Origin of the sequence: Pseudaquabacterium terrae, assembly GCF_013266755.1 — a bacterium.
Classification (GTDB): Bacteria; Pseudomonadota; Gammaproteobacteria; order Burkholderiales; family Burkholderiaceae_C; genus Pseudaquabacterium; species Pseudaquabacterium terrae.
Genome location: NZ_JABRWJ010000002.1, coordinates 1 through 55,734 on the forward strand (window position 1 = coordinate 1; position 55,734 = coordinate 55,734).

The 55,734-nt window shown below is 67.7% G+C and carries 53 protein-coding genes and 4 tRNA genes (1 of these 57 only partly in view); 42 read left to right on the forward strand and 15 right to left on the reverse strand.

Features of this window, described 5'->3' with window-relative positions:
- Positions 1-200 precede the first annotated feature (200 nt).
- From HLB44_RS05115 to HLB44_RS05155, 9 genes are all read right to left on the reverse strand, one after another.
- Complete coding sequence (locus HLB44_RS05115; protein ID WP_173121354.1) at positions 201-3,569, reverse strand: ATP-binding protein; 3,369 nt, start codon at positions 3,567-3,569, stop codon at positions 201-203.
- Between the two features lie 84 nt (positions 3,570-3,653).
- Entirely contained in the window at positions 3,654-5,600 is a 1,947-nt protein-coding gene (locus HLB44_RS05120; RefSeq protein WP_173121356.1) for a TRAP transporter large permease, read from the reverse strand.
- A complete protein-coding gene (locus HLB44_RS05125) occupies positions 5,597-6,217 on the reverse strand; it encodes a TRAP transporter small permease subunit (RefSeq protein ID WP_173121358.1) in 621 nt (206 codons plus the stop codon). The genes HLB44_RS05120 and HLB44_RS05125 overlap by 4 nt, the downstream gene beginning before the upstream one ends.
- Before the next feature lie 90 nt (positions 6,218-6,307).
- A complete protein-coding gene (locus HLB44_RS05130) occupies positions 6,308-7,435 on the reverse strand; it encodes a TRAP transporter substrate-binding protein (RefSeq protein ID WP_173121360.1) in 1,128 nt (375 codons plus the stop codon).
- A gap of 142 nt (positions 7,436-7,577) precedes the next feature.
- Complete coding sequence (locus HLB44_RS05135; RefSeq protein ID WP_173121362.1) at positions 7,578-8,150, reverse strand: YceI family protein; 573 nt, start codon at positions 8,148-8,150, stop codon at positions 7,578-7,580.
- 10 nt (positions 8,151-8,160) lie between these two features.
- The gene (locus tag HLB44_RS05140; protein WP_173121364.1) at positions 8,161-8,736 is read right to left on the reverse strand and encodes a YceI family protein; all 576 of its coding nucleotides are present in this window, start codon (positions 8,734-8,736) and stop codon (positions 8,161-8,163) included.
- Between the two features lie 69 nt (positions 8,737-8,805).
- Entirely contained in the window at positions 8,806-9,363 is a 558-nt protein-coding gene (locus HLB44_RS05145) for a YceI family protein (RefSeq protein WP_246312097.1), read from the reverse strand.
- A gap of 74 nt (positions 9,364-9,437) precedes the next feature.
- Positions 9,438-9,986 (reverse strand): cytochrome b, encoded by a 549-nt coding sequence (locus HLB44_RS05150; RefSeq protein WP_173121368.1) that lies wholly within the window; start codon positions 9,984-9,986, stop codon positions 9,438-9,440.
- Positions 9,987-10,076: 90 nt separating this feature from the next.
- A complete protein-coding gene (locus tag HLB44_RS05155; protein WP_173121370.1) occupies positions 10,077-10,958 on the reverse strand; it encodes an NUDIX hydrolase in 882 nt (293 codons plus the stop codon).
- A gap of 57 nt (positions 10,959-11,015) precedes the next feature.
- Between HLB44_RS05155 and HLB44_RS05160 the strand changes: the two genes are divergently transcribed.
- Positions 11,016-11,759, forward strand: a complete 744-nt coding sequence (locus HLB44_RS05160) for a GNAT family N-acetyltransferase (protein ID WP_246312127.1) — start codon at positions 11,016-11,018, stop codon at positions 11,757-11,759.
- A 7-nt stretch (positions 11,760-11,766) separates the two neighbouring features.
- On the opposite strand, the gene HLB44_RS05165 is transcribed toward HLB44_RS05160, so the two are convergent.
- Positions 11,767-15,357 carry an indolepyruvate ferredoxin oxidoreductase family protein gene (locus HLB44_RS05165; RefSeq protein WP_173121374.1) on the reverse strand — a complete coding sequence of 1,197 codons (3,591 nt, stop codon included), beginning with the start codon at positions 15,355-15,357 and terminating at the stop codon, positions 11,767-11,769.
- A 111-nt stretch (positions 15,358-15,468) separates the two neighbouring features.
- Here HLB44_RS05165 and HLB44_RS05170 point away from each other — a divergent pair, with 111 nt between their 5' ends.
- The 3 genes from HLB44_RS05170 (at position 15,469) to HLB44_RS05180 (ending at position 17,749) form a co-directional block, all read left to right on the forward strand.
- Positions 15,469-16,044: an Lrp/AsnC family transcriptional regulator gene (locus HLB44_RS05170; protein WP_173121376.1), complete on the forward strand. Its 576-nt coding sequence runs from the start codon at positions 15,469-15,471 to the stop codon at positions 16,042-16,044.
- A 73-nt stretch (positions 16,045-16,117) separates the two neighbouring features.
- Positions 16,118-17,026: an EamA family transporter gene (locus HLB44_RS05175; RefSeq protein WP_173121378.1), complete on the forward strand. Its 909-nt coding sequence runs from the start codon at positions 16,118-16,120 to the stop codon at positions 17,024-17,026.
- Positions 17,027-17,059: 33 nt separating this feature from the next.
- Positions 17,060-17,749 carry a hypothetical protein gene (locus HLB44_RS05180; protein WP_173121380.1) on the forward strand — a complete coding sequence of 230 codons (690 nt, stop codon included), beginning with the start codon at positions 17,060-17,062 and terminating at the stop codon, positions 17,747-17,749.
- On the opposite strand, the gene mltA is transcribed toward HLB44_RS05180, so the two are convergent.
- From mltA to apaG, 3 genes are all read right to left on the reverse strand, one after another.
- On the reverse strand, positions 17,746-18,936 hold the full coding sequence (mltA, locus tag HLB44_RS05185) for a murein transglycosylase A (protein ID WP_173121382.1): 1,191 nt from the start codon (positions 18,934-18,936) through the stop codon (positions 17,746-17,748). The genes HLB44_RS05180 and mltA overlap by 4 nt on opposite strands.
- A 111-nt stretch (positions 18,937-19,047) precedes the next feature.
- Positions 19,048-21,051: a site-specific recombinase gene (locus tag HLB44_RS05190; protein ID WP_217283548.1), complete on the reverse strand. Its 2,004-nt coding sequence runs from the start codon at positions 21,049-21,051 to the stop codon at positions 19,048-19,050.
- A 14-nt stretch (positions 21,052-21,065) separates the two neighbouring features.
- Positions 21,066-21,440: a Co2+/Mg2+ efflux protein ApaG gene (gene apaG, locus HLB44_RS05195; RefSeq protein ID WP_173121384.1), complete on the reverse strand. Its 375-nt coding sequence runs from the start codon at positions 21,438-21,440 to the stop codon at positions 21,066-21,068.
- Positions 21,441-21,506: 66 nt separating this feature from the next.
- Here apaG and rpe point away from each other — a divergent pair, with 66 nt between their 5' ends.
- Both rpe and gph read left to right on the forward strand, forming a co-directional pair.
- Entirely contained in the window at positions 21,507-22,190 is a 684-nt protein-coding gene (rpe, locus tag HLB44_RS05200) for a ribulose-phosphate 3-epimerase (protein ID WP_173121386.1), read from the forward strand.
- A complete protein-coding gene (gph, locus tag HLB44_RS05205) occupies positions 22,187-22,864 on the forward strand; it encodes a phosphoglycolate phosphatase (RefSeq protein WP_173121388.1) in 678 nt (225 codons plus the stop codon). The genes rpe and gph overlap by 4 nt, the downstream gene beginning before the upstream one ends.
- Before the next feature lie 5 nt (positions 22,865-22,869).
- On the opposite strand, the gene HLB44_RS05210 is transcribed toward gph, so the two are convergent.
- A complete protein-coding gene (locus HLB44_RS05210) occupies positions 22,870-23,484 on the reverse strand; it encodes a chalcone isomerase family protein (protein WP_425500793.1) in 615 nt (204 codons plus the stop codon).
- 409 nt (positions 23,485-23,893) lie between these two features.
- Here HLB44_RS05210 and trpE point away from each other — a divergent pair, with 409 nt between their 5' ends.
- The 19 genes from trpE (at position 23,894) to rpoC (ending at position 43,809) form a co-directional block, all read left to right on the forward strand.
- A complete protein-coding gene (gene trpE / locus HLB44_RS05215; RefSeq protein WP_173121390.1) occupies positions 23,894-25,384 on the forward strand; it encodes an anthranilate synthase component I in 1,491 nt (496 codons plus the stop codon).
- Between the two features lies 1 nt (position 25,385).
- Positions 25,386-25,970, forward strand: coding sequence for an aminodeoxychorismate/anthranilate synthase component II (locus tag HLB44_RS05220; RefSeq protein ID WP_173121392.1), 585 nt, complete (start codon positions 25,386-25,388; stop codon positions 25,968-25,970).
- 142 nt (positions 25,971-26,112) lie between these two features.
- Entirely contained in the window at positions 26,113-27,132 is a 1,020-nt protein-coding gene (gene ltaE, locus HLB44_RS05225) for a low-specificity L-threonine aldolase (protein WP_173121406.1), read from the forward strand.
- A 23-nt stretch (positions 27,133-27,155) separates the two neighbouring features.
- Positions 27,156-28,190 (forward strand): anthranilate phosphoribosyltransferase, encoded by a 1,035-nt coding sequence (gene trpD, locus HLB44_RS05230; protein ID WP_173121408.1) that lies wholly within the window; start codon positions 27,156-27,158, stop codon positions 28,188-28,190.
- 12 nt (positions 28,191-28,202) lie between these two features.
- Positions 28,203-28,994, forward strand: coding sequence for an indole-3-glycerol phosphate synthase TrpC (gene trpC / locus HLB44_RS05235; protein WP_173121410.1), 792 nt, complete (start codon positions 28,203-28,205; stop codon positions 28,992-28,994).
- Positions 28,991-29,719 (forward strand): uracil-DNA glycosylase, encoded by a 729-nt coding sequence (locus tag HLB44_RS05240; protein ID WP_173121412.1) that lies wholly within the window; start codon positions 28,991-28,993, stop codon positions 29,717-29,719. The genes trpC and HLB44_RS05240 overlap by 4 nt, the downstream gene beginning before the upstream one ends.
- Positions 29,720-29,780: 61 nt before the next feature.
- Positions 29,781-29,866 (forward strand) — tRNA-Tyr (locus tag HLB44_RS05245).
- Positions 29,867-29,926: 60 nt separating this feature from the next.
- Positions 29,927-30,000: transfer RNA gene (locus HLB44_RS05250), tRNA-Gly, on the forward strand.
- A gap of 54 nt (positions 30,001-30,054) precedes the next feature.
- Positions 30,055-30,129: transfer RNA gene (locus HLB44_RS05255), tRNA-Thr, on the forward strand.
- 57 nt (positions 30,130-30,186) lie between these two features.
- A complete protein-coding gene (gene tuf, locus HLB44_RS05260) occupies positions 30,187-31,377 on the forward strand; it encodes an elongation factor Tu (protein ID WP_173121414.1) in 1,191 nt (396 codons plus the stop codon).
- Between the two features lie 20 nt (positions 31,378-31,397).
- Positions 31,398-31,473 (forward strand) — tRNA-Trp (locus HLB44_RS05265).
- Between the two features lie 110 nt (positions 31,474-31,583).
- Positions 31,584-31,970: a preprotein translocase subunit SecE gene (secE, locus tag HLB44_RS05270; RefSeq protein WP_173121416.1), complete on the forward strand. Its 387-nt coding sequence runs from the start codon at positions 31,584-31,586 to the stop codon at positions 31,968-31,970.
- Between the two features lie 13 nt (positions 31,971-31,983).
- Entirely contained in the window at positions 31,984-32,571 is a 588-nt protein-coding gene (nusG, locus tag HLB44_RS05275; protein WP_173121418.1) for a transcription termination/antitermination protein NusG, read from the forward strand.
- Between the two features lie 176 nt (positions 32,572-32,747).
- A complete protein-coding gene (rplK, locus tag HLB44_RS05280) occupies positions 32,748-33,179 on the forward strand; it encodes a 50S ribosomal protein L11 (protein WP_173121420.1) in 432 nt (143 codons plus the stop codon).
- A 1-nt stretch (position 33,180) separates the two neighbouring features.
- A complete protein-coding gene (gene rplA / locus HLB44_RS05285; protein WP_173121422.1) occupies positions 33,181-33,876 on the forward strand; it encodes a 50S ribosomal protein L1 in 696 nt (231 codons plus the stop codon).
- A 302-nt stretch (positions 33,877-34,178) separates the two neighbouring features.
- Positions 34,179-34,709 carry a 50S ribosomal protein L10 gene (gene rplJ / locus HLB44_RS05290; protein WP_173122220.1) on the forward strand — a complete coding sequence of 177 codons (531 nt, stop codon included), beginning with the start codon at positions 34,179-34,181 and terminating at the stop codon, positions 34,707-34,709.
- Positions 34,710-34,752: 43 nt separating this feature from the next.
- On the forward strand, positions 34,753-35,130 hold the full coding sequence (rplL, locus tag HLB44_RS05295; RefSeq protein ID WP_173121424.1) for a 50S ribosomal protein L7/L12: 378 nt from the start codon (positions 34,753-34,755) through the stop codon (positions 35,128-35,130).
- A 298-nt stretch (positions 35,131-35,428) separates the two neighbouring features.
- The gene (rpoB, locus tag HLB44_RS05300) at positions 35,429-39,550 is read left to right on the forward strand and encodes a DNA-directed RNA polymerase subunit beta (RefSeq protein WP_173121427.1); all 4,122 of its coding nucleotides are present in this window, start codon (positions 35,429-35,431) and stop codon (positions 39,548-39,550) included.
- 20 nt (positions 39,551-39,570) lie between these two features.
- The gene (rpoC, locus tag HLB44_RS05305) at positions 39,571-43,809 is read left to right on the forward strand and encodes a DNA-directed RNA polymerase subunit beta' (protein WP_173121429.1); all 4,239 of its coding nucleotides are present in this window, start codon (positions 39,571-39,573) and stop codon (positions 43,807-43,809) included.
- A 57-nt stretch (positions 43,810-43,866) separates the two neighbouring features.
- Here the strand turns inward: rpoC and HLB44_RS05310 are convergent, their stop codons facing one another.
- Positions 43,867-44,406, reverse strand: a complete 540-nt coding sequence (locus HLB44_RS05310) for a putative toxin-antitoxin system toxin component, PIN family (protein WP_173121431.1) — start codon at positions 44,404-44,406, stop codon at positions 43,867-43,869.
- Between the two features lie 131 nt (positions 44,407-44,537).
- Between HLB44_RS05310 and rpsL the strand changes: the two genes are divergently transcribed.
- From rpsL to rplN, 17 genes are all read left to right on the forward strand, one after another.
- On the forward strand, positions 44,538-44,915 hold the full coding sequence (rpsL, locus tag HLB44_RS05315; RefSeq protein WP_173121433.1) for a 30S ribosomal protein S12: 378 nt from the start codon (positions 44,538-44,540) through the stop codon (positions 44,913-44,915).
- A gap of 157 nt (positions 44,916-45,072) precedes the next feature.
- Positions 45,073-45,543, forward strand: a complete 471-nt coding sequence (rpsG, locus tag HLB44_RS05320; protein ID WP_173121435.1) for a 30S ribosomal protein S7 — start codon at positions 45,073-45,075, stop codon at positions 45,541-45,543.
- A gap of 96 nt (positions 45,544-45,639) precedes the next feature.
- Positions 45,640-47,742, forward strand: coding sequence for an elongation factor G (gene fusA, locus HLB44_RS05325; protein WP_173121437.1), 2,103 nt, complete (start codon positions 45,640-45,642; stop codon positions 47,740-47,742).
- 188 nt (positions 47,743-47,930) lie between these two features.
- On the forward strand, positions 47,931-49,121 hold the full coding sequence (gene tuf, locus HLB44_RS05330) for an elongation factor Tu (protein ID WP_173121439.1): 1,191 nt from the start codon (positions 47,931-47,933) through the stop codon (positions 49,119-49,121).
- Between the two features lie 10 nt (positions 49,122-49,131).
- On the forward strand, positions 49,132-49,443 hold the full coding sequence (gene rpsJ / locus HLB44_RS05335) for a 30S ribosomal protein S10 (protein WP_173121442.1): 312 nt from the start codon (positions 49,132-49,134) through the stop codon (positions 49,441-49,443).
- A gap of 189 nt (positions 49,444-49,632) precedes the next feature.
- A complete protein-coding gene (gene rplC / locus HLB44_RS05340; protein WP_173121444.1) occupies positions 49,633-50,340 on the forward strand; it encodes a 50S ribosomal protein L3 in 708 nt (235 codons plus the stop codon).
- A gap of 2 nt (positions 50,341-50,342) precedes the next feature.
- A complete protein-coding gene (rplD, locus tag HLB44_RS05345; RefSeq protein WP_173121446.1) occupies positions 50,343-50,963 on the forward strand; it encodes a 50S ribosomal protein L4 in 621 nt (206 codons plus the stop codon).
- Entirely contained in the window at positions 50,960-51,286 is a 327-nt protein-coding gene (rplW, locus tag HLB44_RS05350) for a 50S ribosomal protein L23 (protein WP_173121448.1), read from the forward strand. Before rplD ends, rplW begins: the two co-directional genes overlap by 4 nt.
- A 3-nt stretch (positions 51,287-51,289) precedes the next feature.
- Positions 51,290-52,114: a 50S ribosomal protein L2 gene (gene rplB / locus HLB44_RS05355; RefSeq protein WP_173121450.1), complete on the forward strand. Its 825-nt coding sequence runs from the start codon at positions 51,290-51,292 to the stop codon at positions 52,112-52,114.
- A gap of 9 nt (positions 52,115-52,123) precedes the next feature.
- The gene (rpsS, locus tag HLB44_RS05360) at positions 52,124-52,399 is read left to right on the forward strand and encodes a 30S ribosomal protein S19 (protein WP_173121452.1); all 276 of its coding nucleotides are present in this window, start codon (positions 52,124-52,126) and stop codon (positions 52,397-52,399) included.
- Between the two features lie 10 nt (positions 52,400-52,409).
- Positions 52,410-52,739 (forward strand): 50S ribosomal protein L22, encoded by a 330-nt coding sequence (gene rplV / locus HLB44_RS05365; RefSeq protein ID WP_173121454.1) that lies wholly within the window; start codon positions 52,410-52,412, stop codon positions 52,737-52,739.
- Positions 52,740-52,755: 16 nt separating this feature from the next.
- Positions 52,756-53,652, forward strand: a complete 897-nt coding sequence (gene rpsC / locus HLB44_RS05370) for a 30S ribosomal protein S3 (RefSeq protein WP_173121456.1) — start codon at positions 52,756-52,758, stop codon at positions 53,650-53,652.
- 12 nt (positions 53,653-53,664) lie between these two features.
- Complete coding sequence (gene rplP, locus HLB44_RS05375) at positions 53,665-54,081, forward strand: 50S ribosomal protein L16 (protein ID WP_173121458.1); 417 nt, start codon at positions 53,665-53,667, stop codon at positions 54,079-54,081.
- Between the two features lie 14 nt (positions 54,082-54,095).
- Complete coding sequence (gene rpmC, locus HLB44_RS05380) at positions 54,096-54,299, forward strand: 50S ribosomal protein L29 (protein WP_173121460.1); 204 nt, start codon at positions 54,096-54,098, stop codon at positions 54,297-54,299.
- The gene (gene rpsQ, locus HLB44_RS05385; protein ID WP_173121462.1) at positions 54,296-54,586 is read left to right on the forward strand and encodes a 30S ribosomal protein S17; all 291 of its coding nucleotides are present in this window, start codon (positions 54,296-54,298) and stop codon (positions 54,584-54,586) included. Before rpmC ends, rpsQ begins: the two co-directional genes overlap by 4 nt.
- Positions 54,587-54,687: 101 nt before the next feature.
- Positions 54,688-55,203 carry a peroxiredoxin gene (locus HLB44_RS05390; protein WP_173121464.1) on the forward strand — a complete coding sequence of 172 codons (516 nt, stop codon included), beginning with the start codon at positions 54,688-54,690 and terminating at the stop codon, positions 55,201-55,203.
- A 193-nt stretch (positions 55,204-55,396) separates the two neighbouring features.
- Positions 55,397-55,734: the 5' portion of a 50S ribosomal protein L14 gene (gene rplN, locus HLB44_RS05395; RefSeq protein WP_137945232.1), read on the forward strand. It continues 31 nt past the right edge of the window; 338 of the gene's 369 nt are visible here — the first part of the coding sequence; its start codon is at positions 55,397-55,399; the stop codon falls past the right edge of the window.

Genomic DNA, 55,734 nt, shown 5'->3' on the forward strand with positions numbered 1-55,734 from the left:
CGAAGTCAAGCCAATTTAGTGACTACAAAATCGAGAAAACAAAAGCGCCTCAAGGGCGCCAATGTTCAGCAATCACGCGGACTTGCGCCCGCATGATGACTACGTGGATGGGAGGAACTTCGGGCTAGGGATCAGCGCTGTCAATTCGCTGTCAATGCCCTTGGGGCAAGCCCGCGGTGGCCGCGACGATTCGTGAAGGATCAGGCGATGACGCGGGTCCGCGCCGGCAGCACGCGCAGCCGCGCGAGCGCGTCGTGCACCGGGTGGCGGTGCAGGTAGCCGTCGCGCTGCGCTTCGGGCACGCGGTGCGCGGCGGTGTCGGTGATCCACGCCCAGGCCTCGTCGGCGAGAGCGGCGGCGGCGGCAGGGTCGCCACGCGCCAGCGCGGCTTGCGCCGGGCCCAGCCAGCGCTCGGCGCGGTAGAGCTGGTTCGGCTCGAGCGCCGGGTTCGCCACCATCAGCGCCTGTGCCGAGCGGCTGGCGTTCTGCGCCGCTGCGGCCACCGTCTCCGGCACGCGGCGCGGCGCGTCATCGCCGCGCCGCGCCAGTGCCGCGGCGCGCAGCCAGGCGGCCAGCGCGACGCCGCACAGGCCGAGCGCGCGCGCTTCGGCGGCGACGGCCAGCAGCTCAGCCGCAGCGGCGGCCGGCGTCAGCAGCGCCGCGCGTTCGATGCGGATCGTCAGGCGCTGCTCGGGCCAGCCGGCCATCGGCGCCAGCGCCAGCGCGTGATCGAAGTCGGCCGCTGCGTCGCGGCCGAGCGCGCGTTTCAGGCGCCCCTGCAGCAGCGCATGGCGCGAGCGCAGCCGGGCCGGCGCGTCGCCGTCGAGCTGCGCGGCCTGCAGCGCCTGCTGCGCGCGCGCCGGCTGCGCCAGATCGAGCCAGATCTGCGCGCGGTGCATCTGCACCACCGGCAGCCAGCCCGAGCGCGCGCGCAGCAGCAGGGCCTCGGCGTCGTCGCACCACTGCAGCGCTTCGCGGTAGGCGCCTGACGCGCGCGCGGCCTGGGCCTGCAGCGCGGCGATGAAGGCGGCGCTGGCGCCTTGCAGCCCGAAGCTGCTGATCAACTGCTGCGCCAGCGCGAGCTGCTCGCGCGCGCCGGCCACATCGCCGGCATTGAGCCGGCTGACCGCCAGGTTGGCGCGCGCGGTGGCCTGGAAGCTGTGGTCGGCGAGCGCCTGCGTCGCGCGGATCACGCGCTGGTGGCAGGGTGCTGCTTCCAGCGGCCGGCCGAGGTTGTCGAGCACCGCGGCGAGGTTGCCGTGGAACTCGGCCGCGGTGTCGCTGCTGCCGTTGGCGTCGACCCAGGGCTCGGCGGCGCGCAGCTGCGGCAGCGCCTCGTCGAAGCGACCGGCCATCGCCAGCGCGGTGCCCAGGCGCTGGCTGATCGAGGCCTTCAGTGCCGGATCGTCGATCTCGGCGGCGAGCGCCAGCGCGCGCTGTCCGTCTTCGATCGCCCCGGCACCGTCGCCCAGGTTGCTGCGGTACCAGGCCCGCTGGCCGGCCGCGTTGGCGCGTTGCGCTGTCGTGCGTGCCAGCCGGTCCAGCCGATCGAGCAGCGGCAGACCGGCGGCATCGCGCATCGTGTTCATGTGCGCTTCGAGCGCCTGCGTCACCCATGCGAAGGCGTCGTCGGGCTGGCCGTGGCCTTCGGCGATGTCGGCCGCGCGCAGCAGGAAGCCGACCCGCTCGGGCTCGCGCAGCGCGGCGTGCGCGCGTTCGGCAGCGGCGCGCAGTGCCGGCAGCGCGCGTGCGGCTTCACCCGCGGCCTCCCAGTGCGCGGCGATGCGCGCCGGTTCGCCGGCATGCGCTTCGAGCCATTGCGCCACCGTGCCATGGGCATGGCAGGCCAGCACCTGCGGAATGCCGGCCAGCACGCCCTCGTGCATCAGGTCGTGCGTGAACGCCGTGCCGCGCAGCACCTGGCGCGCTTCGAGCTCACCCCAGGCATCGGCCAGCTGCAGCGCATCGCTGCCCAGCGCCTGCTCGGCCAGGGGCACCGCGAAATCGATGCCGGCGATGGCCGCGAAACGTGCCAGCCGCAGCGCCGGCGCTGACAGCGCGGTGAGCGCTGTGTCGATCAATTGCCCGACGCTGCGCGGGCAGGGCAGCGTGCCGGCATCGAGCGGCTGGCCCTCGCACCACGCGAGCTTCAGCGTCTCCAGCGCAAACAGCGGGTTGCCGCCGCTGCGCGCGCGCAAGGCCGGCGCCAGCGCGTCGCCGCGCCATCCGGGCAGCGCCAGCGAGTCGACCATCGCCGCCAGCGCCGCATCGTCCAGCGGCTGCAGCGCGAGGGTGTCGAGCGGGCCGGCGGCGGCCAGCTCGGCGAGCGCGCGGCCGAGCGCCGTGCCGTCGACCGGTGGTCGCGACGACAGCACCCAGGCGCCGCCGCCGGCCACCAGTTCGGGCAGCAGCTGCAGGCTGGCGTCGTCGGCGAAATGCAGGTCGTCGAGCACGAGGCCGGCGAGCTGCGCCTGCGCCGCCTGCAATACCGCCTGCAGCGCGGCGATGAACTGGTCGCCGCGCGGCGCGGGCGCTTCGTCGGCGCCGGCGAGCTCGGGCAGCAGCGGCGCCAGGTGCGCGGGCTGCGGCGCGGCATCGAGCAGCGCCGGCCAGCGCGCCTGCACACCGCGCAACAGGCGTGCCAGCGTCGCATACGGCACCAGCGCATCGCCGGGGCGGCCGGCGACGACCAGCGCGCCGGCCGGGTCCTCGTCGAGCGCCTGCAGCAACCGCGACTTGCCCAGCCCGGCGTCGCCGGTCAGCAGCAGCCGGCCGCGGCGCTGCAGCACGCCGTGCAGCAGCGCCAGCTCGGCGGCGCGGCCGACCAGCCGGGGTGGCCGCAGCAGCGCGGCCGGCAGGCGGTGGCGCTGCGCCGCGGCGGCGGCGGCCGGCGCAGCGGGTTGGGCGGCCTCGATCGTCGCCAGCAGCGCCAGCGTCTCGGGCGACGGGCGGGCGCCGAGCTCGTGCTTCAAGAGCTGCTCGCAGCGGTCGAAGGCCTGCAGCGCGGCGGCGCGGTCGCCGGCCAGGTAGTGCAGGCGCACCAGGCAACGCTGCGCATCCTCGCGCAGCGGGTCGAGCGCGACCAGCGCCTCGGCCAGCGGCAGCGCGGCCGCCGGCTGGCCGCCCTGCTCGTGCACCGCGATGCGCTGCAGCAGGCGCTGGCGCTCGGCTTCGCGGCGGCGCCGGCGTTCGGCGGCGAGCCAGTCGGCCAGCGCGCCGTCGGCGTCGGTCTCGAGCGGGCCGAGCAGCGTCGACGCGGCGTGCAGGTCGTGCAACACGCCGGGGGCGAGCGCCAGCACGCGGTTGCCGCTGATCGCCTCGCCGCCGAGCGCATGGCGCAGCCGGAACAGGCGCTGGCGCAGCGCGTTGCGCGCCGCTTCGGCGCTGCTGGCCGGCCACAGCAGGCCGGCCAGGCGTTCGCGCGGCGTCGGGCCTTCGATCGCCAGCCAGGCCAGCAGCAGCGCGTCGATCGTCGCCAGCGGCTGCGGCGCGCCGCCCTCGCACGCGAGCTGCGGCGCGCCGGCGAGGTGCAGCATCAGCGAGGGCGAGGGCGCAGGTTCGGCACGCATGGTCGGGCGCGTACCTTAGCGCCGGCGCTCGGCGCGCGCGTCCACCGTCGGAGGGAAGCGCCGGCCAGCGCCCCCCTCAGCTCGTTAGCGTGAGTACAGCAGCTGCGGCAGCCACAACCCGATCTGCGGCCACATGTACAGCAGCACGATCGCGATCACCTGGATGCCCATGAAAGGCATCATGCCGGCGAAGATCTGGTTCAGCGTGACGTGCGGCGGGCTGACGCCCTTGAGGTAGAACGCCGCCATCGCCACCGGCGGGCTCAGGAAGGCGGTCTGCAGGTTCAGCGCGACCAGCAGCCCGAAGAACAGCGGATCGACGCCGAAGTTGTCGAGCAGCGGAATGAAGATCGGCATGAAGATCACGATGATCTCGGTCCACTCGAGCGGCCAGCCGAGGATGAAGATGATGAACTGCGACAGGATCAGGAACTGCACCTTCGTCAGGTTCATCGACAGCACCCAACGCTCGACGAGCTCCTGCCCGCCCAGCAGCGCGAAGGCCGCCGAGAAGATCGCCGAGCCGACGAACAGCCAGCAGACCATTGCACTGGTCTTGGCGGTGAGGAACACCGACTCCTTCAGCACGCCGGCACTCAGCTGGCGATAGGCGGCCGCCAGCAACAGGCCGCCGAAAGCGCCGACCGCGGCGGCTTCCGTCGGTGTCGCCAGGCCGAAGACGATCGAGCCGAGCACCGCGAGGATCAGCACCACCAGCGGGAAGAACGAGCTCAGCAGCATCTTGAAGATCTCGAGCCGCTGGAAGCTGAAGCGGGCGTAGAACAGCAGCAGCGCGAAGGCGCCGATGCCCAGGCCGATCCAGAACCCGCGCGGGGCGTCGGTGCGTGGCGCGACCGGCGCCGGGGCCGCTGATGCACCGGGCGCGGTGGCGGCACCGGGCGGCTCCTTCACGCCTCCGGCACCGGGCGGCTCCTGCAGGCCTCCGGCCCCGGGTGGCTCCTGCAGGCCGCCCGCGCCGGGCGGCTCGGCGAGGCCACCGGCCGCCGGCGGCGCGGCCAGCCCGGCGCGGCTGCCGGGGGGCTCCTGCACGCCGGCGCTGCCGGCCAGCGGCGCCGCCACGGGTGCCGCCGGCGCGGTGGCAATGAGCCAGCCCAGCACGGCGACCAGCAGGCCCGTGATCAGCGGCAGCAGCGCGATGCCGAGCTGGCGCAGCAGGTAGCCCAGCGGCACGCCGGCGTTGGCACGGCCCTTCAGCGCCCGCAGCAAGGCCGACAGCGCGCGGTTCGAGAAGGCCTCGGACAGCGACTGCGTCAGCGGCGGCAGCGGCACCACGCGGTCGGCGGCCGACAGCGGCGGCGCGAGATGCGGCTTCAGCTTCGCGACCAAGATCACGTAGACGATGTAGAGCCCGGCCAGCATCAGCCCGGGGAAGAACGCGCCGGCATACAGCTGCACCACCGAGACGCCGGCCGTGGCGCCATAGACGATCAGCATCACCGAGGGCGGGATCAGGATGCCCAGGCAGCCGCCGGCGGTGATCGAGCCGGCCGACAGCTTGACGTCGTAGCCCGCGCGCAGCATCTGCGGAAAGGCCAGCAACCCCATCAGCGTGACCACCGCACCGACGATGCCGGTGGCGGTGGCGAAGACCGCGCAGGTGAAGATCGTGGCCACCGCCAGCGAGCCCGGCACGCGGGCCATCGCCAGGTGCAGGCTGCGGAACAGCCGCTCGATCAGGTTGGCGCGTTCAACCAGGTAACCCATGAAGACGAACAAGGGGATCGAGATCAGCACGTCGTTGCTCATCACCTTGAACGCCGCCTGGACCATCAGGTCCAGCGTCTTGTTCGGATCGCGCTCGTAGGCGAGCCAGGTGAAGATCATCCCCATGCCCATCAGCGTGAACGCGGTCGGGAAGCCGAGCATGATCGCCACGACGATCAGCGCCAGCATCAGCAGGCCGAGGTGGCCATTGGTGATGGTCTCGGCCCGCAGCAGCACCACGGCGATGCCGAGCAGGATCAGCCCCATCAGGATGAAGCCGAACCACAGCTCCTTGCGGATCTTCATGCTGTCCCCTTGGGTGGGGCGACGTACTTGTCGAGCGCGGCGATGTCCTCGTCGCGCACGTGCACCATGGCCTTGAGCTTGTCGACGTCGACCTCCTCGACGTCCTGTTCGCGCGACGGCCACGCGCCCTCGCGCAGGCAGACGATGCAGCGCACGATCTCGACGATGCCCTGCAGCAGCAGCAACCCGCCGGCGAAGGGGATCACGAACTTGAACGGGTACAGCGGCAGCGGCGTCGCCGAGAAGGTCTTCTCGCGGATCACCAGCGCCTCCACCGCGTAGGTCCAGCCGGCCCAGGTCAGCGCGACGATGCCCGGCAGGAAGAACAGCACGTAGAGCACCAGGTCCACCGTGGCCTGCGTGCGTGGGGCGAAGAAGCCGTAGAGCACGTCGCCGCGCACGTGGTTGTTCTTGGCCAGCGTGTAGGCGCCGGCCATCATGAACAGCGTGCCGTACAACATGATCTGCACGTTCAGCGCCCAGTCGTGCGGCTGGTTCAACGCGTAGCGCGAGAAGACCTCGGCGCTGATCAGCAGCGTCATGATCAGCACCGACCAGGCAAAGAACTGCCCGAGCCAGGTCGACAGGCGATCAACCGCCAGCAACAGCTTCTGCATTCGCCCTCCTCGTGATGCTCACGCGCCTCGCAAAGAGGACTGCCGGCGCTCAGGTCGCGGCCGGCAGTCCGGGGGAGCGCGGAACCTCTTCTACTTCTTGCCGAAGTAGTGGTTGTAGGCCATCTTCATGTCGACCAGGTAGTCGTTCTGCCACTGGCCGGCGCGCTGCGCGAACGCGCGCTGGCTGTCGAGCACCTTCTTGAACAGCGCGTTCTCGGCGGCCTTCTTGGCGACCACCTTGTCGTAGGTGTCGAGCTGCGCGCGCAGGATGGCGTCGGGTGTCTTGTAGAAGTTGACGCCGGCCTTCTTCAGCTCGATGTAGTCCTTCGAGTTGCGGTCGATGGCCTTCCAGCTCATGTCGGCGCTGGACGCTTCGACGGCGTAGTCGATGATCTTCTTCAGCTCGGCCGGCAGCGCGCGGTACTTCGGGCCGTTGAACAGGATTTCGAACTGCTCGCTGCTCTGGTGGAAGCTCTGCAGCATGCAGTTCTTCACCACGTCGGGGAAGCCGAGCAGGCGATCGGACGAGGCGTTGTTGAACTCGGCCCCGTCGATCAGGCCGCGGTCGAGCGCGGGCACGATCTCGCCGCCGGGCAGCGGGTTGACCGCCGCGCCCATTTCGGTGAAGACGTCGACCGCGATGCCGACGGTGCGGAACTTGATGCCCTTGAGATCCTCGACGCGCGCGATCGGCTTCTTGAACCAGCCCAGCGGCTGCGTCGGCATCGGCCCGTAGACATAGGACTGCACGTCCATGTTCAGGCTCTTGTAGATCTCCTGCAGCAGCTCCTCGCCGCCGCCGTACTTGTGCCAGGCGAGCAGCATGTTGGCGTCCATGCCGAACGAGGGACCCGAGCCCCACAGCGACAGCGCGGTGTTCTTGCCGTAGTGGTAGACCAGCACGCCGTGCGCGCCGTCGAGCGTGCCCTTGTTGACGGCTTCGAGCACCTGGAAGGCGCCGACCACCGCGCCGGAGGGCAGCACTTCGATCTTCAGCCGCCCGCCGGCCATCTCGTTGACCTTCTTCGCGAAGTCGAGGGCGTACTCGTGGAAGATGTCCTTCGCCGGCCAGGTCGACTGGAAGCGGAAGCTGGTGGTCTGCGCGCGCGAGATCATCGGCGCGGCCAGGCCACCCGCGGCAACGCCGCCGGCCGCGGCACGCTTGAGGAAACGACGTCGCGGCGCGCCCGGCGCGCCGGCCTTCTTCAGCTCGGACATGGCTTGTCTCCGGTTATTGGCGGAACGTGCGGCCTGCAGAGCGAGGCCTGCGCGACCCACTATTCGCCGCCGTCCCCCGCTTGGCAATGGGGCGATCCCTGCCGGGCGGGGCCGCAAAAATGCAGGCCTCTCCTGCGCGACTCTATTGCGCGATGGCTTCGACCTGCACCAACAGGCGCACCGAGTCGCCGACGAAGGGCAGGCTGTGCGTGATGCCGAAGGCGCTGCGGTTGAAGCGCGCCTCGAAGTCGCCGCCGCAGACCTCGCGCTTGAACAGCGGGCTGGTGTAGCAGCGAAAGCGCTGCGCCTTCAATTCCAGCGGCTGGCCGACGCCGCGCAGCGTGAACTCGCCGCGCACGGCCGTGACCTGGCCCTGCGCATCGATGTCGAAACGCTCGGCGACGAAGAAGGCTTGGGGGTGCGCTTCGACCGACAGCATGTCGGCTTCGCGCAATCGGGCGTCGAGCACGGCCAAGCCGGTGCTGACTTTCGGGGTGTCGACCACCACCTGCACGCGGCCGCGGCGCTCGGCGCGGTCGAAGCTCAACGTGCCCTCGAGCGGCCCGAAGCGGCCGCGCAAAGTGGATGCGCCGAAGTGCAGAAGCTCGAAGTGCACGAAGCTGTGCGTCGGGTCGAGCCGGAAGTCCTGCGGCGCGGCGGTGGCCGCGCCGCTGGCCGCCGCGAGCGTGAAGAGCAGCGCGGCGGCGGGTTTCATGCGAGGGAGCTTACTGCTGCTTGATCGCTTCGACCTGCACGATCAGGCGCACGGCGTCCGGGAAGCCCATCTTCAGGCCCCAGTCCATGCCGAACTGGCTGCGCTGGATCGTGGTCTCGAAGTCGCCACCGCAGACCTCGCGCTTGAGCATCGGGTTGTCGTAGCAGTTGAAGTTGCTGGCCTTCAAGGTCACCGGCGCGGTCTTGCCCAGCAGCGTCAGCTGGCCGGCGACTTCGCTGACCTTGTCGCCCGCGAAGTTGAACTTCTCGGAAACGAACTTCGCGCTCGGGTGCTCGGCGACGTTGAAGAAGTCCTTGCTCTGCAGGTGCTTGTCGAAGGGCGCGACGCCGGTGCTGATCGACGTGGTGTCGATCGTCACCTCGAGCTTGCCGTTCTTGGTGGCGCGGTCGAACTGTGCGGCGCCGCTCTTCTTGTCGAAGCGGCCGCGGTTCGTCGAGGTGCCGAAGTGGCCGATCTCGAAGGTCACGAAGGTGTGCGTCGGGTCGAGCGCGTAGGTCGCGCCCTGCGCTTGCGCGCCGACGGCGGTGGCGGCCAGGACGGCGGCGAGGATGCTGCGAATGATCATCGGGAAACTCCAGGGCTGTGTTGGGAGGGAAAGAGAGCGCGTCTACAGCGGCGCGAAGCCGGGGGACTCTTACAACGGCGCGAGGCCGTTGAGAGCGAGCTTGAACTTGACCTGCACCTCGTTGGCGACCATCGAGGTGTCGGCCCATTCGCCTTCACCGATCTTGAAGTCGAGCCGCTTGATCGTGAAGCTGCCGACCGCGGTGCTGGCTGCGCCGGCCTGCGTGACGGCCACCGGCACGATCACGTCGCGGACGCTGCCTTTGATCGTCAGCTTGCCGGTCACTTCGTACTTGCCGGCGCCGGCGGCCTTGATGCCGGTCGACTGGAAGCTCGCCTGCGGGAACTTGGCGACGTTGAACCAGTTGGCCTTGGGCACTTCGGCATCGGTCTCGGCGGCGCCGAAGCTGGCCGAAGCGGTGTCGATCGTCAGCTGGACCTGGCCGGCCTCGGGCTTCTTCGGATCGAGCGCGACCTGCGCCGCCCACTTCTTGAACTTGCCCTCGACCGGCACGCCCATCTGCTTGCTGACGAAGGCGATCTCGCTTTGCGCGGGCACGACGGTCTGGGCAGAGGCGGAGGCGGCGAGGGCGGCGAACGCGGCCGCGATGACGAGGGAACGTGACATCAGGATCTTTCTCCGGCGCTCGATGAACATGCGCCGACCTACGAAGCCAGGGTGGAAAACGGACGCGGTGCCCATCAGCCGCGCGTGGGCATCATGCGCAGCAGCAGGCCGTCGCGATCGACGAAGTGGTGCTTCAGCGCGGCGCCGACGTGCAGCACGACCACGATCGCCAGCGTGTAGGCCAGCCGCCCGTGCCAGGGCTTGATCGCTTCGGCGAGCGCCTTGTCGGGGCTGACGAAGTCGGGCAGCGGCAGCACGCCGAACCAGACGATCGGAAAACCGGCGGCCGAGCTGTAGGCCCAGCCGACCAGCGGCACGGCGAAGAACAAGACATACAGGAGCCCGTGCGCGGCATGCGCGGCGTTGGCCTGCCAGGCCGGCATCGGCGCATCGGCCGGCGGCGTGTGCGTCAGGCGCCAGAGCAGGCGCCCGGCGCTCAGCGTCAGGATCGTCACGCCGGCCCACTTGTGCCAGTTGTAGAGCTTCAGCCGCGTCGGCGACATCGTCAGGCCGGTCATGTACCAGCCGACGCCGAGCGAGCCGAGGATCATCAGCGCCAGCAGCCAGTGCAGCGCGATGGCCGGCGTGCTGTAGCGGCGGGCGAGGTCCGGGGAGGGCGACATGGCGCGCAGTGTGCCGGCGCGCTCGGAGGGCAGCGTTCAGCGGTCTTGAGCCGCTGCTTCAGTTTGCTTGAACGGAAAAGTTCCCGACCGTCAATCTGACAGCATGGTCGGGCCGATCCGCAAGGGTGCGAGCGCGGCCTCGAGCGCGGCGTGCGTCTCGGCCGGCAGCAGCCGGTGGCGCAGTGCGAAGTCGAGCGTCACGAGCCCGGCGTCGACGGTCATCGCATCGGTCGCGGCCAGCGCCAGCGCCTCGGCGATCGGCATCAAGGTCAGCTCGGCGACCTCGCCGTCCTGGTTCACCGGCGTCGTCGCGGCCGGCAGCGCGAGGTCGAAGACGCTCAGGTGCTCACGCTGGAAGCCCTCCGGGATGTCGCGCGCCAGCTGCAGCACATGGCCGGGCTCCAGGTCGAGCATCTCGCGCGGCGTCAGCCCGGCTTCCTCCCAGCCTTCGCGCAGCACCGTCTCGAGCGGGCTCTGGCCCTCGGGCACGCCGCCGCCGATCAGGTTGTCGAGCAGGCCGGGGTCGGTGGGTTTGTCGAGCGCCCGGCGCGCGATCCACATCGCCTGCGGCCGGCCGTCGTTGTCGGCGACGTAGCCGTTGCAGTGCGCGCCGAAGGTCAGCGTGCCCCAGAAGCGCGCTGCCGTGCGTTCGATGCTGGCCAGCCGCCGGCCATCGCCGAGTGCAGTGACCGGGTAGGTCTCGCTGCGCCAGCCGATCAGCAGGCCTGCGTGATGCAGCCAGCGGTTGGCTTCGGCGAAGAAGGCGTTGCGTTCGTCGGCCGGGACGGTCAGCGTGACGCTCTCGGGATCGATGCGCAGCGCGCCGGTCCAACGCGCCAGCGCCGCCAAGTGCGTGCGCGCCACCGAACCGGCTTCGAGCGCTTCGCCGCCATCGACGATGAACAAGCGCACTCGCGTGCTGCCGTTGCAGGCCCGCGCAAGCGGCAGGGCATGCCAGCGCGGCGTCCTCATGACATGGCCCCCTCGGGGCGGACGCCGGCCTTGCCGGATCGGATTCGCTTGGCCATCATGGCCTGCATGTCGAACGGCCGAAGCAGTCCGGTGAATGTGATCCGTGCAGAGGTGAGGGACGACTTCCTGTTCACGTTTCGCGGCCGCGAGGCGATTGGCATACGTGTGCTGGACCCTGGAGTTGATGCGGCGCATCTGCACGATTGGTTCAACCGCGACTACGCCAGATTCTGGGGCATGCAGCACAAGTCGCTCGAGGAGGTGCGCACCCGGTTGATCAAGATGCTGCAGCGCTCTGACCGGGAATTGCTGATGGGCGTGAGGCTATCGACCGGCGAGCGTTTGTTCATGCTCGAGTGCTACCGGCCGGAAAGCGACGCGCTCGGCCGCTACTACGCCGTGCAGCCTGCCGACCGGGGCTTTCATCTGATCGTGGCGCCGCCACGCCACGAGCGGGTTCCGGACTTGACCTATTTCGTCATGCTCGCATTGAGCGGCTACCTGTTCCGCGATCCGGCGGTGCGGCGCATCGTGGCTGAGCCGGACATCCGCAACCACAAGATGTTGGTGCGCTGTGCGCAGGCGGGCTACGAGCTCGGCAAGGCGCTGTATCTCCCGCACAAGACGGCGAGACTGATCTCGCTGACGCGTGAGCGGTTTGCGCAGCTCGACTGCGCACGGGCGCCGCCCAAGCCGCAGTTGCCGCCCCGGGCACCCCTGGTGAGCTTGCACATGACGATGGGCAAGCTCGCCACGCTGCTTGTTCGGGTCGGTGGGAAGCTCCGACTCATCAAGCGGTGATCGTCGCTCAACCGTTCGTCACGGCCCTTCCCCCGGCGGCCTGCCCGACGGCCGCGCCGCTGCTCTGCCGCCAACGCACCATCAACCCTTCCCACTTGGCACGCGCGGCGGCCAGGTGGCGTTCCTTCACGTGGCCATAGCCGCGGATCTCCTCGGGTAGGCGCGCGATCTCGGCGGCCTGCGCGAGGTTGGCGGCGCTCAAGCCGCGCAGCAGCTCGTCGATCGTCGTGCGGTAGTCGACGATCAGCTGGCGCTCGGTGCGGCGCTCTTCCGTCTTGCCGAAGATGTCGAGCGCCCCGCCGCGCAGGCCCTTGAACTTCGCCAGCAGCCCGAAAGCGGTGCGCATCCACGGGCCGAACGGCTTCTTGACCAGCTCACCCTTGTCGTTGCGCTTGGCGAAGAGCGGCGGCGCCAGGTGGTGCACCAGCTTGAAGTCACCTTCGAACATCGCGTCGACCTTGGCCTGGAAGGCCGGATCGGTGTGCAGCCGCGCGACCTCGTACTCGTCCTTGTAGGCCATCAGCTTGAACAGGTAGCGGGCGACCGCTTCGCTCAACGCCGTGCCCTTGTTCAACCCGCTTTCAGCGGCGCGCACCTTGTCGACGACCGCCTTGTAGGTCTGGGCGTAGGCCGCGTCCTGGTAGCCGGTCAGGAACTCGATCCGCTTGCCAATCATTTCGTCGAGCGAGGGCTTCTTGACGAACTCGATCACCTGCGCGGTCTTGAACAGCACCTGCACCGACTGGAGGTCGTGGGCGCAGCGCCGGCCCCATTCGAAGGCCGCCTTGTTGTTGTCGACCTGCACGCCGTTCAACTCGATCGCGCGCATCAGCGCGGCATGGCCGAGCGGGATGCGGCCCGACTGCCAGGCGAAGCCGAGCATCAGCGGGTTGGTGTAGATGCTGTCGCCCAGCGTCTGCACGGCCACCTGCTCGGCATCGAAGTTGCGCAGTTGGTCGCGGCCCACCGCATGCTGCAGCGCGGCCTCGCAGCTGCCGGCCGGGAACTGCCAGTTCGGGTTGGTGACGAAGGCCGCGCTCGGCGTGCCGTGGCTGTTCATCGCGACGAAGGTGCGGCCCAGCTGCATCACCTGCAGCGTGTACTTCTGCGCACCGACGATCGCATCGCAGGCGATCACCAGATCGGCCTTCGCGGTGTCGACCTTGGTGGTGTGGATCGCTTCCGGGCGGTTGGCGATCTGGATGTGGCTCCAGGTGCTGCCGCCCTTTTGCGCCAGGCCGCCGGCATCCTGCGTGACGATGCCCTTGCCTTCGAGGTGAGCGGCCATGCCGAGCAGCTGGCCGATGGTGATCACGCCGGTGCCGCCGACGCCGGCGACGACGATGCCCCAGGCCGTTTCGGCCACCGGCAGCGCGGGCTCCGGCAGCGGCGGCAGGCCGGTCAGATCCGCCTTGTTGGCCTTCTTCGGCTTCTTCAGCGTGCCGCCTTCGACGGTCACGAAGCTCGGGCAGAAGCCCTTGACGCAGGAGAAGTCCTTGTTGCAGGTGTTCTGGTTGATGCGGCGCTTGCGGCCGAACTCGGTCTCGACCGGCTCGACCGACAGGCAGTTCGATTGCACCGAGCAGTCGCCGCAGCCTTCGCAGACCAGCTCGTTGATGACCACGCGCTTCTCGCTCTCGGCCATCGTGCCGCGCTTGCGGCGGCGCCGCTTCTCGGTGGCGCAGGTCTGGTCGTAGATGATCACGGTGCAGCCTTCGAGCTCGCGGAACTGGCGCTGGATCGCATCGAGCTCGTCGCGGTGGTGCACGGTGACGCCGGTGGCCAGCGGCGCGCCGTCGTACTTCTCGGGCTCGTCGGTGACGATCACCAGCTTGCGCACGCCTTCGCTGAGCACGCTGTTCATGATCTGCAGCACCGAGTGCCCTTCAGGCCGCTCGCCGACGCGCTGGCCGCCGGTCATCGCGACGGCGTCGTTGTAGAGGATCTTGTAGGTGATGTTGACGCCGGCGGCGATCGACTGGCGGATTGCCAGCAGGCCGCTGTGGAAGTAGGTGCCGTCGCCGAGGTTGGCGAAGATGTGCTTCTCGGTGGTGAACGGCGCCTGGCCGACCCAGGGCACGCCTTCGCCGCCCATCTGCGTGAAGGTGCTGGTGCTGCGGTCCATCCACACCGTCATGTAGTGGCAGCCGATGCCGGCGACCGCGCGCGAGCCTTCGGGCACGCGGGTCGAGGTGTTGTGCGGGCAGCCCGAGCAGAACCAGGGCGCGCGTTCGCCGGTGTTCAGGTCCATCAGCGCGAGCGAGGCTTCCTTGGCCTCGATCACCGCGATGCGCTCGTCCATGCGGCGCACGGTGTCGGCATCGACGCCGAGCTTCTTCAGCCGCTTGGCGATGGCCTTGGCGATGATCGCCGGCGTGAGATCCGCCTTCGCGCGCAGCAGCCAGTTGGCGCTCGGGTTGGGCATCGACCATTCGCCGCCGACGCCGTCCTCGGGCTCGTCGAACTTGCCGAGCACGTTCGGCCGCACGTCGGCGCGCCAGTTGTAGAGCTCTTCCTTGAGCTGGTACTCGATGACCTGGCGCTTCTCCTCGACGACCAGGATCTCCTGCAGGCCTTGCGCGAAGTCGCGCGTGATCGTCGCCTCCAGCGGCCACACCACATTGACCTTGTGCAGCCGGATGCCCAGCCGCGTGCAGGCGGCGTCGTCGAGGCCCAGGTCGGACAGCGCCTGGCGCGTGTCGTTGTAGGCCTTGCCGGTGGCGATGATGCCGAAGCGGTCGTTCGGGCCGGCGATGACGTTGTGGTTCAGCTTGTTGGCGCGCACGTAGGCCAGCGCCGCGTACCACTTGTAGTCCATCAGCCGCGCTTCCTGCTCCAGCGGCGGATCGGGCCAGCGGATGTGCAGGCCGCCCGGCGGCATCTGGAAATCCTCGGGGATGATGATGTTGACGCGGTCGGCGTCGACCAACACCGACGACGACGATTCGACGACCTCCTGGATCGTCTTCATGCCGGTCCACACGCCCGCGAAGCGGCTCATCGCGAACGCGTGCAGCCCCATGTCGAGGATGTCCTGCACGTTCGACGGGAAGAACACCGGCAGACCGCAGGCCTTGAAGATGTGGTCGCTCTGGTGCGCCGCGGTCGAGCTCTTGCTGACGTGGTCGTCGCCGGCGATCGCGATCACGCCGCCGTGCTTCGAGGTGCCCGCCATGTTGGCGTGCTTGAAGACGTCGGAGCAGCGGTCGACGCCCGGGCCCTTGCCGTACCAGATGCCGAAGACGCCGTCGTGCTTCTTTTCCTTCGGGTACAGATCGAGCTGCTGCGTGCCCCAGACGGCGGTGGCACCGAGCTCTTCATTCACACCGGGCTGGAACACGATGTTGTGCTCGGCCAGGTGCTTCTTCGCGGCCGCCAGCGCCTGGTCGTAACCGCCGAGCGGCGAGCCGCGGTAGCCGCTGACGAAGCCGCCGGTGTTCAGCCCGGCGAGCGCATCGCGCTGGCGCTGCAGCATCGGCAGGCGCACCAGCGCCTGCACCCCGCTCATGAAGGCGCGGCCATGGTCGAGCGCGTATTTGTCTTCGAGAGAGACGGTCTCGAGGGCCTTGCGGATCGACTCGGGCAGGGGGGCATTCATGGGCGGCGGCTCCACGCGTGGGAAGTCGGTCAGTGTAGGAAAACGGGGCTGCGAAGTCTTTTCTTTCTTTGCCGTCCTTGCCATACTTGCAGCAAGCTTCTTGCTGAATTCATGCCGATAAAAGAAAGAAAACTGCTCAACAAGCCCGGTCCAGGGAAAACGCTGAGCGCTGCGGCCGAGGCCGACGAAAGCCACGGCCAGGGTCAAGGGCTCGACCGCTACGACGTCGCGATCCTCGACGAGCTGCAGCGTGATGCCCGGCTGTCGAACGCCGAGCTGGCCTCCCGCATCGGGCTGTCGGCCGCACCGACCTGGCGCCGCGTCAAATGGCTGGAAGCGCAGGGCTACATCACCGGCTACCGCGCCGAGATCGACCGCCGCCGCATCGGCCTGGGCGTGCTGGCCTTCGTGCGCGTCGACGCCGAGCGCAACAACGCCGAGGCCACGCAGGCGCTGGCCGAGGCGATCCGCGGCCTGCCGGAAGTCATCGCCTGCCACTACATCAGCGGCGCCGGCACCTTCGAGCTGCACGTCGTCACCACCGACCTCGACGCCTATGCGCGCTGGACCATGGACACGCTGTTCAAGCTGCCCAACGTCAAGGACGTGCACACCAGCTTCTCGCTCGGCGAGTTGAAGTCGAGCGCGACCTTGCCGTTGGCGCATCTTCGGACGGCGCCGCGGTGAGCGCCGCCCGGCCGCTCCGAAGGCGCTCGCTCCCCCTCGGGGGGACCGGCGCGAAGCGCCGTAGGGGGCTCGGGTGAGCGTTGCGCTCCCTTGGCGCCACGCGCTGCTGGCGCTGGCGGTCGTCGCCGTCTGGGGCACCAACTTCGCGATCATCCGCATTGCGCTCGAGGAGATGCCGCCGCTGACGATGGCGACGCTGCGCTTCCTGTTCGCGCTGCTGCCGGCGGCGCTCTTCCTGCAGCGGCCGGCGGTGCCGTGGCGTGACCTGGCGGCCTACGGCGTGCTGATCGGCGCCGGCCAGTTCGGGCTGCTGTTCGTCGCGATGCAGGGGCGCATCTCGCCCGGGTTGGCATCGCTGGTCGTGCAGACGCAGGTCTTCTTCACGATCGGGCTGGCGATGTGGGTCGCGCGGCGCAGTGGCGGCGCGCACCAGGAACGGCTGCGGCCGTTCCAGTGGATCGCGCTGGCGCTGGCGGCGGCGGGCCTGGTCGTGATCGCGCTGAATGTCGACGCGCAGACGACGCCGCTGGGCGTGTTGATGGTGCTGGCGGCGGCTTTGAGCTGGGCCGGCGGCAACATCGTCAGCCGCCGCGCCGGGCGGGTGAACATGCTGGCCTACGTGGTGTGGGCGAGCCTGTTCTCGGTGCCACCGCTGCTCGTGCTGGCGTGGATCGTCGAAGGCCCCGAGCGCATCGCGCACGGCCTGCAGCACGCCGGCGCGGCGACCTGGGCCGCTGTGCTGTGGCAATCGGTGGGCAACACCTTGTTCGGCTACGCCGCCTGGGGCTGGTTGCTGCTGCGCCATCCGGCCTCGACGATCGTGCCGTGGGCGCTGCTGGTGCCGGTGTTCGGCCTGGTCAGTTCGGCGCTGTGGCTGGGTGAGCCCTTGCCGGCATGGAAGGTCGGCGCGGCCGCGCTCGTCGTCGGCGGGCTGGCGTTGAATTTGTGGTGGCCGGCGCTGCGCGGGTTGTTGAAGCGCTGAAACGAGTCGGCGCGCAGCGCGTAAGCTCGCGCGATGCCTGTCCGCATGCTGCCGCAGCGACTCCGTTGCACCGCGCTCGCTGCGGCGCTGCTGGTCGGTGCGGCGACGGCCGGCGCGCAGCGCCCGCGCTCGGAGCGCGAGGAGCTCGCGCGCTCGCTGCTGCCCGACGTGCCGCTGCGCATCGGCCTGCGCTGCGCCACCGAAGCGCCCGCAGCGCCGGCGCCCGGCAGCGTGACCACCGGCACGACAGGCAGCACCGAGATGCCCGGCGCCCGCACCTGGCGCTCATCGGCCGCGGCGCCCGACGCGCCCTTGCTCGAAGTGACGGTGGCCAACGGCGAGCTCGGCAGCCTGCGCTGGCAGGACGGCCGCGCGCCGCAGCGCGAGTACGAGCTGGTCGGCGCCTGGCTGCCCTCGCCCGGCGCCTCCGCACCGCGTGGCGGGGCGCCCCGCGGCGCCATCACCTTGCAGCCGAGCAGCCGCCCCGACGCCCAGCGCGAGCTGCAGGTCGAGCCGCGCTGGCCCGGCGGCAGCGAGCCGGTGCGCATCACCGTCGTGACGCGGCAGACCACCGACTCCGCGCCGGCCGCTGCGCGGCCCGGCTGGTCGCTGCAGACGGTGCTGCAAGTGCCGCTGGAGCGCTGGACCACGCTGGCGCGGGCGGTCGATGGCGGTGCGCCCGGCTGCGCGCTGCAGGTGAAGGTGTCGCGTACGGGTCGTTAGGCCGGCGGCTTCGGCCACAGCGCCCACAGCCGCAGCGGCTGCTTCATGCGCCCGGCCTGCTGCTCGGCGGTCTCGCCGGTGCCCCAGAAGTAGTCGATGCGCACCGCGCCGGTGATTGCGCCGCCCGTGTCCTGCGCCATCACCAGCCGCCGCAGCGGCGTGCTCGACAGCGGCTCGGTGGTGTCCAGCCACAGCGGCGTGCCGTAGGGCACGGCGCTGGGGTCGACAGCCACCGAGCGGCCGGCGGTCAGCGGCACGCCTTGCGCGCCTTTCGGGCCGCTGGGCTGGCCGCTCACATCGGGCGTCAGCGCCTCCTCGCGGAAGAAGACCACGCGCGGATTGCTCCACAACATCTCGTTCAGGCGCTGCGGCGTCGCGCGCTGGCCCCAGTCGCGGATCGCCGGCCACGACGCGGCGTCGGCGCGCAGTTCACCCTGCTCGATCAGCCAGCGGCCGACCGAGCGGTAGGGCTGGTCGTTGTGCGCGGCGAAGGCCAGGCGCAGCTCGCGCTCGCGGCCGTCGGGCTCGACGAGGCGCAGCCGGCCCGAGCCCTGGATCTGCAGGACCAGCACGTCGAGTGGGCTGGCGACGTAGGCGATCTCGAGGCCGCGCAGCGCCTGGCGCGCCGCCGGCAGGGTCTCGAGCTGCTGGCGTGTCCAATACGGGCGGCGTTCGCCCAGGTCGGCGGGCGGGCGGTACAGCGGCACCGTGAAGCCGGGCCGCGGGCGCCGGCTGGCGGCGATCAGCGGCTCGAAGTAGCCGGTGGCCAGGCCTTGCGCCGTGCCGTCGCGGGCCTCGACGCGGTAGGGCTGCAGTTCCTGCTGCAGGAACTCGCGCGCGAAGCCGTGGTCGGCCGGCGTGAAGCGCGCGGCGCGCTGGCACACCCCGATCCACTCGGGCGTCGGCTTGATGCAGCCGGCGCGCAGCGCGGGCCACAGCTCGGCGCTGCGGTCGTCGGCCCAGCCCGGCAGCTCGGACCACGACACCGCCACCCAGCGCGCACCGGGACGCTCGATCACCGGGCCGGCGAGCGCCGGCGCGGGTGGCGTCGGGCGCGCTCGGCTGTCGGTCACCGGCGGCTGCGGCCGCGCGTCGTCGACCGGGGCCGGCCGCTCGCCGGGCGGCGCTGCGCAGCCGGCGACGATGCCTAGAATCGCCGCCGCTGCGCTGCGGGGTCCTGTTCTCATGTGGGTGATTCTGTTGGAGGCCTTGGGAGCCTTGTTGCTGCTGGTATTCATCGTCTGGTGGACGATGTTCAGCGGGCGCCGGCGCGGCGAGCGCCGCGACGACGAATAGGCTCAATCGGGCAGCAAAAAGCTGCGCGGCCGCTCGCGCACGCGGCGCCGGATCGCCGCATACAGCCGGCGCTGATCACTCAGCGTGATGCCGCGCGAGCGCAGCGCGACGCGCAGCGCGAGCCAGAAGCTGACGCCCAGGTTCAGCACGCCGATCAAGGGCAGCGAGGCGACGCAGGACCAGAACACCGGCATCTGCAGCGTGGCCCAGCCGAGCGTGCTGGCGGCGGCCGCGAGCTGACCGGTCGACAGGGTCACGTGGCGCACGTCGATCGGCAGGCCGATGAAGGCGAACAGCGTCGGCACCAGCCCGAGCAGCAGCCCGAGCGACGCGTTGGCCGCGAGCCCCGAGATGTTGTGGCGCCACCAGTGCGCCCAGCGGCTGGCGCGCGAGGCGCCGAGCCGCGCGACGATGGCCGGGTGATGCGCGAGCGCGCTGTCGAGCCGGTGGTAGACGAACCAGTTCTCGACCCAGCCGGCGATGAAGCTGCTGCCGAACAGCAAGATGCCGGTGAACGCCGCATACAGCAGCGTCGGCCCGACGATCGGCAGCGAGTGCAGCACGTGCACGGCATCGGCATCGCCGACCAGCGGCCGGCCGAACACCCACCACGCCAGCCACTGCAGCGCCAGCACGACCGGGATCACCATCGCCAGGTTGCCGACGATGCCGGCGATCTGCGAGCGCACCAGGTGGGCGACCTCATCGACGAAGTCCTCGACCGCCGCCTCGTCGGTGACGTTGGCGAGCTTCTCGGCCATCGCCGGCGCGGTCATCGCCGGCTGCTTGGTCGCCACGGTCCAGTGCAGCAGGTGGATCGCGATGAAGCACAGCGCGTAGTTGAGGCCGGCCGCGAAGCCGTTCCAGAACGGTGCCAGGCCGAGCGCGAGCAGGCCGAACTTCAGGAACACCGTCAGCGCGATGACGCCGCCGCCGCCGCTGGCCTTGGCCAGCATCGCGCGGTACTCGGCGCGGGTGCGGGTGATGTAGTGCTCGCCGGTCTCGGCATGGCGCTCGGCGACCTTGCGCGCGAGCAGCGAGTACTGCCGCGCCAGCAGCGCGCGCAGGCTGAAGCGCTCGCGCGACAGCGCGACCAACTCGGCCAGCAGCTGCTGCAGCTCGCGCTGCGGCACGTCGGACAGCAGCACGCCGAGCAGCGCTTCGAGGCGCCGGATGCGCGCATCGAGCTGTTCCAGCTCGAACACGATGTGCACCGAGACGCCGAATTCCTCCAGGTGCGCGGTGACGCTGGCGGCGGCGCGGTGGCAGCGCTCCAGCAGCGCGCGCAGGAAGGTGACGTGGCGGCGCATCGCGGCGTCGTCGCCGCCGGACAGGGCGTCGGCCACCGCCTCTCCGGCGCGCACCAGCTGTTCGAACGGCCGGTCGGCGAGCAGGCCGGGGCTCATGCGCCGGCGCAGCTGCGGCGCCAGGCCGGCGGCGTGGATCGCGCTGACCAGCCAGGTCATTCCCTGCAGCAGCGGCGCGCGCCAGTCGGCGCCGTTGCCGTTGGTGCTGGCGCTGCCGTGGGTCGCCTGGCCATCGGCACGTGCCACCGCGAACAGCGCCGCCAGCCGGCGCAGCGTCGTCTCGTCGATCGCCCGCAGCCACGCGGCATCGCCGTCGTCGGTGAACAGCAGCGCGAACAGCACGCCCGGGTCGTCGGTGTCCGGCGTCGCCGGCAGGAAGCGCAGGCGCAGGCGCTCGCCGATCTCGCCCCAGACGTCACGCCGCGCGGTGAAACCGAAGTCAGCGAACAGCGCGGCCAGGTCGGTCTCGCGCCAGAAGCGGCCGAGCAGCGCGACGATGCGCTGGCGCGGTTCGTCGTGGCGCTCGAGCACGTTCAGCAGGTGCTTCAGCCGCAGCACCGGCCGCGGCGTCTCGTCCGGCCCGCGCTCGGCCTCGCCATGCCGCAGCCACTCGACCAGCCGCACCAGCCAGGTGTGGCGTTCCGGGCGCGCGGCTTTCGGATCGGCGGCGTTGAGCAGCGCCGTCAGGTCCCAGGCCAAATGAATGAATCTTTCTAGTGCAATGCGGCGGCGTCGGCCAGCGCGAATTCGGACACCGGCGTTTCGAACCAGTGAGCGTCGTCGGTGATGCAGAAGAACTCGCCCTGCATCGACCCCTGCGGCGTCGCGATCTGCGCCCAGCTGGTGTATTCGAACTGCTCACCGGGCTTGAGCAGCGGCTGGTGGCCGACGACGCCGAGGCCCCGCACCTGCTGCACGTGGCCGCGGTGGTCGCTGATGCGCCAGTGGCGGGCGATCAGCTGCGCGGCGACGTCGCCGGTATTGCGGATCGTCACCGTGTAGGCGTACGCGTAAAGCTCGTTGGCCGCATCGGTCTGCTCGGGCAGCGGACGAACGGCGACGCTGCAGGTGAATTCAGGACGAGACATCGGAGCATTCTAGGAAGCCTGTGAAAATCGCCGAGGTATCCGCACGTATCTCCTGCCCATCCCCCTATGTCGCGCACCTTTCGCATTGCCCCCAGCATCCTGTCCGCCGACTTCGCCCGCCTCGGCGACGAAGTGCGCAACGTCATCGGCGCCGGTGCCGACTGGATCCATTTCGACGTGATGGACAACCATTACGTGCCGAACCTGACCTTCGGGCCGATGGTCTGCGAGGCGCTGCGCAAGCACGCGTTGGCGGCCGACGGCGCCCGCGTGCCGATCGACGTGCACCTGATGGTGCAGCCGGTCGATGCGCTGGCACAGGCTTTCGCGAAGGCCGGCGCCGACTACATCAGCTTCCATCCGGACGCCAGCGCGCACGTCGACCGCTCGCTGCAGGTGATCCAGGCGGCCGGCTGCAAGGCCGGGCTGGTGTTCAACCCGGCGAGCCCGATCGACGTGCTCGAGTGGGTGATCGACAAGGTCGACCTGGTGCTGGTGATGAGCGTCAACCCCGGCTTCGGCGGCCAGAGCTTCATCGACAGCGCGCTGCGCAAGACCGAGCGGCTGCGCAAGCTGATCGATGCCAGCGGTCGCGACATCCGGCTGGAAGTCGACGGCGGCATCAAGGTCGACAACATCCGCCGCGTCGCCGATGCCGGCGCCGACACCTTCGTCGCTGGCAGCGCGATCTTCGGCCAGGCCGACTATCGCGTGGTGATCGACCAGATGCGCGCGGCGCTTGCGGCGTGAGCGGCGGCGCCCGGCTTCAAGCGGCGATCGTCGACCTCGACGGCACGCTGATCGACACCGTCGGCGATTTCGAGCTGGCGCTGAATCGCATGCTGGCGGACCTGGGCCAGCGTGGCGTGGCGCGCGCCTTCATCGAGCGCACCGTCGGCCGCGGCTCGGAGCACCTGATCCGCTCGACCTTGACCGAGGTCGGCGCCGCGCAGTCGCTCTACGACGACGCCTGGCAGCGCTACCAGGCGCACTACCTGGCGATCAACGGCCAGTGCGCGCAGGTCTATCCCGGCGTGGTCGAGGGGTTGCAGCAGTTGGTGCAGGCCGGGCTGAAGCTCGCCTGCCTGACCAACAAGCCCGGCGCTTTCGCGCGCCCGCTGCTGGCGGCCAAGGGGCTCGATCGTTTCTTCGCCCACGTCTTCGGCGGGGATGCCTTCGAGCGCAAGAAGCCCGATCCGCTGCCGGTGCAACGCGCTTGCGCGGCGCTGGGCAGCGCGCCGGCGCGCACGCTGGTCATCGGCGACTCGAGCAACGATGCGCGAGCGGCGCGCGCCGCCGGCTGCCCGGTCGTGCTGGTGAACTACGGCTACAACCACGGCGAGCCGGTCGCCGCGGCCGGCGCCGATGCGGTCATCGAGCGGCTCGATGCGCTCGATGTCGGCGCGCTGCACGGGCGCGCCTGAAGCGCTCAGTTCTCGACGCGTGGCTGCGGCTTGTGGCCGAGAAGCAGGTCCTTCAGGGCCGTATCGGCCGGCTTGCTGCCGAGCCAGATGCGCAGCAGGCCGGTGAAGAATTCCGGCTCCTTGATCGATTCGCCGACCACCTTGCCGTTGACCAGCACCGAGGTGCCGGCATTCGGCAGGAACTCGACGCTGAAGCTCTCGCCGGTATTGAGCTTCTTCTTCGCCGCGAAGATCTCGCCCATGCGGATGGTGCCGGGAATCGACTTGGCGAACTCCTCGCGCGGTGAGTTGTCCTGCATGCCGCGGGTGAAGAGCTTGCCGAGCTCGTTGGCGTCGATGTCGCGCAGCATCACGACATGGATGCGCTTCGGGCCGCCGGTGGCGATCGCAGCCTCGGGCGTGCCCGCCTTCTGCGTCAGGTACAGGCCCGCGGTGTAGACCTTGAACACCGCCTTGTAGCGGATGCCGGCGCCGTTGAGCACCAGGGTCTCGCCGCCGACGCGCACGGTGTTGTCGTACTTGACGCCGCCGACCTCGGTGGTCTGGGCGCCGGCCGGCATCGCGGCGAGCAGGCCGGCGAGGCTCAGGCCGGCGGCCGCCAACAGGGTTCGTCGAAAAATCACTGCAACTTCCTTGTCTTTCGAGCGCCCCCAAGATTGCGGGCTGGCGCAAAACCCGAAAGTATGCATACGTTTCCGAAGCCCCGCCATCAATGAAGTCACGCTTTGCGTTGCCGCAACTGCGCCGCGCTACACTCGCCGGCCTATGTTCATCACGCGCAAGCAGACCAAAGGTTCAGCGGACCGGGGAGCCTGGCCCTGGCGACACTGTCTCGCCGCCGTCTGACTTGCCGCTGGCCGACCGGCCGACTCCGTCCCCGACACCCGCATCCGGTCCCGCCACACGGCACATCGCTCGAGGTGGCTGCCGCGTTCTGACCGCGCCAGCCCCTCACCGTCGACATCGACGCACGATTGATGGCGCTCGCGCCGCGATGGCGTGAGCGTCGGGCATCAGGAGGCCCGACCCGTGATCACCGAACTCGAATTCAAGAGCCTTGCCGCGCAGGGCTTCAACCGCATCCCCTTGTTGACCGAGGCGCTGGCCGACCTCGAAACCCCGCTGTCGCTGTACCTGAAGCTCGCCGGCGGCCAGAAGCACAGCTTCCTGCTCGAATCCGTCGTCGGTGGTGAGCGCTTCGGCCGCTACTCGTTCATCGGCCTGCCGGCGCGCACGCTGTTGCGCGCGACCGGCGCGAGCACCGAGATCGTCACCGACGACCGCGTCGTCGAGACGCACGAGGGCAACCCGCTCGACGTGATCGCCGCCTACCAGGCGCGCTTCAAGGTCGCGCTGCGGCCCGGGCTGCCCCGCTTCTGTGGCGGGCTGGCCGGCTACTTCGGCTACGACGCGGTGCGCTACATGGAGCCCAAGCTCTCGCAGACCGCCAAGCCGGGCGGCCTCGACACACCGGACATCCTGCTGCTGCATTGCGAAGAGCTGGCGGTGATCGACAACCTGTCGGGCCGGCTCTACCTGATCGTCTACGCCGACCCGGCCGAGCCCGAGGCCTACTTCAAGGCCAAGCGGCGGCTCGCTGAGCTGGGTGACCGGCTGCGCTTTTCGGTGACGGCGCCGCCGGTCAAGCGCGGGCCTTCGTATGCCGTCGAGCGCGAGTTCTCGAAACAGGCCTACCTCGATGCCGTACTGAAGAGCAAGGAATACATCGCCGCCGGCGACATGATGCAGGTACAGATCGGCCAGCGGCTTAAAAAGCGCTACACCGAGTCGCCGCTGTCGCTGTACCGCGCGCTGCGTTCGCTGAATCCGAGCCCGTACATGTATTTCTACGACTTCGGCAGCTTCCAGGTGGTCGGCGCATCACCCGAGATCCTGGTGCGGCACGAGCACGTGCAGACCGCGGACGGCCAGACCGGCGACAAGATCACCATTCGCCCGCTCGCCGGCACGCGGCCGCGCGGCACCTCGCCGGAGGCCGACAAAGCCATCGAGGCCGAGCTGCTGGCCGATCCGAAGGAGCGGGCCGAGCACCTGATGCTGATCGACCTGGCACGCAACGACATCGGCCGCATCGCGTTGACCGGCAGCGTCAAGGTCACCGAGGCCTTCGTCGTCGAGCGCTACTCGCACGTGATGCACATCGTCAGCAACGTCGAGGGCATGCTGAAACCCGGCATGAGCAACATGGACGTGCTGCGCGCCACCTTCCCGGCCGGCACGCTGACCGGCGCGCCGAAGATCCGCGCGATGGAGATCATCGACGAGCTGGAACCGGTCAAGCGCGGCATCTACGGCGGCGCCTGCGGCTACTTGAGCTACGCCGGCGACATGGACGTGGCGATTGCCATCCGCACCGGCATCGTCCAGAACAACACGCTGTACGTGCAGGCGGCGGCGGGCGTGGTTGCCGACTCGGTGCCTGAGCTGGAGTGGAAGGAAACCGAGCACAAGGCGCGCGCGCTGATCCGCGCCGCCGAACTCGTCGAGGAGGGCTTCTGACATGTTGCTCATGATCGACAACTACGACTCGTTCACCTTCAACCTGGTGCAGTACTTCGGCGAGCTGGGCCAGCAGGTGGTGGTTCATCGCAACGACGAGATCACGCTCGAAGGCATCGCCGGGCTGAAACCCGAGTACCTGGTGCTGTCACCGGGGCCGTGTTCGCCGGCCGAGGCCGGCATCTGCGTGCCGGCGATCCGCGAGTTCATCGGCAAGTTGCCGATCCTCGGCGTCTGCCTCGGCCACCAGAGCATCGGTGCGGCGCTCGGCGGCAAGATCGTGCGGGCGCAGCAGCAGATGCACGGCAAGGCCAGCACGCTGGCAACTGATCAGCACGGCGTCTACACCGGGCTGCCGGCGCAGTTCAGCGTGGTGCGCTACCACTCGCTGGTGATCGAGCGCGAGAGTTGCCCGCAGGAACTGGTGGTCACGTCGACGTCGGAGGACGGCGAGATCATGGGCGTGCGCCACCGCGCGCTCGCCGGCACCGCGAATCCGCTCGAAGGCGTGCAGTTCCACCCGGAGTCGATCCTGTCGGAGCATGGCCATGCGATGCTGCGCAACTTCCTGACCCGCATGAAATGACCCACCCCCGAAGCGCCTTCGGCGCCTCCCCCTCAAGGGGGCGCCGCCAGCGGCCCGGCAAAGCCGGATCCGCGGCGGCCGCTTGGCTTGGTCGGCGTCACTGCGGGGGCAGGTTGTGCTTGAGTGACACGGAGAACCCGAGATGAAAGTGATCGACCTTCGCAGCGACACCGTCACGCAGCCGACGCGTGAGATGCGCGCGGCGATGATGGCCGCGCCGCTCGGCGACGACGTGTTCGGCGACGACCCGAGCGTCAATGCGCTGCAGGACCACGTCGCGGCGCTGCTCGGCAAGGAGGCGGCGCTGTTCATGCCGACCGGCACGCAGAGCAACCTGTGCGGCCTGATGGCGCACTGCCAGCGCGGCGACGAATACATCGTCGGCCAGGGCGCCCACACCTACCGCTGGGAGGCCGGCGGCGCCGCGGTGATGGGCAGCATCCAGCCGCAGCCGCTGAACAACCAGCCCGACGGCTCGCTGGCGCTGGCCGACATCGAGGCGGCGATCAAGCCGGACGACCCACACTTCGCGCGCTCGCGGCTGCTGTGCCTGGAGAACACGATCGGCGGCAAGGTGCTGTCGCTCGACTACCAGCGCGCGGCGACCGATCTGGCACGTTCGAAGGGCCTGGCGGCGCACCTCGACGGCGCGCGGCTCTTCAATGCCGCCGTCGCGATGGGCGGCGATGCGAAGGCCAACGCGCGGCGCATTGCCGATCTGTACGACAGCGTCTCGGTGTGCTTCAGCAAGGGCCTCGGCGCGCCGGTCGGCTCGGCGCTGGTCGGCTCGTCGGACTTGATCGCCCGCGCCAAGCGCATCCGCAAGATGGCCGGCGGCACGATGCGACAGGCCGGCCTGCTGGCCGCCGCCGCGCAGCACGCGCTCGACCACCACGTCGAGCGCCTGGCCGAGGACCATGCGAATGCGCGCCTGCTGGCCGAAGGACTGACCGGCCTGCCCGGCGTGACCGTCGTGACGCCGGACACCAACATCGTCTTCGTCGACCTGGCGAAGGACCGCGACGGCCAGGCCGTCGTCAAGGCGGCCGAAGCGCGCGGCGTGCGCTTCACCGGCCTGTACCGGCTGCGTTTCGTCACCCACCTCGACGTCACGCGCGAGGACGTCGAACGCGCCCTGCGCATCCTGCGCGAGATCTTTTGAGCCCCCTTCCAGCGAGCGTCGCCATGTCGATCACCAACACCGAAGCGCTGACCCGCGTCATCGATCACCGCGAGATCTTCCACGACGAGATGCTGGCGCTGATGCGCCGCATCATGAGCGGCGAGATGTCGCCGGTGATGATCGCCGCGTTCGCGATCGGGCTGCGCGTGAAGAAGGAAACCATCGGGGAGATCGCCGCCGCGGCGCAGGTGATGCGCGAGTTCGCGACGCCGGTGGTGGTGGCCGATCGCACGCACCTGGTCGACATCGTCGGCACCGGCGGCGACAGCTCGCACACCTTCAACATCTCGACCGCGTCGACCTTCGTCGCCGCGGCCGCCGGCGCGCGCGTCGCCAAGCATGGCGGGCGCAGCGTGTCGTCGACCTCCGGCTCGGCCGACGTGCTGGAGGCGCTCGGCGCCTGCATCACGCTGGCGCCGGAGCAGGTCGCGACCTGCCTGGCCGAGACCGGCATCGGTTTCATGTTCGCGCCGAACCACCATGCATCGATGAGGCACGCGGCGCCGGTGCGCAAGGAGCTCGGCGTGCGCACGATCTTCAACATCCTCGGGCCGCTGACCAATCCGGCTGGCGCGCCGAACCAGCTGATGGGCGTGTTCCACCCCGACCTGGTCGGCATCCAGGTGCGGGTGCTGCAGCGTCTGGGCTCCGAGCACGTGCTCGTCGTCTACGGCATGAACGGCATGGACGAGGTCTCGCTGTCGGGCGAGACGCTGGTCGGCGAGCTGAAGAACGGCGAGGTGCGGGAGTACACCGTGCATCCGAGCGACTTCGGCCTGCCGGTCTACGACTCGCGCGTGCTGCGTGTCGCCAACAAGGAAGAGTCGGTGCAGTGCATCCAGCGCGCGCTGGCCAACGAAGACGGACCGATCCGCGACATCGTGCTGTTGAACGCCGGCGCGGCGCTCTATGCGGCGGGTGTTGCCGGCAACGTGGTCGAAGGCGTCAAGCGGGCGCGCGAAACGGTGGCTTCCGGCGCGGCGGCGGCGAAGCTGAGCCAGTTCGTCGCGGTGACGAACAAGCTGCGGCCGGCCTGAGCGGCAAGCGCCATGTCCTCCGACATCCTGCAGCGCATCGTCGCGGTCAAGCACGAGGAAGTTGCGGCGGCGCGCGCGCAGCGCGACCTGGCGTCGATCCGGGCCGAGGCCGAAAGCCACCACGACACACGCGGCTTCGTCAACGCGCTGCGCGCCAAGCGCGCGGCCGGGCTGCCGGCGGTGATCGCCGAGGTCAAGAAAGCGAGCCCGAGCAAGGGCGTGATCCGCGAGCACTTCGTGCCGGCGGAGATCGCCGCCAGCTATGCCCGCCACGGCGCGGCCTGCCTGAGCGTGCTGACCGATCGCGGCTTTTTCCAGGGTGCGCCCGAGCACCTGCGCGAGGCACGCGCGGCCTGCGTGCTGCCGGTGATCCGCAAGGACTTCATCGTCGACCCGTACCAGGTCTACGAGGCGCGCGGCATGGGCGCTGACTGCATCCTGCTGATCGTCGCCTGCCTCGATGACGGGCGCATGGCCGAGCTCGAGGACTGCGCCTTGCGGCTCGGCATGGATGTGCTGGTCGAGGTGCACGACGGCGACGAGCTCGAGCGTGCGCTGAAGCTGAAGACGCCGCTGCTGGGCATCAACAACCGCAATCTGCGCAGCTTCGAGGTGTCGCTCGACACCACGCTCGCGCTGAAAGCTCGCGTTCCGGCCGACCGGCTGCTGGTGACCGAGTCCGGCATCCTCACGCCGGCCGACGTGCAGCGCATGCGCGCGGCCGACGTGCACGCCTTCCTGGTCGGCGAGGCCTTCATGCGCGCGCACGACCCCGGCGCGGCGCTCGCCGCGTTGTTCGGATGACGGTCGACAACCGGCTGGTGGAGCCGCTCGACGCGGTGCTCGATCGTGCGCCCGCCGACTGGCGGCCGGTGATCGAGGCCTGGCGTGCCGGACCGGCGGGTCGCCAGCTGATCGAGTTCGTCGAGTCGCGCCGCCGGGCCGGCGCGGTGATCTATCCAGCGCACGTGCTCGCCGCGCTCGAGCGCACGCCACGCGCGGCGGTGCGGGCCGTGATCCTCGGCCAGGATCCCTACCACGGCGCGGGCCAGGCTGAAGGCCTCGCGTTCTCGGTGCCGGCTGGTGTGGCCGTCCCGCCGAGCCTGCGCAACATGCTGGCCGAGCTGGCGCGCGACCTCGGCATCCCGCGCAGCACCGGCGGACACCTCGGCGGCTGGGCGGAACAGGGCGTGTTGCTACTGAACACCGTCCTGACGGTCGAGGACGGCCAGCCCGCCTCGCATGCGAAGCGCGGCTGGGAGTCGCTGACCGATGCGCTGATCCGCACGACGGCCACCGATCCCGGCGGCAAGGTCTATCTGCTGTGGGGCGCACATGCGCAGGCCAAGGCGCCGTTGATCGACGCCGCCGGCGGGGGGCGTCACCAGGTCCTGGCGGCCAATCACCCGTCGCCGTTGTCCGCGCGCCGCCCGCCGGTGCCCTTCCTCGGATGCGGCCACTTCGGCCGCGCGAGGGAGTTCATCGCCGCGCAGTCCGGCGGCGGCAGCGGGATCGACTGGGGGCGCTGATCCGGCGCCCGGGCGCTGATTGCCGGCTTGTCCGGATCTGCTATAGTCGCGGGCTCGCTGCGGAGGGGTGCCCGAGTGGCTAAAGGGGGCAGACTGTAAATCTGTTGGCTTACGCCTACGCTGGTTCGAATCCAGCCTCCTCCACCACAGCGAAAAGTATTGGAAGGTCTGTTGCGCGGTGTGATGCTGGTCCGCGCAGCAGGCAAGGCGGGAGTAGTTCAATGGTAGAACCTTAGCCTTCCAAGCTAATGACACGGGTTCGATTCCCGTCTCCCGCTCCAGCGTCCGTCGCCAGGGGTCTGAGTTCAGTAGCAAGAGCCCAGACCTGTGTCGATGCCCATGTGGCTCAGTGGTAGAGCACTCCCTTGGTAAGGGAGAGGTCGCGCGTTCGATCCGCGCCATGGGCACCAACCTCATCAACATCTATTGCAACGTCAATTCCTGTTTGATCGCGAGGAGCGCGCAACATGGCAAAGGGTAAGTTCGAACGGACCAAGCCGCACGTGAACGTGGGCACGATTGGTCACGTGGACCATGGCAAGACGACGCTGACGGCGGCGATCACGTCGGTGCTGGCATCGAAGTTCGGCGGCGAGGCGAAGGCCTACGACCAGATCGACGCGGCGCCGGAAGAGAAGGCGCGCGGCATCACGATCAACACCGCGCACGTCGAGTACGAGACGGCCAACCGGCACTACGCGCACGTGGACTGCCCGGGCCACGCCGACTACGTGAAGAACATGATCACGGGTGCGGCGCAGATGGACGGCGCGATCCTGGTGTGCTCGGCCGCTGACGGCCCGATGCCGCAGACGCGCGAGCACATCCTGCTGGCCCGTCAGGTCGGCGTGCCCTACATCATCGTGTTCCTGAACAAGTGCGACATGGTCGACGACGCCGAGTTGCTCGAGCTGGTCGAGATGGAAGTGCGCGAGCTGCTCGACAAGTACGAATTCCCCGGTGACGCCACCCCGATCATCCACGGCAGCGCCAAGCTGGCGATGGAAGGCGACAAGGGCCCGCTGGGCGAACAAGCCATCATGAAGCTGGCCGATGCGCTGGACGCCTACATCCCGACGCCCGAGCGAGCGATCGACGGCGCCTTCCTGATGCCGGTCGAAGACGTGTTCTCGATCTCGGGCCGCGGCACTGTGGTGACGGGCCGGGTCGAGCGTGGCGTGATCAAGGTCGGCGAGGAAATCGAGATCGTCGGCATTCGCGCGACGCAGAAGACGACCTGCACCGGCGTCGAGATGTTCCGCAAGCTGCTGGACCAGGGCCAGGCCGGTGACAACGTCGGCATCCTGCTGCGCGGCACCAAGCGTGAAGACGTCGAGCGCGGCCAGGTCCTGTGCAAGCCGGGCAGCGTCAAGCCGCACACGCACTTCACAGCCGAGATCTACGTGCTGAGCAAGGAAGAGGGCGGACGCCACACGCCGTTCTTCAACAACTACCGCCCGCAGTTCTACTTCCGCACGACGGACGTGACCGGCGCGGTCGAGTTGCCGAAGGACAAGGAGATGGTGATGCCTGGCGACAACGTCAGCATCACGGTCAAGCTGATCAACCCGATCGCGATGGAAGAGGGCCTGCGCTTCGCGATCCGCGAAGGTGGCCGCACCGTCGGCGCCGGCGTCGTCGCCAAGATCATCGAGTAAGAACGTTTCCGCGGGACCACAGGGGTATAGCTCAATTGGCAGAGCGTCGGTCTCCAAAACCGAAGGTTGGGGGTTCGATTCCCTCTGCCCCTGCCACCAGAAGGTTCTGAAGCGGACAGACGAGATTCCGGCCCTGAACGCCACGGCCCGCAGGCTTCCAAAAGCCTCAGCGGGCCTTGGCTCTTGATGGGCGCACAGTAGAAAACATGGCCACCAACACGCAAGTCGAAACCGTCTCCACCGGCGCGGACAAGGCCAAGCTCGCCGCCGCCGGCGTGCTGGTGGTAGCCGGCGTCGCGGCCTTCTACCTGCTGGGCAAGCAGGACCTGTGGCTGCGCGTGCTGGCGCTGCTGGTGGTGCTGGCGCTGGCGGTCGTGACCTTTTTCACCGCCGAGCCTGGCAAGCAGCTGATCGCTTTCGGCCGCGATTCGGTGCGTGAGGTCAAGAAGGTCGTCTGGCCGGCGCGCAAGGAAGCGATGCAGATGACGGGCTACGTGTTCGCCTTCGTCGTCGTGATGGCGCTGTTCCTGTTCCTGACCGACAAGACGCTGCAGTGGTTGATCTTCGATCTGATCCTGGGCTGGCGGCGCTGAAGGATTCCCGAGCATGAGCGAGCAGCAAGAACCCATCCCGACCGAAGCGGCGACTGCCGCCCCGGCGAACCCGATGCGCTGGTACGTCGTGCATGCCTATTCCGGCATGGAGAAGGCGGTCGAGCGCAACCTGCGCGAACGCATCGACCGCGCCGGCATGAACGCCAAGTTCGGCCGCATCCTGGTGCCGACCGAAGAAGTCATCGAGCTGAAGAACGGCAAGAAGTCGGTCACCGAGCGGCGCTTCTTCCCCGGCTACGTGCTGGTCGAGATGCTGATGGACGACGAGTCCTGGCACCTGGTCAAGCACACCAGCAAGGTCACCGGCTTCGTCGGTGGCGCGAAGAACCGGCCGGCGCCGATCTCCGAAGCCGAGGTCATGAAGATCGTCAACCAGATGCAGGAAGGTCTGGAGAAGCCGCGGCCCAAGGTCGAGTGGCAGGTCGGCGAGCTGGTGCGGGTCAAGGAAGGCCCGTTCACCGACTTCAACGGCGCGGTCGAAGAAGTCAACTACGAGAAGTCCAAGGTCAAGGTCTCGGTCACGATCTTCGGGCGTGCCACCGGCGTCGAGCTGGATTTCGCGCAGGTCGAAAAAGTGTGATGAACGCCGTTCATCACACTTTTCGCCCGAGGACCCGCAGGGCCTGAGGGCAAAAAGTCTGAGTTTCACGGCGGCCGATGCGGGCGACCCGGCATCCGCGGCTGATCACGAACAGGGTCGCAAACAGACGAGGAGCCTGTCCTTCGTGACAGGCGCTTGAACTCGAGGAGCCATTCATGGCAAAGAAAATCGTCGGCTTCATCAAGCTGCAAATTCCGGCGGGCAAGGCCAACCCCTCGCCGCCGGTCGGTCCGGCGCTCGGTCAGCGCGGCCTGAACATCATGGAGTTCTGCAAGGCGTTCAACGCGCAGACGCAGAGCTACGAGCCGGGCCTGAAGCTGCCGGTGGTCATCACCGCCTTCGCCGACAAGTCCTTCACCTTCGTGCTGAAGTCGCCGCCGGCGACCGTGCTGCTGAAGAAGGCCGCCAAGATCGAAAAGGGCTCGGGCCGTGCTCACCTCGACAAGGTCGGCAAGGTCACGCGGGCGCAGCTCGAGGAAATCGCCAAGGTCAAGATCAAGGATCTGACCGCGGCCGACATGGACGCCGCGGTCAAGACGATCGCCGGCTCGGCCCGCTCGATGGGCCTCGTGGTGGAAGGGGTCTGACATGACCAAACTCACGAAAAAGCAAAAGGCGCAGGTCGGCAAGATCGACACGCTCAAGCTCTACGCGATCAATGACGCGCTGTCGATGATCAAGACCCACGCGACCGCGAAGTTCGATGAATCGATCGACGTCGCAGTGCAGCTCGGCATCGACGCGAAGAAGTCCGACCAGGTCGTGCGCGGCGCGGTCGTGATGCCCAACGGCACCGGCAAGACCAAGCGTGTCGCGGTGTTCGCGCAGGGCGCGAAGGCCGAGGAAGCCAAGGCCGCGGGCGCCGACCTGGTCGGCATGGACGACCTGGCCGCCGACATCAAGGCCGGCAACATCAACTTCGACGTCGTCATCGCGTCGCCGGACACGATGCGCGTGGTCGGTACGCTGGGCCAGATCCTCGGTCCGCGCGGCCTGATGCCGAACCCGAAGGTCGGCACCGTGACGCCCGACGTCGCCACCGCGGTGAAGAACGCGAAGGCCGGCCAGGTGCAGTTCCGCGTCGACAAGGCCGGCATCATCCACGGCACGATCGGCCGTCGTTCGTTCGACGACGACAAGCTCAAGGGAAATCTGGCGGCATTGCTTGAGGCCCTGACGAAGGCCAAGCCGGCGTCGAGCAAGGGCGTGTACCTGCGAAAGCTTGCTGTCTCGTCGACGATGGGTGTCGGCGTGCGCGTCGACATGACGTCGCTCGCGGCCTGAAATGAAAACACGGGCGGCGCGCCGGTCTAGCGCGCGGCCCGTATGCAGTTTGGTGGCCGCCGCGGGTAACCGCGGCGGGCCATCCAAGACCGCTGGCGAAGCGGGCTCGATTCGAGCCGGCCTCTTAATCGGGAGTCCTCGAGACCTCCGGCCAGCGCAGATGGCGGTCCCACCTGAAGGACAGTGGATTTGTGGTCGCGAGGCCGCAGGTTCGGTTGACTGGAAGGTTTGGTCGCTGCAACCCGGGTGCGCCGGGGGCCCTGGAGACGGGGTTGTCGGCGCGTATTTGTGAGGAGCAGACCTTGAGTCTCAATCGCAACGAGAAAGCAGCCGTGATCTCGGACGTCGCCGCGCAAGTGGCCCGTTCGCAGACGCTCGCGCTGGCCGAGTACCGTGGCCTCACCGTCGAACACCTGAACAAGCTGCGCCGCGAGGCGCGCGACAAGGGCGTTTATCTTCACGTGCTGAAGAACACGCTTGCCCGTCGCGCCGTCACCGGCACGCCGTTCGAGGTGGCCGCGGAGAGCATGGCCGGCCCGCTGATCTACGGCTTTTCCGAAGACGCGGTCGCTGCCGCGAAAGTCATCGCTGACTTCGCCAAAGGCAACGACAAGCTGGTCGTCAAGGGCGGCGCTTACGCCGGCCGGGCGCTGGATGCCAACGGGGTCAAGGCCCTGGCAGCCATCCCCAGCCGCGAAGTGCTGATCTCCCAGGTGGCAGGCCTGCTGAAGTCGCCGATCCAGCGACTGGCAGCGGTGCTGGCCGCCGTGGCCGAGAAGAACGCAGCGCCGGCGGAAGCCGAAGCGCCTGCCGAAGCCCCTGCCGCGGCCTGAACCGCACGCAATCAACCGAATCTACTGAATCGAGGAATCTGAAATGGCATTCGACAAAGACGCCTTCCTGACGGCGATGGACAGCATGTCCGTGATGGAACTCAATGACCTGGTGAAGGCCATTGAAGAGAAGTTCGGCGTGTCCGCCGCTTCGATGGCTGCTCCGGCCGCCGGTGGTGGCGGTGCCGCCGCTGCCGTCGTCGAGGAAAAGACCGAGTTCACGGTGCAACTGCTGGAAGCCGGCGCCAACAAGGTGCAGGTCATCAAGGCCGTTCGCGAACTGACGGGCCTGGGCCTGAAGGAAGCCAAGGACCTGGTCGACGGCGCGCCGAAGCCGGTCAAGGAAGGCATTGCCAAGGCCGACGCCGAAGCTGCCAAGAAGAAGCTGGAAGACGCCGGCGCCAAGGTGGAACTCAAGTAATCCATCCAGGTTGCAGGGGCTGGCAGGCGGAAACGGCCTGCCAGCCTTTTGCGCTTCAGGGCATGACCCTGGAGAGCACCTGAAAAAGTCAATCCGGGTATCTTCGGGGGCTTTTTCAAGTGTTCTCTGAACCGACTGCAGAGAACCGGTTTGGTCGGGCTCCGGTGCAACGCCGGGGTTGTCCGCCAGCGGCTGGTAGTGGCCAGCCACCAAGCTTTGAGGCGCAACGTCTCAAGTGCCAGTCGCCGACGGGATGCGCGCCACGGGCCCTGGTGCGCATCGTCGACACGGAGTATCCATGGCGCAAGCAACCCCCTACAGCTACACAGAACGTAAGCGCATTCGCAAGAGCTTCGGCAAGCGCGCGAGCGTTCTGAAAGTCCCCTATCTGCTGACGATGCAGCGCGAGGCCTACGTGGCCTTCCTGCAGAACGACCTCGCGCCTCAGAAGCGCAAACCCGAAGGCCTGCAGGCAGCGTTCCTGTCGGCGTTCCCGATCGTGTCGCACAACGGCATGGTCGAGATGAAGTTCATCGAATACAACATCGCCAAGCCGCCGTTCGACGTGCGCGAGTGCCAGCAGCGGGGCCTGACCTACGCTGCGGCCGTGCGTGCGCGGCTGCAGATGATCATCTACGACCGCGAGTCGGCGCCGGCCAAGGTGGTCAAGGAGATCAAGGAGCAGGAGGTCTACATGGGCGAAGTGCCCCTGATGACCGACTACGGCTCCTTCATCGTCAACGGCACCGAGCGCGTGATCGTCTCGCAGCTGCACCGCTCGCCGGGTGTCTTCTTCGAGCACGACAAGGGCAAGACGCACAGCTCGGGCAAGCTGCTGTTCTCGGCCCGCATCATTCCGTACCGCGGCTCGTGGCTCGATTTCGAGTTCGACCCGAAGGACGTGCTGTACTTCCGCGTCGACCGCCGCCGCAAGATGCCGGTGACGATCCTGCTGAAGGCCATCGGCCTGAACCCCGAGCAGATCCTCGCCCACTTCTTCGTCTTCGATAACTTCCGCCTGATGGACTCGGGCGCACAGCTCGAATTCGTCGCCGATCGCCTGCGCGGTGAAGTCGCCCGCTTCGACATCACCGACAAGGAAGGCAAGGTCATCGTCGAGAAGGACAAGCGCATCACCGCGCGCCATGTCCGCCAGCTCGAGCAGACCGAGACGCGCTTCATCTCGGTGCCCGAGGACTTCCTCGTCGGCCGCATCATCGCGCGCAACATGGTCGACCCGGACACCGGCGAGATCGTTGCGAAGGCCAACGACGAGCTGACCGAATCGCTGCTGAAGAAGCTGCGTGTCGCCGGCATCAAGGACATCCAGTGCCTGTTCACGAACGAGCTGGACCAGGGCGCCTACATCAGCCAGACGCTGGCCGGTGACGAGACCGACAGCGAGCTGGCCGCACGCGTTGCGATCTATCGCATGATGCGCCCCGGCGAGCCGCCGACGGAAGACGCCGTGCAGGCGCTGTTCGGTCGCCTCTTCTACAACGAGGACACCTACGACCTGTCGCGCGTCGGCCGCATGAAGTTCAACGCCCGCGTCGGCCGCGATGCGCCCGAAGGCCCGATGACCCTGACCAACGAGGACATCCTCGACGTGGTCAAGATCCTGGTCGAGCTGCGCAACGGTCGCGGCGATGTCGACGACATCGACCACCTGGGCAACCGCCGCGTGCGCTGCGTCGGCGAGCTGGCCGAGAACCAGTACCGCTCGGGCCTGGCGCGCATCGAGAAGGCCGTCAAGGAACGCCTCGGCCAGGCCGAGACGGACGCGCTGATGCCGCACGACCTGATCAACTCCAAGCCGATCTCCGCGGCGCTGAAGGAGTTCTTCGGGGCCTCGCAGCTCAGCCAGTTCATGGACCAGACCAACCCGCTGTCCGAGATCACGCACAAGCGTCGCGTCTCGGCACTGGGCCCGGGCGGCCTGACGCGCGAACGCGCCGGCTTCGAGGTGCGCGACGTGCACCCGACGCACTATGGCCGCGTCTGCCCGATCGAGACGCCGGAAGGTCCGAACATCGGCCTGATCAACTCGCTGGCGCTGTACGCCCGCCTGAACGAATACGGCTTCCTCGAGACGCCGTATCGCCGGGTGATGGACAGCAAGGTGACCGACCAGATCGATTACCTGTCGGCGATCGAAGAAGGCAAGTACGTCATCGCGCAGGCGAACGCGTCGCTCGATGGCGCCGGCACGCTGACCGACGAGCTGGTCTCGGCGCGTGAGCACGGCGAATCCGTGCTGACCTCGCCCGAGCGCATCCAGTACATGGACGTCGCCCCGGCGCAGATCGTCTCGGTGGCTGCGTCGCTGGTGCCCTTCCTCGAGCACGACGATGCGAACCGCGCGCTGATGGGCGCCAACATGCAGCGCCAGGCGGTGCCGGTGCTGCGTCCGGAGAAGGCCTTCGTCGGCACCGGCGTCGAGCGCGTCGCCGCGATCGACTCGGGCACCGTCGTCACGGCCCGCCGCGGCGGCGTCGTCGACTACGTCGACACCAACCGCATCGTGATCCGCGTCAACGACAACGAGACGGTGGCCGGTGAAGTCGGCGTCGACATCTACAACCTGATCAAGTACCAGCGCTCGAACCAGAACACCAACATCCACCAGCGCGCGATCGTGCGCCGGGGTGACATGGTGGCCTCGGGTGACGTGGTGGCCGACGGCGCGTCGACCGACCTGGGTGAACTGGCGCTCGGCCAGAACATGCTGGTCGCGTTCATGCCCTGGAACGGCTACAACTTCGAAGACTCGATCCTGATCAGCGAACGCGTCGTCGCCGAAGACCGCTACACCTCGATCCACATCGAGGAACTGGTGGTGATGGCGCGCGACACCAAGCTCGGGCCCGAGGAAATCACGCGCGACATCCCGAACCTGAGCGAGCAGCAGCTGGCCCGCCTGGACGAGTCGGGCATCGTCTACATCGGCGCCGAGGTCAGCCCCGGCGACGTGCTGGTCGGCAAGGTCACGCCCAAGGGCGAGACCACGCTGACGCCGGAAGAAAAGCTCTTGCGCGCGATCTTCGGCGAGAAGGCGTCCGACGTGAAGGACACCTCGCTGCGCGTCGACCAGGGCACGATGGGCACGGTGATCGACGTGCAGGTCTTCACCCGTGAAGGCATCCAGCGCGACAAGCGCGCCCAGCAGATCATCGACGACGAGCTGAAGCGCTTCCGCCTCGACCTGAACGACCAGCTGCGCATCGTCGAGGCCGACGCCTTCGACCGGATCGAGAAGCTGCTGACGGGCAAGATCGCCAACGGCGGCCCGCAGCGCATCGCCAAGGGCACGGCGATCGACAAGGCCTACCTGGCCTCGGTCGAGAAGTACCACTGGTTCGACATCCGCCCGGCCGAAGACGAGGTCGCCAACCAGCTCGAGTCGATCAAGAACTCGCTCGAGCAGACGCGCCACAGCTTCGACCTGGCGTTCGAAGAGAAGCGCAAGAAGCTGACGCAGGGCGACGAGCTGCCCGCGGGCGTGCTGAAGATGGTCAAGGTCTACCTGGCCGTCAAGCGCCGCCTGCAGCCCGGCGACAAGATGGCCGGCCGCCACGGCAACAAGGGCGTCGTGTCGAAGATCGTGCCGGTCGAGGACATGCCCTACATGGCCGACGGCACGCCCTGCGACATCGTGCTGAACCCGCTCGGCGTGCCCTCGCGGATGAACGTCGGCCAGGTGCTCGAGGTTCACCTCGGCTGGGCCGGCAAGGGCATCGGCCAGCGCATCGGCGACATGCTGCAGCAACAGGCCAAGGTGGCCGAGCTGCGCAAGTTCTTCGACGAGCTGTACAACAAGTCCGGCGGCAAGAGCGAGAGCATCGAGCTGCTGTCGGATGACGACGTGCTCGAGATGGCCGAGAACCTCGCCAAGGGCGTGCCCTTCGCGACGCCGGTGTTCGACGGTGCGGCGGAAGCCGAGATCCGCGCGATGCTCAAGCTGGCGTACCCGGACGACATCGCCGCGAAGAAGGGCCTGACCGCCACGCGCACGCAGGCCACGCTGCACGACGGCCGCACCGGCGACGCCTTCGAGCGCCCGGTCACCGTAGGCTACATGCACGTGCTGAAGCTGCATCACCTGGTCGACGACAAGATGCACGCCCGCTCCACCGGCCCGTACTCGCTCGTCACCCAGCAGCCGCTGGGCGGCAAGGCGCAGTTCGGCGGCCAGCGCTTCGGCGAGATGGAAGTGTGGGCGCTCGAGGCCTACGGCGCGTCCTACGTGCTGCAGGAAATGCTGACCGTGAAGTCCGACGACGTGAATGGCCGCACCAAGGTCTACGAGAACATCGTCAAGGGCGAACACGCGATCGATGCCGGCATGCCGGAGTCGTTCAATGTCCTGGTCAAGGAGATCCGCTCCTTGGGCATCGACATGGAACTCGAGCGCAACTGAAACAGGAACAGGAGATACACATGAAGGGTTTGCTGGACCTGTTCAAGCAGTTCACCCCGGACGAGCACTTCGACTCGATCAAGATCGGCATCGCCTCCCCGGAGAAGATCCGTTCCTGGTCCTTTGGCGAGGTGAAGAAGCCGGAGACCATCAACTACCGGACCTTCAAGCCGGAGCGTGATGGCCTGTTCTGCGCCAAGATCTTCGGGCCGATCAAGGACTACGAGTGCCTGTGCGGCAAGTACAAGCGCCTGAAGCACCGCGGCGTGATCTGCGAGAAGTGCGGCGTCGAGGTCACCCAGACCAAGGTGCGGCGCGACCGCATGGGTCACATCGACCTGGCGGCGCCCTGCGCGCACATCTGGTTCCTGAAGTCGCTGCCGTCGCGCCTGGGCCTGGTGCTCGACATGACGCTGCGCGACATCGAGCGCGTGCTGTACTTCGAAGCGTATGTCGTCGTCGATCCGGGCATGACGCCGCTGAAGAAGTTCTCCATCATGACCGAGGAGGACTACGACGCGAAGCGCACTGAATTCGGCGACGAGTTCATCGCGCTGATGGGGGCCGAAGGCGTGCAGAAGCTGCTCGCCGAGATGGACCTCGACGTCGAGATCGAGAAGATCCGCAACGACCTCACCGGCTCCGAGCTGAAGATCAAGAAGAACTCCAAGCGCCTGAAGGTGCTGGAAGCCTTCAAGAAGAGCGGCATGAAGCCCGAGTGGATGGTGATGACGGTGCTGCCGGTGCTGCCGCCGGACCTGCGTCCGCTGGTGCCGCTGGATGGCGGCCGCTTCGCCACGTCGGATCTGAACGACCTCTATCGCCGCGTCATCAACCGCAACAACCGCCTGGCGCGGCTGCTCGAGCTGAAGGCGCCGGAGATCATCGTGCGCAACGAGAAGCGCATGCTGCAGGAGGCAGTCGATTCCCTGCTCGACAACGGCCGTCGCGGCAAGGCGATGACCGGCGCCAACAAGCGCGCGCTGAAGTCGCTGGCCGACATGATCAAGGGCAAGGGCGGCCGCTTCCGGCAGAACCTGCTCGGCAAGCGTGTCGACTACTCGGGCCGCTCGGTCATCGTCGTCGGTCCGACGCTCAAGCTGCACCAGTGCGGCCTGCCGAAGCTGATGGCGCTCGAGCTGTTCAAGCCGTTCATCTTCTCGCGCCTGGAAGCGATGGGCATCGCCACCACGATCAAGGCGGCGAAGAAGGAAGTCGAGTCGGGCACGCCGGTGGTGTGGGACATCCTCGAAGAGGTGATCAAGGAGCACCCGGTGCTGCTGAACCGCGCACCGACGCTGCACCGCCTGGGCATCCAGGCCTTCGAGCCGGTGCTGATCGAGGGCAAGGCGATCCAGCTGCATCCGCTGGTCTGCTCGGCGTTCAACGCCGACTTCGACGGCGACCAGATGGCCGTGCACGTGCCGCTGTCGATCGAAGCGCAGATGGAAGCGCGCGCGCTGATGCTGTCGTCGAACAACGTGCTCTTCCCGGCCTCGGGCGAGCCGTCGATCGTGCCGTCGCAGGACGTCGTGCTCGGCCTGTACTACGCCACGCGCGAACGCACCAACGGCAAGGGCGAGGGCATGATCTTCTCGGACCTGGCCGAAGTGCAGCGTGCGCTGGACAACGCCCAGGTCGAGGTCACCGCGAAGGTCAGCGTGCGAATGACCGAGTGGGTCAAGAACAAGGACGACGGCGACTTCACGCCCGAAACCAAGATCGTCGAGACCACCGTCGGCCGCGCCCTGCTGTCGGAGATCCTGCCCAAGGGGCTGGCCTTCAGCAACATCAACAAGGCGCTGAAGAAGAAGGAGATCTCGCGCCTGATCAACGTGTCGTTCCGCAAGTGCGGTCTGAAAGAGACCGTCGTGCTGGCCGACAAGCTGCTGCAAAGCGGCTTCCGCCTTGCGACGCGTGCCGGCATCTCGATCGCCATCGACGACATGCTGGTGCCGAAGGAGAAGCCCGGCCTGATCGAGCGCGCCGAGAAGGAGGTCAAGGAGATCGAGCAGCAGTACGTCTCGGGCCTGGTGACCGCCGGCGAGCGCTACAACAAGGTCGTCGACATCTGGGGCAAGACCGGTGACGAAGTGGGCAAGGTCATGATGGCCCAGCTCGCCAAGCAGAAGGTCCAGGACCGCCACGGCAAGGAAGTCGACCAGGAGTCGTTCAACTCGATCTACATGATGGCCGACTCGGGCGCCCGCGGTTCCGCGGCGCAGATTCGCCAGCTGGCCGGCATGCGCGGCCTGATGGCGAAGCCGGATGGGTCAATCATCGAGACGCCCATCACGGCGAACTTCCGTGAAGGCCTGAACGTGCTGCAGTACTTCATTTCGACCCACGGTGCCCGGAAGGGCCTCGCGGACACGGCGCTAAAGACTGCCAACTCGGGTTACCTGACACGCCGCCTGGTCGACGTGACCCAGGATCTGATGGTCACCGAAGAGGATTGCGGCACCGAACACGGCTTCGCAACCCGCGCGCTGGTCGAAGGCGGTGAAGTGATCGAATCGCTGCGCGACCGCATCCTGGGCCGCGTCTCCGCGGTCGAGGTGCTGCACCCCGAGACGCAGACGATGATCATCGGCTCGGGCCAGATGCTCGACGAGGATGCGCTGGATGCGATCGAAGCCGCCGGCGTCGACGAAGTCAAGGTGCGTACGCCGCTGACCTGCTCCACCCGCTTCGGCATCTGCGCGCGCTGCTACGGCCGCGACCTGGGCCGCGGTGGCCTGGTCAATACCGGCGAAGCGGTGGGCGTGATTGCCGCGCAGTCGATCGGTGAGCCCGGCACGCAGCTGACGATGCGGACCTTCCACATCGGCGGTGCGGCATCGCGCGCGGCGGTGGCCAACAGCGTCGAGGCGAAGTCCGAGGGTCTGATCGGCTTCAACACGACGATGCGCTACGTGACCAACGGCAAGGGCGAACTGGTCGTGATCTCGCGTTCGGGCGAGATCATCATTGCCGACCCGCACGGCCGCGAGCGCGAGCGCCACAAGGTGCCGTACGGCGCGACCCTGAACGTCAAGGCCGACCAGCCGATCAAGGCCGGCACGGTGCTGGCGAACTGGGATCCGCTGACGCGCCCGATCATCACGGAGTTCGCCGGTCGCGCGAAGTTCGAGAGCGTCGAGGAAGGTGTCACCGTCGCCAAGCAGGTCGACGAGGTCACCGGCCTGTCGACGCTGGTGGTGATCGACCCGAAGCGCCGCGGCGCCGCCAAGGTCGTCCGTCCGCTGGTCAAGCTGCTCGACGCGTCGAGCAACGAGGTCAAGATCCCCGGAACCGACCACTCGGTGGCGATCGCCTTCCCGGTCGGCTCGCTGATCCAGGTGCGCGACGGCCAGGATCTCGCCCCGGGCGAAGTGCTGGCGCGCATCCCGGTCGAAGGCCAGAAGACGCGCGACATCACCGGCGGCCTGCCGCGGGTGGCCGAGCTCTTCGAAGCCCGTTCGCCGAAGGACGTCGGCATCCTGGCCGAACAGACCGGCACGATCTCGTTCGGCAAGGAGACCAAGGGCAAGGTGCGCCTCGAAATCACCGACCCGGACGGCAAGAAGCACGAAGAGCTGGTGCCCAAGGAGAAGAACATCCTGGTGCACGAAGGCCAGGTGGTGAACAAGGGCGAGCTGATCGTCGACGGCGCGGCGGATCCGCAGGACATCCTGCGCCTGCTGGGTGTCGAGGAACTGGCGCGCTACATCGTCGACGAGGTGCAAGACGTCTACCGCCTGCAGGGCGTGAAGATCAACGACAAGCACATCGAGGTGATCGTTCGCCAGATGCTGCGCCGCGTGCAGATCGTCGCGACGGGCGACAGCGAATACATCGCCGGCGAGCAGGTCGAGCGTTCCGAGCTCTTCGACACCAACGACAAGTTGCGTGGCGAGGGCAAGGTGCCCGCGACCTATGCCGACGTGCTGCTGGGCATCACCAAGGCCTCGTTGTCGACCGACTCGTTCCTGTCCGCCGCCTCGTTCCAGGAGACCACCCGCGTGCTGACCGAAGCCGCGATCATGGGCAAGCGCGACGAGCTGCGCGGTCTGAAGGAGAACGTCATCGTCGGCCGCCTGATTCCCGCAGGCACCGGCATGGCCTATCACCAGGCGCGCAAGGTCAAGGAAGAGATGGACGAAAGCGAACGCCGCGCGATCGCGATGCAGGAAGCCGAGGAGCTGGCGGCGGTGCAGCTGGCGGCCGTGGACGCCGGCACGCACGGCGGACCGGACGGCAGCGGCACGGCCGAGTAAACGGCGCATGCCACGCAAGGGCGGCTTCGGCCGCCCTTTTCGCTTGGGGCGGCCGCGTCAAGTTCTGACGTCAGCGACGGTCGCCGGTGACCAGGCCGCCGGGCGACAGACGACGACACCGCGTGGGCGCGCCCGCCGCGCCAGGGCCAGCAGGGCCTTGTCGCGGCTCAGCAGCCAGGGCGTCCTGCGTGCCAGTGCCAGGTCGATGAACTTCTGGTCGTCGGCGTCGGTGCAGATGAGCCAGGGCGGCGGCAGCGGTGGCGGCGCCTCGACAACACGACACCACCGCGCGACGGCCTGCGCGATCGTGTCGACACGCTGCAGGCGCGCCTGCAGCGCCGCCTTCTGCTGCACGTGGGACAGCTCGTCCAGCATCGCCTGTGTCGCCACCCATTGCACCCGGCCGGCCTGCAGCGCCGCGGCCAGGCCGGCTGCGGACGGATCCTCGAACAGCAGCCAGTCCAGCAGTACGTTGGTGTCGAGCACCACTTCGACGGGGTGTTCCGCGTGTTCCAACAGGCCTTCCAACGCCGGCTTGCCGGCACAACGAAGCCACGAATATAATCGCGGGCTTTTCGGCAATTTCCGCTGCCCCATCGAGGGCAGCCCTTGCGGACATCGGCGTCGAACCTCTCGCGGTCGGCGCCTTTTGCGCTTCCTGCGCGTCCGGTCAAAGGGTCATGCGGAGGTGCCGGAAGCGAGTGACTTCAAACGGGAACAAGTTACCTATGCCAACCATCAACCAGCTCGTGCGCCATGGCCGTGAGGTCGAGGCCATCAAGAGCAAGTCGCCTGCGATGCAGAACTGCCCGCAGCGCCGCGGGGTCTGCACCCGCGTCTACACCACGACCCCGAAGAAGCCGAACTCGGCGCTGCGCAAGGTCGCCAAGGTTCGCCTGACCAACGGTTTCGAGGTGATCTCGTACATCGGCGGTGAAGGCCACAACCTGCAGGAGCACAGTGTCGTGCTCGTGCGCGGCGGCCGGGTCAAGGATCTGCCGGGTGTGCGCTACCACATCGTGCGCGGCTCGCTCGACCTGCAGGGCGTCAAGGATCGCAAGCAGTCGCGTTCCAAGTACGGCGCGAAGCGCCCGAAGAAGGCCTAAGAGGCCAGTGGAAGTCACGTTCGCCGGTTCTGCTGGCGGCGTGTTTGTTGCGGTGGGCTCGTGTGAGCCGCCGAGTAAGCGAGAGGTTCGGTTGCGTGACCTCTCAGGTGCCAAGCGAAAAGCCGGCGCCAGCTGAAGCTAGAGAAGGAAGAATCCCATGCCACGTCGTCGCGAAGTACCCAAGCGCGAGATCCTGCCCGACCCGAAGTTCGGCTCGGTCGATCTGTCCAAGTTCATGAACGTCATCATGGAGTCCGGCAAGAAGGCCGTGGCCGAACGCATCATCTACGGTGCGCTCGACCAGGTCGAGAAGAAGGCCGGCAAGGACCCGCTCGAGATCTTCATGATCGCGATCAACAACGTGAAGCCGATGGTCGAGGTCAAGTCCCGCCGCGTCGGCGGTGCGAACTACCAAGTTCCCGTGGAAGTTCGCCCCGTTCGCCGGCTGGCCCTGGCCATGCGCTGGCTCAAGGAAAGCGCGCGCAAGCGCGGCGAGAAGTCGATGGCCGCGCGTCTGGCCAACGAACTGCTCGAGGCCAGCGAAGGCCGCGGCGGCGCGATGAAGAAGCGCGACGAAGTCCACCGCATGGCCGAGGCCAACAAGGCGTTCTCGCACTTCCGCTTCTAAGCGCCCCAAACGGGCCCGGTGTCGGGCCCGCAACTGCCTCCGGCCGCCTTCAGGGTTACTACCGACCCGAGGCGGCCCCTGTATTTGGAGTGAATCATGTCCCGCAAGACCCCCATCGAGCGCTACCGCAACATCGGTATCTCTGCGCACATCGATGCCGGCAAGACCACCACGACCGAGCGCATCCTCTACTACACCGGCGTGAACCACAAGATCGGTGAAGTGCACGACGGTGCCGCGACGATGGACTGGATGGAGCAGGAGCAGGAGCGGGGCATCACGATCACGTCGGCGGCGACGACCTGCTTCTGGAAGGGCATGGACCTGTCGTTCCCCGAGCACCGCATCAACATCATCGACACCCCGGGCCACGTCGACTTCACGATCGAGGTCGAGCGCTCGATGCGCGTGCTCGACGGCGCGTGCATGGTCTATTGCGCCGTGGGCGGCGTGCAGCCGCAGTCGGAAACCGTCTGGCGCCAGGCCAACAAGTACAAGGTGCCGCGTCTGGCGTTCGTCAACAAGATGGACCGCACCGGCGCCAACTTCTTCAAGGTCTTCGAGCAGATGAAGACCCGGCTGAAGGCCAACCCGGTGCCGATCGTCGTGCCGATCGGTGCCGAAGAGAACTTCAAGGGCGTCGTCGACCTGCTCAAGATGAAAGCGATCATCTGGGACGAGGCGTCGCAGGGCATGAAGTTCAACTACGAAGAGATTCCCGCGGACATGCTGGCCGATTGCCAGAAGTGGCGCGAGAACATGATCGAGGCCGCCGCCGAAGCCAGCGAAGAGCTGATGAACAAGTACCTCGAGACGGGCGAGCTGTCCGAGGAAGAGATCAAGCAGGGCATCCGCACGCGCACGATCGCCACCGAGATCCAGCCGATGCTGTGCGGCACCGCGTTCAAGAACAAGGGTGTGCAGCGCATGCTGGACGCCGTGATCGAGTTCATGCCGTCGCCGATCGACATCCCGCCGGTGCCGGGCACCGATGACGATGACAAGGAAACCTCGCGCAAGGCCGACGACAGCGAGAAGTTCGCCGCGCTCGCGTTCAAGCTGATGACCGACCCGTACGTCGGCCAGCTGACCTTCGTGCGCGTCTATTCGGGCGTGCTGAAGTCGGGCGACTCGGTCTACAACCCGATCCGCGGCAAGAAAGAGCGCATCGGCCGGATCCTGCAGATGCACGCCAACCAGCGTGAAGAAATCAAGGAAATCCTGGCCGGCGACATCGCCGCCTGCGTGGGCCTGAAGGACGTGACCACGGGCGAAACCCTGTGCGATCCGACGGCGATCATCACGCTGGAAAAGATGGTCTTCCCGGAGCCGGTGATTTCGCAGGCCGTCGAGCCCAAGACCAAGGCCGACCAGGAAAAGATGGGCATCGCGCTGGGCCGCCTGGCTCAGGAAGATCCGTCGTTCCGCGTCAAGACCGACGAAGAGTCGGGCCAGACCATCATCTCGGGCATGGGCGAGCTGCACCTGGAAATCATCGTCGACCGCATGAAGCGCGAGTTCGGTGTCGAGGCCAACGTCGGCAAGCCGCAGGTGGCGTACCGCGAGACGATCCGCAAGGCGGTGTCGGACGTCGAAGGCAAGTTCGTGCGCCAGTCCGGCGGCAAGGGCCAATACGGCCACGTCGTGCTGAAGGTCGAGCCGCAGGAGCCGGGCAAGGGTTTCGAGTTCGTCGACGCGATCAAGGGCGGCGTGGTGCCGCGCGAGTTCATTCCCGCGGTCGAGAAGGGCGTGGTCGACTCGCTGCCGAATGGCGTGCTGGCCGGCTATCCGGTGGTCGACGTCAAGGTCACGCTGACCTTCGGTTCGTACCACGAAGTGGATTCGAACGAAAACGCGTTCAAGATGGCCGCGTCGCTCGGCTTCAAGGACGGCTGCCGCAAGGCGTCGCCGGTGATCCTGGAGCCGATGATGGCGGTCGAGGTCGAGACGCCGGAGGACTACGCCGGCTCGGTGATGGGCGACCTGTCGTCCCGCCGCGGCATGGTGCAGGGCATGGACGACATGCCCGGCGGCGGAAAGATCATCAAGGCGGAAGTGCCGCTGTCGGAAATGTTCGGCTACTCGACGACGCTGCGCTCGATGTCGCAGGGTCGTGCGACGTACACGATGGAGTTCAAGCACTACGCTGAAGCTCCGAAGAACGTCGCCGACGCGATCATCACCTCGAGAACCAAGTAACCCCCGTAGCGGCCTGGCGGCCGCCTCCCCCAAGGGGGCGACGCCAGCGGCCCGGCAGAGCCGGTTCCGCGGCGTCCGCTTGAAGGGTCCCGATGGTCTTCGTGCCTCGACGTCCGCTGCCCGTGGCGGACATTGCGCGGAGACCTTAAACAAGACACGGTGCGATTGCTCTTTAGACGGAGAAAGCAATGGCAAAGGGTAAGTTCGAACGGACCAAGCCGCACGTGAACGTGGGCACGATTGGTCACGTGGACCATGGCAAGACGACGCTGACGGCGGCGATCACGTCGGTGCTGGCATCGAAGTTCGGCGGCGAGGCGAAGGCCTACGACCAGATCGACGCGGCGCCGGAAGAGAAGGCGCGCGGCATCACGATCAACACCGCGCACGTCGAGTACGAGACGGCCAACCGGCACTACGCGCACGTGGACTGCCCGGGCCACGCCGACTACGTGAAGAACATGATCACGGGTGCGGCGCAGATGGACGGCGCGATCCTGGTGTGCTCGGCCGCTGACGGCCCGATGCCGCAGACGCGCGAGCACATCCTGCTGGCCCGTCAGGTCGGCGTGCCCTACATCATCGTGTTCCTGAACAAGTGCGACATGGTCGACGATGCCGAGCTGCTCGAGCTGGTCGAGATGGAAGTGCGCGAGCTGCTCGACAAGTACGAATTCCCCGGTGACGCCACTCCGATCATCCACGGCAGCGCCAAGCTGGCCATGGAAGGCGACAAGGGCCCGCTGGGCGAGCAAGCCATCATGAAGCTGGCCGATGCGCTGGACAGCTACATCCCGACGCCCGAGCGCGCGATCGACGGCGCCTTCCTGATGCCGGTCGAAGACGTGTTCTCGATCTCGGGCCGCGGCACCGTGGTGACGGGCCGGGTCGAGCGTGGCGTGATCAAGGTCGGCGAGGAAATCGAGATCGTGGGCATTGCGGCCACGCAGAAGACGACCTGCACCGGCGTCGAGATGTTCCGCAAGCTGCTGGACCAGGGCCAGGCCGGTGACAACGTCGGCATCCTGCTGCGCGGCACCAAGCGCGAGGATGTGCAGCGCGGTCAAGTGCTGTGCAAGCCGGGCAGCGTCAAGCCGCACACGCACTTCACAGCCGAGATCTACGTGCTGAGCAAGGAAGAGGGCGGACGCCACACGCCGTTCTTCAACAACTACCGCCCGCAGTTCTACTTCCGCACGACGGACGTGACCGGCGCGGTCGAGTTGCCGAAGGACAAGGAGATGGTGATGCCGGGCGACAACGTCAGCATCACGGTCAAGCTGATCAATCCGATCGCGATGGAAGAGGGCCTGCGCTTCGCGATCCGCGAAGGTGGTCGCACTGTCGGCGCCGGCGTCGTCGCCAAGATCCTCGAGTAAGGCGGACACCATGCAAAAGCAAAAGATCCGCATCCGCCTGAAAGCCTTCGACTACAAGCTGATCGACCAGTCGGCTCTGGAGATCGTCGAAACCGCCAAACGCACCGGCGCGATCGTCAAGGGCCCGGTGCCCCTGCCGACGCGCATGCAGCGTTTCGACATCCTGCGTTCGCCGCACGTCAACAAGACGAGCCGCGACCAGTTCGAGATCCGCACGCACCAGCGCCTGATGGACATCGTCGACCCGACGGACAAGACGGTCGACGCGCTGATGAAGCTGGACCTGCCGGCTGGCGTCGACGTCGAGATCAAGCTGCAGTGATGACCGGCTGGCTTGTCGGATAACCGGCAAGCCAGCTATACTCGCAAGCTTTTCGCGGCGGCCCATGATGGCCGCCCGAACGCGTCAGGACACTGACGCATACCGCTCCCGGCCAATCGATGTCGGGTGATTGAAACAAAGGCGCTGGGCGTCCGAGTGAACTCGGGCAAACGGTGCTGGAGAAAAGCCATGACGACAGCTGCAAACAGCTATCGCCTCGGTTTGCTGGGCCGCAAGGTCGGCATGATGCGCATCTTCACGGACGACGGCGACGCCGTTCCCGTGACGGTGCTCGACGTGTCGAACAACCGCATCACCCAGGTCAAGACCGAGCAGACCGACGGCTACAACGCCCTGCAAGTGGCGTTCGGTGCGCGCAAAGCCTCGCGCGTGACCAAGCCGGAAGCCGGCCACCTCGCGAAAGCGGGCGTGGAAGCCGGTGAGATCCTCCAGGAATTCCGCGTGCCGGCCGATGTGGTCGGCCAGTACGCCGCTGGCGCCTCGGTGCCGGTGACGCTGTTCGCCGTCGGCCAGAAGGTCGACGTGCAGGGCACCTCGATCGGCAAGGGCTTCACCGGCACGATCAAGCGTCACAACTTCAGCTCGCAGCGCGCGTCGCACGGCAACAGCCGTTCGCACAACGTCCCGGGCTCGATCTCGATGGCGCAGGACCCGGGCCGCGTGTTCCCGGGCAAGCGCATGTCGGGTCACATGGGCGACGAGACCGTCACGACGCAGAACCTCGACATCGTGCGCATCGACGAAGCGCGCCAGCTGCTGCTGGTCCGCGGCGCCGTGCCGGGTTCCAAGAGCGGCTTCGTGACCGTGCGTCCGGCCGTCAAGGCCCGCGCCGCCAAGGGTGGCGCTGTTGCCGCGCCGGCCAAGAAGGGAGCCTGACCATGCAACTCGAGCTCCTGAACGAACAAGGCCAGGCGACCTCCAAGGTCGACGCGCCGGACACCGTGTTCGCACGCGACTACAACGAAGCCCTGGTGCACCAGGTCGTCGTTGCCTACCAGGCCAATGCGCGCCAAGGTACCCGCGCGCAGAAGAACCGCGAGTCGGTCAAGCACAGCACCAAGAAGCCGTGGCGCCAGAAGGGCACCGGCCGCGCGCGCGCCGGCATGACCTCGTCGCCGATCTGGCGTGGAGGCGGTCGTGCCTTCCCGAACCTGCCGGACGAGAATTTCTCGCACAAGGTCAACAAGAAGATGTATCGCGCCGGCATGGCGTCGATCTTCTCGCAGCTGGCTCGCGACGGCCGCCTGGCGGTGGTGGATTCCATCTCCGTCGATGCGCCGAAGACCAAGCTGCTGGCTGCCAAGTTCAAGGCCATGGGCCTCGATTCCGTGCTGGTGATCGCCGACTCGGTCGACGAGAACCTGGCGCTGGCGTCGCGCAACCTGGCCAACGTGCTGGTGATCGAGCCGCGCTACGCCGATCCGCTGTCGCTGGTCTTCTACAAGAAGGTGCTGGTGACCAAGGGCGCGATCGAGCAGCTCAAGGAGATGTTCGCATGAGCCACGGTGTCCAACCCACCAAGTTCGATGAGGGCCGCCTGGCCCAGGTGCTGATTTCGCCGATCGTGTCCGAGAAGGCCACGAGCGTTGCCGAGAAGCACAACCAGGTGCTGTTCAAGGTGCTGCGCGATGCCACCAAGACCGAGATCAAGGCCGCCGTGGAGCTGCTGTTCAAGGTCGAAGTGAAGTCCGTGCAGGTCGCCAACCAGAAGGGCAAGGTCAAGCGCTTCGGCGGCCGTACCGGCCGTCGCGACCACGCGAAGAAGGCGTACGTCTCGCTGAAGCCCGGCCAGGAGCTCAACTTCTCCGGGGAGGCTGCGTAAATCATGGCCGTCGTCAAAGTCAAACCGACCTCGCCCGGCCGCCGCGCCGTCGTGAAGGTCGTGCACAAGCACCTGCACAAGGGCGCGCCCGAGGCCTCGCTGCTCGAGCCGCAAAAGCAGAACTCCGGCCGCAACAACAATGGCCACATCACGATGCGCCACAAGGGTGGTGGGCACAAGCACCACTACCGCGTCGTCGATTTCGTCCGCAACAAGGACGGCATCCCGGCGAAGGTCGAGCGTATCGAGTACGACCCGAACCGCACCGCGCACATCGCGCTGGTGTGCTACGCCGATGGCGAGCGCCGCTACATCATCGCCCCGCGTGGCCTGGAAGTCGGCGCGACGCTGCTGTCCGGCGCCGAGGCGCCGATCAAGGCCGGCAACACGCTGCCGATCCGCAACATCCCGGTCGGTGCGACGATCCATTGCGTCGAGATGCTGCCTGGCAAGGGCGCGCAGATCGCGCGTTCGGCCGGCACTGCGGTGACGCTGATGGCGCGTGAAGGCATCTACGCCCAGGTTCGCCTGCGCTCGGGTGAGGTTCGCAAGATCCACATCGACTGCCGCGCGACGATCGGCGAAGTGTCGAACGAAGAGCACAACCTGCGCCAGTACGGCAAGGCCGGTGTCAAGCGCTGGATGGGCATCCGCCCGACGGTGCGCGGCGTCGCGATGAACCCGGTGGACCACCCGCACGGCGGCGGCGAAGGCCGCACCGGCGAGGCGCGCGCTCCGGTGTCGCCGTGGAACACGCTGACCAAGGGCTACCGCACCCGCAACAACAAGCGCACGCAGACCATGATCGTGTCGCGTCGCAAGAAGTAAGGGTCCACCATGGCACGCTCACTCAAGAAGGGTCCGTTCGTGGACCACCACCTGATGGCCAAGGTCGACAAGGCCGTTGCCATCAAGGACAAGAAGCCGATCAAGACCTGGTCGCGCCGCTCGACGATCCTGCCCGATTTCATCGGTCTGACGATCGCCGTGCACAACGGCAAGCAACACGTCCCCGTGTATGTGACCGACCAGATGGTCGGCCACAAGCTCGGCGAGTTCGCCATGACCCGCATGTTCAAGGGTCACCCGGCGGACAAGAAGGCGAAGAAGTAAGGGGCCGACGATGGAAACCAAAGCAATCGTCCGCGGTGTGCGCCTGTCGGTCGACAAGGGCCGCCTGGTGGCTGACCTGGTCCGCGGCAAGAAAGTGGACCAGGCGCTGAGCATCCTCGCCTTCACGCAGAAGAAGGCCGCCGGCATCGTCAAGAAGGCGCTCGAGTCCGCGATCGCGAACGCCGAGCACAACGACGGCGCCGATATCGACGAACTGACGATCAAGTCGATCTACGTCGAGCAGGGTGCGACGCTGAAGCGCTTCTCCGCACGCGCCAAGGGCCGTGGCAACCGCATCAGCAAGCCGACCTGTCACATCTTCGTGACCGTCGGCAACTGAGGCTAGGAAGAGGACCATGGGACAAAAAATCCATCCGACCGGCTTCCGCCTGGCCGTCACGCGTGCCTGGGCTTCGCGCTGGTACGCCTCGAACCGCAACTTCGCCGGCATGCTGGCCGAAGACCTGCAGGTGCGCGAGTTCCTGAAGAAGCGCCTGAAGAATGCCGCGGTCTCGCGCATCCTGATCGAGCGCCCGGCCAAGAACGCCCGCATCACGATCTTCTCGGCGCGCCCGGGTGTCGTGATCGGCAAGAAGGGCGAGGACATCGAGAACCTGAAGGCCGAACTGGCGCGCCGCCTGGGCGTGCCGGTCGCGGTGAACATCGAGGAAGTGCGCAAGCCCGAAATCGATGCGCAGCTGATCGCCGACTCGATCACCCAGCAGCTCGAGAAGCGCATCATGTTCCGCCGTGCGATGAAGCGCGCAATGCAGAACGCGATGCGCCTGGGCGCCCAGGGCATCAAGATCATGTCGGCCGGCCGGCTGAACGGCATCGAAATCGCGCGCACCGAGTGGTACCGCGAAGGCCGCGTGCCGCTGCACACGCTGCGCGCAGACATCGACTACGGCTTCTCGGAAGCCAAGACCACGTACGGCGTCATCGGCGTCAAGTGCTGGGTCTACCGTGGTGACAACCTCGGCCGCGGAGACGCGCCGGGCACCACCAAGCCCGAGGGTCAGGAAGAAGATCGCCGCCCGCGTCGCGGTCCGCGTCCTGGTGGCCCGGGTGCGCCCGACCGCCGTGGTCCCCGCCCCGGCGGCGACCGCGACCGCGGTGCCCGTGCCGACGCGCCCCGCACCGACGTGGTTTCCCCCGTCTCGCCCGACAGCAAGCCGGGCGATGCCCCGGCTGGCGACCGCCCGGCCGTCAAGCGCGTGCGCAAGGCGCCCGCGCCCGGCACCGGCGCGTAAGGAGAAAAGAACATGCTGCAACCAGCACGTCGCAAGTTCCGCAAGGAACAGAAGGGCCGCAACACCGGCATCGCCACGCGCGGTGCTGCCGTGTCGTTCGGCGATTTCGGCCTCAAGGCCACCGAGCGCGGCCGCATCACCGCCCGCCAGATCGAAGCCGCTCGCCGGGCGATCTCGCGTCACATCAAGCGCGGCGGCCGCATCTTCATTCGCATCTTCCCGGACAAGCCGATCTCGCAGAAGCCGGCCGAAGTGCGGATGGGTAACGGCAAGGGCAACCCCGAGTACTACGTCGCCGAAATCCAGCCGGGCAAGGTGCTGTACGAACTGAACGGCGTGCCCGAGCAACTGGCGCGCGAAGCGTTCACGCTGGCCGCTGCCAAGCTGCCGCTGCGCTGCACCTTCGTCTCGCGCCAGGTCGGCGCCTGACCCGGAGTAACACCATGACCAAAGCATCTGATCTGCGCGCCAAGGACGTCGCGGGCCTCGAGAAGGAGGTCACCGACCTCCTGAAGGCTCACTTCGGCCTGCGCATGCAGAAGGGCACGCAGCAACTGGGTAACACCACGACGCTGCGCATCACCCGCCGTGACATCGCTCGCGCCAAGACCATCCTGGCCGAGAAGAAGAAGGGAGCCGCGAAATGAGCGAAGCCCAAGTCCAAGCCCAGCAAGCGCCGCTGAAGAACACCCGCACGTTGATCGGCCGCGTCGTCAGCGACAAGCGGTCCAAGACGGTGACCGTGCTCGTCGAGCGCCGCGTCACGCACGAGCTGTACGGCAAGATCGTCGGCCGCTCGCGCAAGTACCACGCCCACGACGAAAAGGGCGAGTACCACATGGGTGACCTGGTCGAGATCGCCGAAGGCCGTCCGATCAGCAAGACCAAGTCCTGGGTCGTCACCAAGCTGCTGCAGAAGGCAGCGCTGGTCTAAGCCGATCCACGCGGCGGGGCATCGGCTCCGCGCGCCCTCGACGGCCGGAACGCTGGAATACTGGCGCCCGGCCGTTGTCCATTCCACACGAGGAGATTTGCATGATCAAGGTTGGCGACAAGTTGCCCGCGGGCACATTGAACGAGTTCATCGAGGTCGAGGGCAATGGCTGCTCGATCGGTCCGAACACCTTCGATGTGCAGAAGGAAAGCGCCGGCAAGACGATCGCGATCTTCGGTCTGCCGGGCGCGTTCACGCCGACCTGCTCGGCCAAGCACGTTCCAGGTTATGTCGCGAGATTTGACGAGCTGAAGGCGGCCGGTGTCGACGAGATCTGGTGCGTGTCGGTCAACGATGCTTTCGTGATGGGTGCCTGGGGCCGCGACCAGCACTCGGGCGGCAAGGTGCGCATGATGGCCGATGGCAGCGCGGACTTCGCCAAGGCCACGGGCCTCACGCTGGACCTGACTGCCAAAGGCATGGGTCTGCGCTCGGCGCGCTACTCGATGTTGGTCAAGGATGGTGTCGTCAAGGCGCTCAACCTCGAAGGTCCCGGCAAGTTCGAGGTCAGCGATGCCGAAACGATGCTGCGCCAGGCCAAGGAAATTTCAGCCTGACGCTTGACGCCAGCGCGGGTTGGCACCCATAATCCGCAGCTTCGCCGTTGGTCGGCTCGCACATTCGTTGTGAGTCGATCGGCGGATCCGCCCAAGCAGTGTTGCCTCCCAAGGCGGCGCTGACGGGCCCAAGACTGACCGATGCGCCGATTTGCACTGCAGATCAGCGTGACGGGACAAGTTGGGGACATCAATGATCCAAATGCAATCGCGGCTCGACGTGGCCGACAACACGGGCGCGAAGTCCGTCATGTGCATCAAGGTGCTGGGCGGCTCCAAGCGCCGTTATGCCGGCATCGGCGACATCATCAAGGTGTCGATCAAGGAAGCTGCGCCGCGCGGTCGCGTCAAGAAGGGCGAGATCTACAGCGCCGTGGTGGTCCGTACCGCCAAGGGCGTGCGCCGCCAGGATGGTTCGCTGGTGAAGTTCGACGGCAATGCCGCCGTGCTGCTCAACGCCAAGCTCGAGCCGATCGGCACCCGCATCTTCGGGCCGGTGACGCGTGAGCTGCGTACCGAGCGCTTCATGAA

Excerpts from the sequence above, each read along its gene's own strand:
- HLB44_RS05115 (WP_173121354.1), bottom strand. The coding sequence starts at position 3,569 with ATGCGTGCCGAACCTGCGCCCTCGCCCTCGCTGATGCTGCACCTCGCC.
- HLB44_RS05120 (WP_173121356.1), bottom strand. The coding sequence starts at position 5,600 with ATGAAGATCCGCAAGGAGCTGTGGTTCGGCTTCATCCTGATGGGGCTG.
- HLB44_RS05125 (WP_173121358.1), bottom strand. The coding sequence starts at position 6,217 with ATGCAGAAGCTGTTGCTGGCGGTTGATCGCCTGTCGACCTGGCTCGGG.
- HLB44_RS05130 (WP_173121360.1), bottom strand. The coding sequence starts at position 7,435 with ATGTCCGAGCTGAAGAAGGCCGGCGCGCCGGGCGCGCCGCGACGTCGT.
- HLB44_RS05135 (WP_173121362.1), bottom strand. The coding sequence starts at position 8,150 with ATGAAACCCGCCGCCGCGCTGCTCTTCACGCTCGCGGCGGCCAGCGGC.
- HLB44_RS05140 (WP_173121364.1), bottom strand. The coding sequence starts at position 8,736 with ATGATCATTCGCAGCATCCTCGCCGCCGTCCTGGCCGCCACCGCCGTC.
- HLB44_RS05145 (WP_246312097.1), bottom strand. The coding sequence starts at position 9,363 with ATGTCACGTTCCCTCGTCATCGCGGCCGCGTTCGCCGCCCTCGCCGCC.
- HLB44_RS05150 (WP_173121368.1), bottom strand. The coding sequence starts at position 9,986 with ATGTCGCCCTCCCCGGACCTCGCCCGCCGCTACAGCACGCCGGCCATC.
- HLB44_RS05155 (WP_173121370.1), bottom strand. The coding sequence starts at position 10,958 with ATGAGGACGCCGCGCTGGCATGCCCTGCCGCTTGCGCGGGCCTGCAAC.
- HLB44_RS05160 (WP_246312127.1), top strand. The coding sequence starts at position 11,016 with ATGGCCTGCATGTCGAACGGCCGAAGCAGTCCGGTGAATGTGATCCGT.
- HLB44_RS05165 (WP_173121374.1), bottom strand. The coding sequence starts at position 15,357 with ATGAATGCCCCCCTGCCCGAGTCGATCCGCAAGGCCCTCGAGACCGTC.
- HLB44_RS05170 (WP_173121376.1), top strand. The coding sequence starts at position 15,469 with ATGCCGATAAAAGAAAGAAAACTGCTCAACAAGCCCGGTCCAGGGAAA.
- HLB44_RS05180 (WP_173121380.1), top strand. The coding sequence starts at position 17,060 with ATGCCTGTCCGCATGCTGCCGCAGCGACTCCGTTGCACCGCGCTCGCT.
- mltA (WP_173121382.1), bottom strand. The coding sequence starts at position 18,936 with ATGAGAACAGGACCCCGCAGCGCAGCGGCGGCGATTCTAGGCATCGTC.
- apaG (WP_173121384.1), bottom strand. The coding sequence starts at position 21,440 with ATGTCTCGTCCTGAATTCACCTGCAGCGTCGCCGTTCGTCCGCTGCCC.
- rpe (WP_173121386.1), top strand. The coding sequence starts at position 21,507 with ATGTCGCGCACCTTTCGCATTGCCCCCAGCATCCTGTCCGCCGACTTC.
- HLB44_RS05220 (WP_173121392.1), top strand. The coding sequence starts at position 25,386 with ATGTTGCTCATGATCGACAACTACGACTCGTTCACCTTCAACCTGGTG.
- ltaE (WP_173121406.1), top strand. The coding sequence starts at position 26,113 with ATGAAAGTGATCGACCTTCGCAGCGACACCGTCACGCAGCCGACGCGT.
- trpD (WP_173121408.1), top strand. The coding sequence starts at position 27,156 with ATGTCGATCACCAACACCGAAGCGCTGACCCGCGTCATCGATCACCGC.
- trpC (WP_173121410.1), top strand. The coding sequence starts at position 28,203 with ATGTCCTCCGACATCCTGCAGCGCATCGTCGCGGTCAAGCACGAGGAA.
- HLB44_RS05240 (WP_173121412.1), top strand. The coding sequence starts at position 28,991 with ATGACGGTCGACAACCGGCTGGTGGAGCCGCTCGACGCGGTGCTCGAT.
- tuf (WP_173121414.1), top strand. The coding sequence starts at position 30,187 with ATGGCAAAGGGTAAGTTCGAACGGACCAAGCCGCACGTGAACGTGGGC.
- secE (WP_173121416.1), top strand. The coding sequence starts at position 31,584 with ATGGCCACCAACACGCAAGTCGAAACCGTCTCCACCGGCGCGGACAAG.
- nusG (WP_173121418.1), top strand. The coding sequence starts at position 31,984 with ATGAGCGAGCAGCAAGAACCCATCCCGACCGAAGCGGCGACTGCCGCC.
- rplK (WP_173121420.1), top strand. The coding sequence starts at position 32,748 with ATGGCAAAGAAAATCGTCGGCTTCATCAAGCTGCAAATTCCGGCGGGC.
- rplA (WP_173121422.1), top strand. The coding sequence starts at position 33,181 with ATGACCAAACTCACGAAAAAGCAAAAGGCGCAGGTCGGCAAGATCGAC.
- rplL (WP_173121424.1), top strand. The coding sequence starts at position 34,753 with ATGGCATTCGACAAAGACGCCTTCCTGACGGCGATGGACAGCATGTCC.
- rpoB (WP_173121427.1), top strand. The coding sequence starts at position 35,429 with ATGGCGCAAGCAACCCCCTACAGCTACACAGAACGTAAGCGCATTCGC.
- rpoC (WP_173121429.1), top strand. The coding sequence starts at position 39,571 with ATGAAGGGTTTGCTGGACCTGTTCAAGCAGTTCACCCCGGACGAGCAC.
- HLB44_RS05310 (WP_173121431.1), bottom strand. The coding sequence starts at position 44,406 with ATGGGGCAGCGGAAATTGCCGAAAAGCCCGCGATTATATTCGTGGCTT.
- rpsL (WP_173121433.1), top strand. The coding sequence starts at position 44,538 with ATGCCAACCATCAACCAGCTCGTGCGCCATGGCCGTGAGGTCGAGGCC.
- rpsG (WP_173121435.1), top strand. The coding sequence starts at position 45,073 with ATGCCACGTCGTCGCGAAGTACCCAAGCGCGAGATCCTGCCCGACCCG.
- fusA (WP_173121437.1), top strand. The coding sequence starts at position 45,640 with ATGTCCCGCAAGACCCCCATCGAGCGCTACCGCAACATCGGTATCTCT.
- tuf (WP_173121439.1), top strand. The coding sequence starts at position 47,931 with ATGGCAAAGGGTAAGTTCGAACGGACCAAGCCGCACGTGAACGTGGGC.
- rpsJ (WP_173121442.1), top strand. The coding sequence starts at position 49,132 with ATGCAAAAGCAAAAGATCCGCATCCGCCTGAAAGCCTTCGACTACAAG.
- rplC (WP_173121444.1), top strand. The coding sequence starts at position 49,633 with ATGACGACAGCTGCAAACAGCTATCGCCTCGGTTTGCTGGGCCGCAAG.
- rplD (WP_173121446.1), top strand. The coding sequence starts at position 50,343 with ATGCAACTCGAGCTCCTGAACGAACAAGGCCAGGCGACCTCCAAGGTC.
- rplW (WP_173121448.1), top strand. The coding sequence starts at position 50,960 with ATGAGCCACGGTGTCCAACCCACCAAGTTCGATGAGGGCCGCCTGGCC.
- rplB (WP_173121450.1), top strand. The coding sequence starts at position 51,290 with ATGGCCGTCGTCAAAGTCAAACCGACCTCGCCCGGCCGCCGCGCCGTC.
- rpsS (WP_173121452.1), top strand. The coding sequence starts at position 52,124 with ATGGCACGCTCACTCAAGAAGGGTCCGTTCGTGGACCACCACCTGATG.
- rplV (WP_173121454.1), top strand. The coding sequence starts at position 52,410 with ATGGAAACCAAAGCAATCGTCCGCGGTGTGCGCCTGTCGGTCGACAAG.
- rpsC (WP_173121456.1), top strand. The coding sequence starts at position 52,756 with ATGGGACAAAAAATCCATCCGACCGGCTTCCGCCTGGCCGTCACGCGT.
- rplP (WP_173121458.1), top strand. The coding sequence starts at position 53,665 with ATGCTGCAACCAGCACGTCGCAAGTTCCGCAAGGAACAGAAGGGCCGC.
- rpmC (WP_173121460.1), top strand. The coding sequence starts at position 54,096 with ATGACCAAAGCATCTGATCTGCGCGCCAAGGACGTCGCGGGCCTCGAG.
- rpsQ (WP_173121462.1), top strand. The coding sequence starts at position 54,296 with ATGAGCGAAGCCCAAGTCCAAGCCCAGCAAGCGCCGCTGAAGAACACC.
- HLB44_RS05390 (WP_173121464.1), top strand. The coding sequence starts at position 54,688 with ATGATCAAGGTTGGCGACAAGTTGCCCGCGGGCACATTGAACGAGTTC.